Annotated in this window: 60 protein-coding genes (1 of these 60 only partly in view); 33 read left to right on the top strand and 27 right to left on the bottom strand. The window is 69.6% G+C overall.

Annotated elements, in window-relative coordinates; all coding sequences use genetic code 11:
* Window positions 1-147: 147 nt before the first annotated feature.
* Window positions 148-588, bottom strand: a complete 441-nt coding sequence (locus DEI84_RS12845; RefSeq protein ID WP_110825588.1) for an OsmC family peroxiredoxin — start codon at window positions 586-588, stop codon at window positions 148-150.
* Window positions 589-760: 172 nt separating this feature from the next.
* Here DEI84_RS12845 and DEI84_RS12850 point away from each other — a divergent pair, with 172 nt between their 5' ends.
* From DEI84_RS12850 to DEI84_RS12895, 11 genes are all read left to right on the top strand, one after another.
* Window positions 761-1,804, top strand: a complete 1,044-nt coding sequence (locus DEI84_RS12850) for an NAD(P)-dependent alcohol dehydrogenase (protein ID WP_110891117.1) — start codon at window positions 761-763, stop codon at window positions 1,802-1,804.
* Window positions 1,805-1,867: 63 nt separating this feature from the next.
* The gene (locus DEI84_RS15985; protein ID WP_258371781.1) at window positions 1,868-2,473 is read left to right on the top strand and encodes a type IV secretory system conjugative DNA transfer family protein; all 606 of its coding nucleotides are present in this window, start codon (window positions 1,868-1,870) and stop codon (window positions 2,471-2,473) included.
* Between the two features lie 58 nt (window positions 2,474-2,531).
* On the top strand, window positions 2,532-3,842 hold the full coding sequence (locus DEI84_RS15990; RefSeq protein WP_258371782.1) for a TraM recognition domain-containing protein: 1,311 nt from the start codon (window positions 2,532-2,534) through the stop codon (window positions 3,840-3,842).
* A complete protein-coding gene (locus DEI84_RS16100; protein WP_110891169.1) occupies window positions 3,764-3,958 on the top strand; it encodes an Mbeg1-like protein in 195 nt (64 codons plus the stop codon). The genes DEI84_RS15990 and DEI84_RS16100 overlap by 79 nt, the downstream gene beginning before the upstream one ends.
* 50 nt (window positions 3,959-4,008) lie before the next feature.
* Window positions 4,009-4,902, top strand: coding sequence for an alpha/beta hydrolase (locus DEI84_RS12865; RefSeq protein WP_110891170.1), 894 nt, complete (start codon window positions 4,009-4,011; stop codon window positions 4,900-4,902).
* Window positions 4,903-4,986: 84 nt separating this feature from the next.
* A complete protein-coding gene (locus DEI84_RS12870) occupies window positions 4,987-5,886 on the top strand; it encodes a helix-turn-helix domain-containing protein (RefSeq protein WP_110891118.1) in 900 nt (299 codons plus the stop codon).
* A 28-nt stretch (window positions 5,887-5,914) separates the two neighbouring features.
* Complete coding sequence (locus DEI84_RS12875) at window positions 5,915-6,163, top strand: hypothetical protein (RefSeq protein WP_258371783.1); 249 nt, start codon at window positions 5,915-5,917, stop codon at window positions 6,161-6,163.
* Window positions 6,164-6,436: 273 nt separating this feature from the next.
* The gene (locus tag DEI84_RS15735) at window positions 6,437-6,607 is read left to right on the top strand and encodes a hypothetical protein (RefSeq protein ID WP_181420450.1); all 171 of its coding nucleotides are present in this window, start codon (window positions 6,437-6,439) and stop codon (window positions 6,605-6,607) included.
* A 393-nt stretch (window positions 6,608-7,000) separates the two neighbouring features.
* A complete protein-coding gene (locus tag DEI84_RS12885; RefSeq protein ID WP_110891120.1) occupies window positions 7,001-7,297 on the top strand; it encodes a hypothetical protein in 297 nt (98 codons plus the stop codon).
* Between the two features lie 242 nt (window positions 7,298-7,539).
* Window positions 7,540-8,370 (top strand): helix-turn-helix domain-containing protein, encoded by an 831-nt coding sequence (locus DEI84_RS12890; protein WP_181420451.1) that lies wholly within the window; start codon window positions 7,540-7,542, stop codon window positions 8,368-8,370.
* 123 nt (window positions 8,371-8,493) lie between these two features.
* A complete protein-coding gene (locus tag DEI84_RS12895) occupies window positions 8,494-8,832 on the top strand; it encodes a hypothetical protein (RefSeq protein ID WP_110891122.1) in 339 nt (112 codons plus the stop codon).
* Window positions 8,833-8,953: 121 nt separating this feature from the next.
* On the opposite strand, the gene DEI84_RS12900 is transcribed toward DEI84_RS12895, so the two are convergent.
* From DEI84_RS12900 to DEI84_RS12910, 4 genes are all read right to left on the bottom strand, one after another.
* Window positions 8,954-9,907 carry an AraC family transcriptional regulator gene (locus tag DEI84_RS12900; RefSeq protein ID WP_110891123.1) on the bottom strand — a complete coding sequence of 318 codons (954 nt, stop codon included), beginning with the start codon at window positions 9,905-9,907 and terminating at the stop codon, window positions 8,954-8,956.
* A 66-nt stretch (window positions 9,908-9,973) separates the two neighbouring features.
* Entirely contained in the window at window positions 9,974-10,573 is a 600-nt protein-coding gene (locus DEI84_RS12905) for a TetR/AcrR family transcriptional regulator (RefSeq protein ID WP_110891124.1), read from the bottom strand.
* A gap of 228 nt (window positions 10,574-10,801) precedes the next feature.
* The gene (locus tag DEI84_RS15740; RefSeq protein ID WP_181420452.1) at window positions 10,802-10,975 is read right to left on the bottom strand and encodes a hypothetical protein; all 174 of its coding nucleotides are present in this window, start codon (window positions 10,973-10,975) and stop codon (window positions 10,802-10,804) included.
* A gap of 90 nt (window positions 10,976-11,065) precedes the next feature.
* A complete protein-coding gene (locus DEI84_RS12910; protein WP_110891125.1) occupies window positions 11,066-11,269 on the bottom strand; it encodes a hypothetical protein in 204 nt (67 codons plus the stop codon).
* Between the two features lie 555 nt (window positions 11,270-11,824).
* Between DEI84_RS12910 and DEI84_RS12915 the strand changes: the two genes are divergently transcribed.
* Window positions 11,825-12,049 carry a GntR family transcriptional regulator gene (locus DEI84_RS12915; RefSeq protein ID WP_258371784.1) on the top strand — a complete coding sequence of 75 codons (225 nt, stop codon included), beginning with the start codon at window positions 11,825-11,827 and terminating at the stop codon, window positions 12,047-12,049.
* A 586-nt stretch (window positions 12,050-12,635) separates the two neighbouring features.
* Window positions 12,636-13,730, top strand: a complete 1,095-nt coding sequence (locus DEI84_RS12920) for a fatty acid desaturase family protein (RefSeq protein ID WP_375537655.1) — start codon at window positions 12,636-12,638, stop codon at window positions 13,728-13,730.
* A 349-nt stretch (window positions 13,731-14,079) separates the two neighbouring features.
* On the opposite strand, the gene DEI84_RS12925 is transcribed toward DEI84_RS12920, so the two are convergent.
* From DEI84_RS12925 to DEI84_RS12960, 8 genes are all read right to left on the bottom strand, one after another.
* Window positions 14,080-14,403 (bottom strand): ATP-dependent DNA ligase, encoded by a 324-nt coding sequence (locus tag DEI84_RS12925; protein ID WP_110891128.1) that lies wholly within the window; start codon window positions 14,401-14,403, stop codon window positions 14,080-14,082.
* Window positions 14,404-14,529: 126 nt separating this feature from the next.
* The gene (locus DEI84_RS12930; protein ID WP_181420453.1) at window positions 14,530-14,841 is read right to left on the bottom strand and encodes a hypothetical protein; all 312 of its coding nucleotides are present in this window, start codon (window positions 14,839-14,841) and stop codon (window positions 14,530-14,532) included.
* A 347-nt stretch (window positions 14,842-15,188) separates the two neighbouring features.
* On the bottom strand, window positions 15,189-15,887 hold the full coding sequence (locus DEI84_RS12935; protein WP_110891129.1) for a GAF and ANTAR domain-containing protein: 699 nt from the start codon (window positions 15,885-15,887) through the stop codon (window positions 15,189-15,191).
* 342 nt (window positions 15,888-16,229) lie between these two features.
* The gene (locus DEI84_RS16105; RefSeq protein ID WP_110891130.1) at window positions 16,230-16,415 is read right to left on the bottom strand and encodes a MarR family transcriptional regulator; all 186 of its coding nucleotides are present in this window, start codon (window positions 16,413-16,415) and stop codon (window positions 16,230-16,232) included.
* The gene (locus DEI84_RS12945; protein WP_110891131.1) at window positions 16,416-16,652 is read right to left on the bottom strand and encodes a hypothetical protein; all 237 of its coding nucleotides are present in this window, start codon (window positions 16,650-16,652) and stop codon (window positions 16,416-16,418) included. It abuts the gene before it with no gap.
* Between the two features lie 17 nt (window positions 16,653-16,669).
* Window positions 16,670-16,861 carry a hypothetical protein gene (locus DEI84_RS12950; RefSeq protein WP_110891132.1) on the bottom strand — a complete coding sequence of 64 codons (192 nt, stop codon included), beginning with the start codon at window positions 16,859-16,861 and terminating at the stop codon, window positions 16,670-16,672.
* A gap of 175 nt (window positions 16,862-17,036) precedes the next feature.
* Window positions 17,037-17,282, bottom strand: coding sequence for a hypothetical protein (locus tag DEI84_RS15500; RefSeq protein WP_181420454.1), 246 nt, complete (start codon window positions 17,280-17,282; stop codon window positions 17,037-17,039).
* Window positions 17,283-17,622: 340 nt separating this feature from the next.
* On the bottom strand, window positions 17,623-18,252 hold the full coding sequence (locus tag DEI84_RS12960) for a recombinase family protein (protein ID WP_258371786.1): 630 nt from the start codon (window positions 18,250-18,252) through the stop codon (window positions 17,623-17,625).
* 224 nt (window positions 18,253-18,476) lie between these two features.
* Here DEI84_RS12960 and DEI84_RS12965 point away from each other — a divergent pair, with 224 nt between their 5' ends.
* On the top strand, window positions 18,477-20,087 hold the full coding sequence (locus DEI84_RS12965) for an SIR2 family protein (RefSeq protein ID WP_110891135.1): 1,611 nt from the start codon (window positions 18,477-18,479) through the stop codon (window positions 20,085-20,087).
* Window positions 20,088-20,163: 76 nt separating this feature from the next.
* Here the strand turns inward: DEI84_RS12965 and DEI84_RS12970 are convergent, their stop codons facing one another.
* Window positions 20,164-20,508, bottom strand: coding sequence for an Lsr2 family protein (locus DEI84_RS12970; protein ID WP_110891136.1), 345 nt, complete (start codon window positions 20,506-20,508; stop codon window positions 20,164-20,166).
* Window positions 20,509-20,617: 109 nt separating this feature from the next.
* Here DEI84_RS12970 and DEI84_RS12975 point away from each other — a divergent pair, with 109 nt between their 5' ends.
* Entirely contained in the window at window positions 20,618-21,661 is a 1,044-nt protein-coding gene (locus tag DEI84_RS12975) for a YhcG family protein (RefSeq protein WP_110891137.1), read from the top strand.
* Between the two features lie 92 nt (window positions 21,662-21,753).
* Here the strand turns inward: DEI84_RS12975 and DEI84_RS12980 are convergent, their stop codons facing one another.
* Genes DEI84_RS12980 through DEI84_RS15995 form a run of 4 tightly spaced genes read right to left on the bottom strand, consistent with a single transcriptional unit; the run spans window position 21,754 to window position 25,332 of the window.
* A complete protein-coding gene (locus DEI84_RS12980) occupies window positions 21,754-23,523 on the bottom strand; it encodes a choice-of-anchor G family protein (protein ID WP_110891138.1) in 1,770 nt (589 codons plus the stop codon).
* A 59-nt stretch (window positions 23,524-23,582) separates the two neighbouring features.
* Entirely contained in the window at window positions 23,583-24,335 is a 753-nt protein-coding gene (locus tag DEI84_RS15745) for a hypothetical protein (RefSeq protein ID WP_181420455.1), read from the bottom strand.
* Window positions 24,332-24,889, bottom strand: coding sequence for a signal peptidase I (locus tag DEI84_RS12990; protein ID WP_181420456.1), 558 nt, complete (start codon window positions 24,887-24,889; stop codon window positions 24,332-24,334). The genes DEI84_RS15745 and DEI84_RS12990 overlap by 4 nt, the downstream gene beginning before the upstream one ends.
* A gap of 5 nt (window positions 24,890-24,894) precedes the next feature.
* Window positions 24,895-25,332: a hypothetical protein gene (locus DEI84_RS15995; protein WP_258371787.1), complete on the bottom strand. Its 438-nt coding sequence runs from the start codon at window positions 25,330-25,332 to the stop codon at window positions 24,895-24,897.
* Between the two features lie 518 nt (window positions 25,333-25,850).
* Here DEI84_RS15995 and DEI84_RS13000 point away from each other — a divergent pair.
* The 4 genes from DEI84_RS13000 (at window position 25,851) to DEI84_RS15750 (ending at window position 32,998) form a co-directional block, all read left to right on the top strand.
* A complete protein-coding gene (locus DEI84_RS13000; RefSeq protein ID WP_110891141.1) occupies window positions 25,851-26,792 on the top strand; it encodes an AraC family transcriptional regulator in 942 nt (313 codons plus the stop codon).
* Window positions 26,793-27,304: 512 nt separating this feature from the next.
* Complete coding sequence (locus DEI84_RS13005; RefSeq protein WP_181420457.1) at window positions 27,305-28,483, top strand: GAF domain-containing SpoIIE family protein phosphatase; 1,179 nt, start codon at window positions 27,305-27,307, stop codon at window positions 28,481-28,483.
* An 886-nt stretch (window positions 28,484-29,369) separates the two neighbouring features.
* A complete protein-coding gene (locus DEI84_RS13010; RefSeq protein WP_146236371.1) occupies window positions 29,370-30,242 on the top strand; it encodes a hypothetical protein in 873 nt (290 codons plus the stop codon).
* A gap of 89 nt (window positions 30,243-30,331) precedes the next feature.
* Complete coding sequence (locus DEI84_RS15750) at window positions 30,332-32,998, top strand: hypothetical protein (protein WP_181420458.1); 2,667 nt, start codon at window positions 30,332-30,334, stop codon at window positions 32,996-32,998.
* Window positions 32,999-33,537: 539 nt separating this feature from the next.
* On the opposite strand, the gene DEI84_RS13020 is transcribed toward DEI84_RS15750, so the two are convergent.
* Window positions 33,538-35,433 carry a gamma-glutamyltransferase family protein gene (locus DEI84_RS13020; RefSeq protein ID WP_110891144.1) on the bottom strand — a complete coding sequence of 632 codons (1,896 nt, stop codon included), beginning with the start codon at window positions 35,431-35,433 and terminating at the stop codon, window positions 33,538-33,540.
* A gap of 194 nt (window positions 35,434-35,627) precedes the next feature.
* Here DEI84_RS13020 and DEI84_RS13025 point away from each other — a divergent pair, with 194 nt between their 5' ends.
* The 5 genes from DEI84_RS13025 to DEI84_RS13045 all read left to right on the top strand — a co-directional run bounded on the left by DEI84_RS13025 (window position 35,628) and on the right by DEI84_RS13045 (window position 40,755).
* Window positions 35,628-36,785 carry a peptidoglycan DD-metalloendopeptidase family protein gene (locus DEI84_RS13025; protein ID WP_110891145.1) on the top strand — a complete coding sequence of 386 codons (1,158 nt, stop codon included), beginning with the start codon at window positions 35,628-35,630 and terminating at the stop codon, window positions 36,783-36,785.
* Window positions 36,786-36,850: 65 nt separating this feature from the next.
* The gene (locus DEI84_RS13030) at window positions 36,851-37,474 is read left to right on the top strand and encodes a DNA alkylation repair protein (RefSeq protein WP_110891146.1); all 624 of its coding nucleotides are present in this window, start codon (window positions 36,851-36,853) and stop codon (window positions 37,472-37,474) included.
* A 91-nt stretch (window positions 37,475-37,565) separates the two neighbouring features.
* Window positions 37,566-38,408 carry a cytochrome c oxidase assembly protein gene (locus DEI84_RS13035; RefSeq protein ID WP_146236372.1) on the top strand — a complete coding sequence of 281 codons (843 nt, stop codon included), beginning with the start codon at window positions 37,566-37,568 and terminating at the stop codon, window positions 38,406-38,408.
* A 119-nt stretch (window positions 38,409-38,527) separates the two neighbouring features.
* Window positions 38,528-39,733, top strand: a complete 1,206-nt coding sequence (locus DEI84_RS13040) for a zinc-dependent alcohol dehydrogenase (protein WP_110891148.1) — start codon at window positions 38,528-38,530, stop codon at window positions 39,731-39,733.
* Window positions 39,730-40,755, top strand: coding sequence for an NAD-dependent epimerase/dehydratase family protein (locus DEI84_RS13045; RefSeq protein WP_110891149.1), 1,026 nt, complete (start codon window positions 39,730-39,732; stop codon window positions 40,753-40,755). Before DEI84_RS13040 ends, DEI84_RS13045 begins: the two co-directional genes overlap by 4 nt.
* A 145-nt stretch (window positions 40,756-40,900) precedes the next feature.
* Here the strand turns inward: DEI84_RS13045 and DEI84_RS13050 are convergent, their stop codons facing one another.
* Entirely contained in the window at window positions 40,901-41,494 is a 594-nt protein-coding gene (locus DEI84_RS13050; RefSeq protein ID WP_309146393.1) for a MarR family transcriptional regulator, read from the bottom strand.
* A gap of 92 nt (window positions 41,495-41,586) precedes the next feature.
* Between DEI84_RS13050 and DEI84_RS13055 the strand changes: the two genes are divergently transcribed.
* The 3 genes from DEI84_RS13055 to DEI84_RS13065 all read left to right on the top strand — a co-directional run bounded on the left by DEI84_RS13055 (window position 41,587) and on the right by DEI84_RS13065 (window position 44,070).
* A complete protein-coding gene (locus DEI84_RS13055; RefSeq protein WP_110891150.1) occupies window positions 41,587-42,234 on the top strand; it encodes a hypothetical protein in 648 nt (215 codons plus the stop codon).
* Window positions 42,235-42,328: 94 nt separating this feature from the next.
* Window positions 42,329-43,213 carry a S26 family signal peptidase gene (locus DEI84_RS15755; RefSeq protein WP_181420459.1) on the top strand — a complete coding sequence of 295 codons (885 nt, stop codon included), beginning with the start codon at window positions 42,329-42,331 and terminating at the stop codon, window positions 43,211-43,213.
* Window positions 43,210-44,070: a LamG domain-containing protein gene (locus tag DEI84_RS13065; protein WP_110891151.1), complete on the top strand. Its 861-nt coding sequence runs from the start codon at window positions 43,210-43,212 to the stop codon at window positions 44,068-44,070. The genes DEI84_RS15755 and DEI84_RS13065 overlap by 4 nt, the downstream gene beginning before the upstream one ends.
* Before the next feature lie 39 nt (window positions 44,071-44,109).
* On the opposite strand, the gene DEI84_RS13070 is transcribed toward DEI84_RS13065, so the two are convergent.
* Both DEI84_RS13070 and DEI84_RS13075 read right to left on the bottom strand, forming a co-directional pair.
* Window positions 44,110-45,108: a signal peptidase I gene (locus tag DEI84_RS13070; RefSeq protein ID WP_110891152.1), complete on the bottom strand. Its 999-nt coding sequence runs from the start codon at window positions 45,106-45,108 to the stop codon at window positions 44,110-44,112.
* A 42-nt stretch (window positions 45,109-45,150) separates the two neighbouring features.
* Complete coding sequence (locus DEI84_RS13075) at window positions 45,151-45,753, bottom strand: hypothetical protein (RefSeq protein WP_110891153.1); 603 nt, start codon at window positions 45,751-45,753, stop codon at window positions 45,151-45,153.
* A gap of 115 nt (window positions 45,754-45,868) precedes the next feature.
* On the opposite strand from DEI84_RS13075, the gene DEI84_RS13080 reads away from it, so the two are divergent.
* From DEI84_RS13080 to DEI84_RS13090, 3 genes are read left to right on the top strand one after another with little or no spacing between them, the layout of a single operon-like run.
* Window positions 45,869-46,351, top strand: a complete 483-nt coding sequence (locus tag DEI84_RS13080) for a MarR family winged helix-turn-helix transcriptional regulator (RefSeq protein ID WP_258368174.1) — start codon at window positions 45,869-45,871, stop codon at window positions 46,349-46,351.
* A 50-nt stretch (window positions 46,352-46,401) separates the two neighbouring features.
* Window positions 46,402-47,067: a pentapeptide repeat-containing protein gene (locus tag DEI84_RS13085; protein WP_110891154.1), complete on the top strand. Its 666-nt coding sequence runs from the start codon at window positions 46,402-46,404 to the stop codon at window positions 47,065-47,067.
* A complete protein-coding gene (locus tag DEI84_RS13090) occupies window positions 47,064-47,501 on the top strand; it encodes a DUF6314 family protein (protein WP_110891155.1) in 438 nt (145 codons plus the stop codon). The genes DEI84_RS13085 and DEI84_RS13090 overlap by 4 nt, the downstream gene beginning before the upstream one ends.
* A 42-nt stretch (window positions 47,502-47,543) precedes the next feature.
* Here the strand turns inward: DEI84_RS13090 and DEI84_RS13095 are convergent, their stop codons facing one another.
* Complete coding sequence (locus DEI84_RS13095; protein WP_110891156.1) at window positions 47,544-48,503, bottom strand: NAD(P)/FAD-dependent oxidoreductase; 960 nt, start codon at window positions 48,501-48,503, stop codon at window positions 47,544-47,546.
* A gap of 66 nt (window positions 48,504-48,569) precedes the next feature.
* On the opposite strand from DEI84_RS13095, the gene DEI84_RS13100 reads away from it, so the two are divergent.
* Complete coding sequence (locus tag DEI84_RS13100; protein WP_110825571.1) at window positions 48,570-49,181, top strand: helix-turn-helix domain-containing protein; 612 nt, start codon at window positions 48,570-48,572, stop codon at window positions 49,179-49,181.
* An 81-nt stretch (window positions 49,182-49,262) separates the two neighbouring features.
* On the opposite strand, the gene xylB is transcribed toward DEI84_RS13100, so the two are convergent.
* The 3 genes from xylB to DEI84_RS13115 all read right to left on the bottom strand — a co-directional run bounded on the left by xylB (window position 49,263) and on the right by DEI84_RS13115 (window position 52,820).
* Window positions 49,263-50,738 (bottom strand): xylulokinase, encoded by a 1,476-nt coding sequence (gene xylB / locus DEI84_RS13105; RefSeq protein WP_110891158.1) that lies wholly within the window; start codon window positions 50,736-50,738, stop codon window positions 49,263-49,265.
* Between the two features lie 79 nt (window positions 50,739-50,817).
* Window positions 50,818-52,011 carry a xylose isomerase gene (gene xylA / locus DEI84_RS13110; RefSeq protein ID WP_110891159.1) on the bottom strand — a complete coding sequence of 398 codons (1,194 nt, stop codon included), beginning with the start codon at window positions 52,009-52,011 and terminating at the stop codon, window positions 50,818-50,820.
* 131 nt (window positions 52,012-52,142) lie between these two features.
* Window positions 52,143-52,820, bottom strand: coding sequence for a TetR/AcrR family transcriptional regulator (locus DEI84_RS13115; protein ID WP_110891160.1), 678 nt, complete (start codon window positions 52,818-52,820; stop codon window positions 52,143-52,145).
* Window positions 52,821-52,951: 131 nt separating this feature from the next.
* On the opposite strand from DEI84_RS13115, the gene DEI84_RS13120 reads away from it, so the two are divergent.
* Together DEI84_RS13120 and DEI84_RS13125 are read left to right on the top strand one after the other, a co-directional pair.
* Window positions 52,952-54,073, top strand: coding sequence for a LacI family DNA-binding transcriptional regulator (locus DEI84_RS13120; protein ID WP_110891161.1), 1,122 nt, complete (start codon window positions 52,952-52,954; stop codon window positions 54,071-54,073).
* A 367-nt stretch (window positions 54,074-54,440) separates the two neighbouring features.
* Window positions 54,441-55,289: a bifunctional 2-polyprenyl-6-hydroxyphenol methylase/3-demethylubiquinol 3-O-methyltransferase UbiG gene (locus DEI84_RS13125; protein ID WP_110891162.1), complete on the top strand. Its 849-nt coding sequence runs from the start codon at window positions 54,441-54,443 to the stop codon at window positions 55,287-55,289.
* 34 nt (window positions 55,290-55,323) lie between these two features.
* On the opposite strand, the gene DEI84_RS13130 is transcribed toward DEI84_RS13125, so the two are convergent.
* Window positions 55,324-55,476 carry the 3' end of an ABC transporter permease gene (locus DEI84_RS13130; protein WP_110891163.1) on the bottom strand. 1,278 nt of this gene lie beyond the right edge of the window, so only the last 153 of its 1,431 coding nucleotides appear in the window; its start codon lies beyond the right edge, outside the window; it ends in the stop codon at window positions 55,324-55,326.

Below are 55,476 nucleotides of genomic sequence, written 5' to 3' on the forward strand. Positions count from 1 at the left end.
GATCGCGGTCGGGGTGGACGGCCCGGCCGCGGGCCGGGCAGGAGCGGTTCGGCCATCGGACCATTGTGCCTCCCGTCGGTGGGGAGACGGACGGGAGGCTGTCCACCGGTCCGGTGGACAGCCTCCCGTCAGTGCGTTGCTCGGTGCTTACTGCTCGAACGTCGCGTGCAGTTCGATGTCGACGCCGGTGAGGGCCTTGCTGACCGGGCAGGTCGCCTTCGCCTCGTCGGCCGCCTTCAGGAAGGCCGCCTCGTCGATGCCGGAGACCTCGCCGGAGACGGTGAGGACGATCCCGGTGAGCTTGAAGCCGCCGGCCGAGTCCGGGCCGAGCGAGACGTCGGCCTTGACGTCGAGAGACTCGACGGTGCCGCCGGCCTCGCCGAGGATCGCCGAGAACTGCATCGCGTAGCAGGACGAGTGCGCTGCGGCGATGAGCTCCTCGGGGCTGGTGGTGCCGCCGGCCTCGTCAGCGGCGCGCTTCGGGAAGGACACGTCGTAGGTGCCGACCTTCGAGCTGGAGAGTTCGACCTGGCCGGAGCCGTCGTTCAGGCCGCCGTTCCAAGCAGTGCGTGCGGTGCGCGTGGGCATGGCCGCTCCTTTCGTCGGGGTGCGGGCCGGATGCGACCCTCGTGGCCGAGTCAACCGGAGAACGACCGTTCTCGCAACCGATGCACAGGCGGGACGCAGGATGCCACCGCTGCTCGTCCCACGGCCCCCGGTGCCGCTCCGCCGAGATGGACGACAGGTGTAGCTTTGCGGCATGCGTGCAGTCGTGTTCGAGCAGTACCAGACGTTCCCCTCCCTCACCGAGGTCGAGAAGCCCACGCCCGGGCCGGGGGAGGTGCTCCTCAAGGTCGCCGGTGCCGGTGCGTGCCACTCCGACGTCGCCGTCTACCGCGAGTTCCAGGAGGGGCAGCCCGGCGCACAGCGGCCCGGGTTCGTCCTCGGGCACGAGAACTCCGGCTGGGTCGAGTCCGTCGGGGAGGGCGTCACCGGCTTCGCGGAGGGCGACGCGTACCTGGTCTACGGGCCGGTCGGCTGCGGGCACTGCCGGTACTGCTCGAAGGGGCAGGACACCTACTGCGAGAACGCCGCCACGAACCCGTACATGGCCATCGGCCTGGGGCGCGACGGCGGCATGGCGGAGTACGTGACCGTCCCCGCCCGCAACCTCGTGCCGCTCGGGGACGCCGACCCCGTCGCGGCCGCACCTCTGAGTGACGCGGCCCTCACGCCGTACCACGCCGTCAAGAACTCCCTGCCGAACCTGGCCGGCGGCGGGAAGTACGCGCTCGTCGTGGGCCTGGGCGGCCTCGGGCAGATCGCCGTCCAGATCCTCACCGCGCTGACCGGCGCGACCGTCATCGCGACGGACATGAAGGAGGACGCCATGGCGCGCGCTGCCGAGCGCGGCGCGATCACCGTCCCCGGCGGTCCCGACCAGGTCGCGCGGATCCGTGAGATCACCGGCGGGAAGGGCGTCGACGCGGCGTTCGACTTCGTCGGCGCGACCCCGACCATCAAGACCGCGCAGGCGTCGATGGCCGTCGGTGGTCGCTTCACCGTGGTCGGCATCGCCGGCGGCACCACCGAGTGGAACTTCTTCTCGACGCCGTACGAGTCGACGATCACGAACACCTACTGGGGCACCATCGAGGACCTGCACGACGTCGTCGCCATGTACCGCGCGGGGCAGATCGAGCCGGACGTCGAGCGGTACGCCCTCGCCGACGCGCTCGAGGCGTACCGCAAGCTCGAGGCCGGCGAGCTGTCCGGCCGCGCGGTGGTCGTCCCGACGCTCTGACCGCTCGGGAAGGGCACCCGCCTCGGCTTGTAGAGCTGCCCCGGCGTCCCGCTGGGGGAGGACGTGCACTCCGGGGAGATGCTCTACGCATCGTGGGAGGACGTCACGATCGGCATCGCCGGCCCCCGCGTGGGTAAGACGACCTCGCTGGTCGTCCCGGCGATCCTCGCCGCCCCCGGCGCCCTGTTGGCGACGTCGAACAAGCCCGACACCGTCGAGACGACCCGGAAGCTGCGCGATGAGGTCGGCACGACGTGGGTGTTCGACCCGCAGCAGGTCGTCGACGAGGAGCCCACCTGGTGGTGGAACCCGCTCTCCTACGTCACCGACGACACCACGGCCGCGAAACTGGCCGGGCACTTCGCCTCCGGTTCCCACGAGCCCGGCGACAAGGGCGATGCGTACTTCGACCCCGCCGGCAAGAACCTCCTCGCCGGCATGCTGCTCGCAGCCGCCCTCGACGGACGCGCGATCACCGACGTGTTCACGTGGCTGACCGACCCCGACAACCGCGAGATGGTGGCCGTCCTCCGGAACGGTGGCTACCCGCTCGTCGCGGACGCCGTCGAGTCCGAGACGCGCGCCTCTGAGCGGCAGCGCGCCGCCGTCTACGGGACGGCCGGAAGATGGCGGGCTGGCTGCAGAACAGCCGCATCGGCCGGTGGGTGACGCCCGTCGGCGGAACATGCGCGGCGACCGTCGCCCGTAGTTCAACCCCGACGAGTTCGTGCGCGGCACCGACACCCTCTACTCACTCTCCAAGGAGGGTGAGGGCACGGCCGCGCCGCTGGTGACCGCGCTGACGGTCGCCGTCGTCGAGGTAGGCGAGCGCCTGGCGCTCGCCGTCGTCGAGGTAGGCGAGCGCCTGGCGAAGACGCAGCCCGGCGGCCGCATGGCCACGCCGCTGCTGTGCATCCTCGACGAGGCCGCGAACGTGTGCCGGTGGAAGGACCTCCCGGACCTGTACTCGCACTACGGGTCCCGTGGGATCCCGATCATGTCGATCTTCCAGTCCTGGTCCCGGGGCGTCGACGTGTTCACACTCGCGGGCATGCGGAAGCTGTTCAGCGCCGCCAACGAGGTCGTGTACCTCGGCGGGGTCAAGGAGATTGAGTTCCTGCGCGAGCTGTCGGAGCTGATCGGCGACTACGACCACGAGACCATCTCCTACTCGATGAACAAGGGCGTCCGGTCGACGAGCGTGCAGAACAACCGCCGCCGCATCCTCGACCCGTCCGAGCTCGCGGAGCTGCCCCGGGGACGTGCGATCCTGATCGCGTCGGGTCTGCGGTCCTCGATGGTCAAGACGGCGCCCTGGTACGAAGGCTCCGACGCGGAGAAGGTCCGCGTCGATCACCGCCTACGAGGACGCTGCCCGGGCCGAGCGCACGGCGTCGACGGCGCCGCTGGCACCCTCGTTGCCGGCAGAGGGCAATTCGTGGCTGAACGCCTCGACGGTGCAGCCGGTCGAGGCGGAGGACAATCGATGAGCGCCGTGGCGGAGTGGGACGGCCACGACGTTGATGAGGACGAGGACGTGCTCGAGGAACCGGAAACGTTTTACGGCTCGGCTGACGAGTTCGCGCGGGAGTTTCTGATCGTCACCTACCGCCGCGAAGTCAGCCCGAAGGGCTACTTCCGGTGGGACCCACGCTGGTGGATGCACCCGGAGGCGGTCGCCCGGCTCGACGCGCTCTGGCGCACTTGGGAGCACTTCCGGAACGACGGAGCGACCGGGATGAGCGTGTGGTGGCGGGACCACGCCGACCACCACATGGGCGTCCTGCTGAGCCGGTGGGGCCGTTCTCTAAGACGTCCGGGACGACGGAGCCGGGTGATCCGTTGCCGTACACGGCGCCGCCGCCTGGGCTGTTCCCCGACGTCCGCACGATCGACGACTGATGGCTTCGATGAAGCAAAAAGAGGACGAATCCCTGGTGCGCAGCCCTCGCGCTCGCATTGCTCGACGGTTTTACCTACATCGCGTTCCGTGGCACTGACACCTCGATCGTGGGATGGCGCAAAGACTTCATCATGAGCTTCGCTGCCATGCCGTCCCACCCGGGACGACTTCGCTCTGTACCCGGGTGCTCGGGAAGGATCGGCTATCGAGACAGCATGACGGGGGCATTGGGTGGGATCGACGGTGCCTAGGAAGGATCTTTCCCATTGTCGGCGGGCGCGTGCGGTCTGAGGGCGGGGTCATGCAGAAGGTCACTTTCACGCGTGACGGGCTGACGCTCGTCGGCAACCTGTTCACCCCCACCGACTTCGACGAGAACGGCCACTACCCGGCAGCGATCGTGCAGGGCTCCTTCACTTCCGTGAAGGAGATGATGGCCGGTACCTACGCGCAGAAGCTCGCTGAGCAGGGCCTGGTCACGCTGGCGTTCGACTACGCCCACTACGGCGAGTCCGAGGGCAGCCCCCGCCAGCTCGAGGTGCCCGCCGAGAAGCTTGCGGACTTGCGGGCCGCGGTGACGTTCCTGCTCGACCTGCCGTACGTCGAGGCTGTCGGGATGCTCGGCGTGTGCACCTCCGCCAGCAACGCCACGTTCCTCGCCGCTGGCGATGACCGCGTGAAGGCACTCGCGACCGCCGCGGGGTTCCTCGTGACCCCAGCCGTCCTCGACGCAACCTACGGCCAGGACGGTATCGCTGAACGCTTGGAACAGGCTGCCGCCGCGAAGCAGAAGGCGGAGCAGACCGGCGAGGAGACGTTCATCACGGTCTACAGCGAGACCGAGCCGGACGCGGCGAACTACGCCCCGGTCGAGGGTGCGTACGACTACTACAACAACCCGACTCGTGGCGGTGTCCCGGAGTACACGAACAAGCTCAACGTGCAGTCCTGGACGACGTGGCTCGACTTCGACGCTCTCGCCCGGGCGTCGGACATCACGATCCCGACGATCGTTGTGCACTCGGACGGGTCCGCGGTGCCCGAGAACGCGAAGGCGCTCTACGAGGCCGTGCAGGGCGAGAAGGAACTCGCCTGGGGTGACGGGAACCACTGGGACTACTACGACTCCGAGAAGCAGGTCGACTACGCCGTCGAGAACATCAGCCGCTTCTTCCACGAGCACGTCACCGCGTAGCGTCACACCCGCCGGTGCCGCGTCCGGGTCTCCCGCCCGAACGCGGCACCGCACTGACTGCATTGAGACGCGATCGGAGGGACCGTGGCAGCGAAGAACCCGCACCTGGAAGAGCTTGGCCTGTTCCTCAAAGCACGACGCAGCGAACTCGCCCCGCAGATGCTTGGGCTCGATGCCGGGGAGCCGGGGTCTCGTCGCGTCAGCGGACTCCGCCGGGAAGAGGTCGCGGCGGCCGTCGCGATCAGCCTCGACTACTACACCCGGATCGAGCAAGGACGCCTCGCACCCTCCGCTCCCGTGCTCGACGCCCTGTCGACCACGTTGCGACTGACACCTGTTGAGCGTGAGTACGTCGAAGGGCTCGCGCAGCATGCCGACCAGCGCGTCGCTCCGCGTCGCCGGCAGAGCGCGGTCAGCCTGCAGCTGCAACGGCTTCTCGACCGGTTGGATGGCACGCCCGCGTTCGTCGTCGGGAAGTACCTCGACTACCTCGCCTGGAACCCCCTCGCTGGCGCCCTCCTGCTCGACCTTGAACACCGTCCGCCGCAGGATCGCAACTACGTCCGGATGCTCTTCACCGATCCCCGAGCGAAGAACCTCTACGACGACTGGGAGAGCATGGCCCGGACCGCCGTCGCCCTCCTCCGCACGCAGGCGGCCGACAACCCACACGACCCGCAGCTCGCGGCGATCGTCGGGGAACTCTCGGTCGGGTATCCGCAGTTCCGCACGTGGTGGGCCGACCGCCACGTTGCCGGCGGCGGGCAAGGCACCAAGACCGTCCACCACCCAGAAGTCGGCGCGCTCACGTTCGACTGGGACAGCTTCCAACCGCTCGGCGTCGTCGATCAGCACATCACGATCTGGACCCCGGCAGCGGGCACAGCCACCGATGACAAGCTCCGCATCCTCAGCTCCTGGATCGCGTCATCTGACGCATCAGCGCCGCTGGACCGTGCAGCGTCGGATGGTGCACCCTCCTAGCGAACAGCGCGCACCTACACTCTCCCTCGTGAGCAGACAAAGCCCAGGGCCACGCTTCTCCCGACGCCCGAAGCCCTTCGCCGGCGGGGAAGTCTGGATCGTCCAGCACGACGATTCACCCGACAACACAGTCCTGGGCGTCTTCGCCACGGACGACGAGGCGTACGCCTTCATGGACACGGTCAAGGACGACTACGAAAACGGCGTGATCTGCTCCAGCTTTTCAATCCCGTACCGATCCACCGATGGCGCCATTCGGTACCAAACCAAGGACTGACGTCACGCCCGGCAGACGTCGGCGATCGAGTCGGCGAGTCGGCGAGTCGGGGAGTCGGGGAGTCGGGGAGTCGGGGGACACTAGTCGCTTCCGGCACGCGCGGTCCGCGGTGGTTAGCTGCTGGATCAGCGGTGATTTGTGGCTCTCGGGCCTGGTGGAAGGCCGTTGGTTTGTCCACGTCCGGCACTTTTTTCGTGCTCCGCGCCCGACATTGAACGCCTTCCACGCCCGTCAGTACCCTCAGGCGAGGGGCATTGTGTTGACAGTCGGGAGATGAGCATGAGCACCTACGAGGCCGAACCCAGCGTTGAGCCGGCGAAGATCCCGACGGTGGCGCGCGCGCGCAAGCAGTGGCGGCGGCAGGGCATTGACGGCATGAGTCAACCGCAGAACGACTTCTTCCGGGACGATGCACCAGAAGTCGTTCAGCGCCGACCTCGATAAGCGGCTCATCAAGGGCGAACCCGTTCGGCGATCGAGCCCTGGCTCGAGCGCAGGGGACGCTCAAGAGCCAGGGCGTCGATGCTCGACGCGGACCTCGGTCAGAGTCCGATCGGGTGCGGTCCGCGCGCTATCGACTGTACGTTGTCCTCCTTTCGGGGGACCAGCGTGTCGCTGTCCCCAGTAGGAGGGACGAGTGGGGCGCACTGCATCCTCCTCGTCTTCACAGTGCACACGCCCCGGCTGCCGGACAGCTCGGTGGTCGGGGTGCTCCTCCGCTTGACGCCCTTGTTGTCCACCGGGCGCGGAGGGCAGTGCGGCACGCGGCTAGCTGATCGCAGCGCCCTCGCGGCCGTCTTACCGTGAAATCAGAATCACGGTTGGAACGGAGATGCCATGCAGTACTTGACCTATGCGGGCGTCCCGTTGCTGACGAGCGATGCGGCTGCCGACGCGACGCTGGCGTACTGCAGCGCCTTGGCACAGAGCCGCGTGACCGACGTGGTCCGTGTCCCGAGCGTCGACGCGAACGGGATACCCATCCGTGTCGCGATGGTGCTCGGGCCGGTGATACCGGTGCTGGCAGTTCCCGCGCCCGAAGACGTCCTCGAGTCGGACGACGCCGTGTTCGTCCACGACTTGGAGATGCGTACCGCCGCCGTGCAGCAGGGACTCTTCGCCGAAACAGAGTGAGCCGCTCCGCGCATGCATGCCTAGCCGGCCGGTCGCGCCTTGCCGACGCTGCACAATGTCCATTTCCGGGCGCTTCGCAGTGTTGATTGTGTGATCGTGCTGCCCGCCGCGAAAATCGGACAGTGCAAGAGACGATGCGCCGCATCCGGAGAGAGACCCGGACGTCCGACCCAGCGGTTGCTGCTGACGTTGTCGCCCAGACCCACATCACTCATGGGTTGGAGGCAGTTCCGGGTGGGGCGTTGTTCTCCTTCGAGGAACGAGTCCGCGGGACACGGCTGCTGTCATTGGAGTCGACCAGCTGCACCGGTGTGCTGACCGGGGAAGTCGAGCCGGACAGTGCGATGGTGCTGGTCTGGTTGAAGTCCGGTCGCGGCACCGTTGACGGCCAGCCGGTGCCGATCGGCCGTCCGACCTTGTACCGGCATGCTCCGCAGCCGTTTCGCTGGGAGTCGTTCCAGAAGGACGTCATCCGCATCGACCGCGCGACCGTCGAAGCCGTCGCGGCCGAACGCGGGGGTTGGGCGCCGGGCCCGCTGGAGTTCAAACCACAGCACGTGCCGGAGGGTCCGACCCTCGCCGCCTGGTGGTTGATGATCCGCACCGTCGCATCAGAGGTGCTGCACGGGCCAGAGGAAGTCCCCGCCGCCCGGGAGCGCGAGCTGACCCGGTTCGCTGCCGGAGGATTGTTGACCGCGATTCCGCACTGGCCGGTCGCGCAGCGTCCACCACGGTCAGCGGGAAGCGCACGTTTCGCGCGCGCGGAGACGTTCCTCCTCGAGCATGCGGCCGAGCCGATCACTGTCGGTGACGTCGCCGCGGCTGCTGACTTCAGCGTTCGCGGCCTGCAGAACGCGTTCCAGCGGCACCACGGTATGACGCCGTTGTCGTACCTGCGCCGCATCCGCCTCCTGCTCGCTCGCGAACAGCTGCAGTCCGGGAATGCGGAGGTGAGTGTCGCCGACGCCGCGCGTGCGGCTGGTTTCGCGCACCTCGGGCGCTTCGCTGCCGCCTACCGGGAGGAATTCGGGGAACTCCCACGGGACACCCGTCGGGCTGCACTCAGCTGGTGACCGCGTCCACGCCGTAACACCGTCCGGCGCGCTGCTCACTGGGCGACCGGCGATGTGCGTGGATCGGAGAAACTGAGCGGGCCCTGAAGCCCTTCCGCTTCCATGGGAAGGGAAGGAGCACCGATGAAACACATCCACTACGACAGCAGCACGATCCTCACCAGCGATGACGTGGCCGACGCCGTCATCGAGTACGCCGCCGCTCTCTCCGGAGGTGACCGAGCAGACACCGTCGCGGTCCCCGCGATCGCGGCCGACGGAACCATGACGACGACCAAGATCCTCATCGGACCGTCCAGCGAAATCGTCATCGAGGACGCCGAAGAGGACGACCTCGAGCTCGAGAACGACGAGTTCGTCGCGCGTCTCCGCGCGGCGGCGTCGACCTTCGCCCACAATGAGCCGATCCACGCCGACACCCGCTCCGACCTCACCCCCGGTCAGGACGACGCGACGTCCTGAGCATTCTGCGAAGAGGCCCGCACCCCGAGCACGGGGTGCGGGCCTCCTGTCTGTTGCGCATTCCGCGACGGCAACTCAAGGTGTCTGGGCCACCGCCGGGGCAACGGCCGCGGCTTATCGTCTAGCTGCGGCGCAGCGTGTCGCGCGGGTACTCCCCGTACTGCTGCGCATACGCCGCGGAGAACCGGCCGGCGTGGCCGAACCCCCACGCGCGGGCGATGTCGGAGACGTTGGTCATGGCAGGGTCCGCGTGCAGCAGTTCCTGCCGGATGCGGCTGAGCCGAACCGAGCGGATGTAGGCGTTCGGGGACATGCCCAGCACCCGGTTGAACGCGACCTGCAGGGCACGGAGGCTGAGGTTCGCGAGCGTCGCGAGGTCCGTGCTGGTGATCGGGAGGTGCGCGTGAGCGTGCACGTACTCCGCCACCATCCGGATGCGGGCGTTCTGCGGCAGCAGCAACTCGGCGGGCATGTCGGCTGTGGCCTGCGGGTACAGCTCCAGCAATGACACGGCGGCGAGGCGGCTCATCTCGGCCTGCAGCAGCGGAGACGCGTTCCGATCCATGGTCGTGGCGGAGATGAGTTGCACCGTCTGCCGCCACTGGCGCATCGCGCCGTCGTCGGGTTGGGCGGTGTGGTCGAAGTTCGTCCGGCTGACCGCGAGGCCACGCTCAGCCGCGATCTCGTCAACCGCTGCCCGGTTGACCTGGACGAGGCGCTGGTCGTAGTCCTCGAAGGCGAAGTCGAACGCGTGCTGCGGCCACATCTGCGGGCGCCCGGGGGAGAGATGGATCTCGTTCCGGCCGACGTCGAGGACGCCGCTGCCGCGGGTGATCCACTGCACGACGAAGTCGTCTCCGGCAGGCATCTCACCGGTCAACTGGCCGTCGAACTGCACGGCGCGAAGCGTCATCGAAGCGTCCCCCGCGGCTGCGTACCGGTAGGAGAACGGTGTGTCGGTCGTGTCCGCTGCCCAAGCGATTCCCGCGTACGCGGTCGCGAGGGTTTGCTTCGCAGCGTTGAGGTCGTCGCCGCGTTCGTCGACGCGGATGGAGGCGGGGTTCGGGTCAGTCATCGGGCACCGCGTAGAAGTGTCACACCCCGACGTCGTTCGGCCGGCGTCAGTGTCCGGAATCTGTGATCAGAACAGGGAGGGTGCCTCGTAGACGGACATCAGCATCGCGGCCGCCATCCTGCCGGTACGCGCCGGGGTGATGTTGCCGTGGATCGCGGCTTCGACCTGAGCGCCCTGGATGAGGAGGGTCAGCGCGGGGGCGAGGTGCGCAGGCATCTCGGCAGCGGCGCAGAGGATCGCGATGTGCTGTTCCAGCTGGCGAAGGTGTTCGTGGGCGAGCCCTGCAACGACGGGATTGAGCCGTCCGAGTTCGCCGTACCCGTTGATGAACGCACATCCCCGGTAGCTGTGATCGGTAAAGCAGTCCTCGAGGTGGCTGAAGACAGCGAGGATCTGGTCGCGTGGATCCTCGAAGGATGCCTCCGCGGTGATGAGGGCGGTCATCCACTCGTCGTGGCGGTACTGGAGGGCAGCGACGACGAGTGCCTGCCTGGTCGGGAAAGCCTCCCGGAGCTCTGCTGGAGTGACCTGGGCACCCACTGCCACGCGATCGAGTGCTACCGGCGTGATGCCCTCGGCGGTGAACAACGCATCCGCGGACACCACGATCGCGTCCTGGACCGACGTGCGGTGAGGAGCGGGGGCGATCAGCGAAGGAGGAGTCATATGCGTTCGTAAGTATCCGGACCTATGCAGACTACGGATCTTTGGGGTGTGTGCGCTCAGCGCCGTCCGGTTGACGGGTCATAGGGCGAGCGCAAGGCGAGTGTCTGGCCGGTATCACCAGGCGCGGCGGCCGCGGTGCCCTGCAAGCGGTGGAGCCGTCGCCACGTTTCGCGGTGCTCGGGCCGTAGCCCGGGGAGGTGCTGCTCGATCATCCGCGGGATCACCCGTTCACGCGACGACGAAGAAGTCGGCGTAGGAGGGCTCGGCCGGGACGAAGGTGGTTCCGGTGCCGTCGATGCGGGCGGCGACGATGGCGTTGAGTTCCGAGGGCGGCGTCAGGCCGCGGCGTCGCCATTCGACCGGGTGCCGGCGGAGAGTGTCGAGAGAGAGCGTGTCACGCATCGGTGCGGTCCTGTTCTGTGATGAGGGCGAGCACGTCGATCGGCTGCGTCAGCGCGAGATCGACGTCCGGCAATGTCATGGTGATGGTGGTCAGGCGGAGAGGCCGAGCACGACGGCTGCGGACGCTGCGACAGTGACGGAGAGGATCCCGGTCGCGGTGGCGAGGATCATCAGCGTCCGCTGGCGCGCTTGCTCCTGCACTTCCGTGAAGGGGCTCCGCTGTGAAGCGCGGGATGCGGCGAAGGAGGGGCGCTTCGCTGCGAGGGGGGTCTGGGGAGCGGTGATCGTGGTCACGATGTCTCCTTGCTGGCCGTTGGCGGCCTGTCGGGTCCGGTGCTCCGGACATGGGATGACCATAGGAGCGAAAAGGTTCACGAGGTGAAGGATCTGACGGAGACGTCGAATCCCGGATAGCGGACCGGTTGGCGGCGACGAGAAGTGACCTGGTTCACCCCGCAGATCATGCCGAGACCTGCAGGATCGTAGAGTCGGACGCGTGCCGACTGAATCCGGAGTCCGCCGAGGTCCCGCCAGCTGTCAAGCCGTTTACGTCACGTTCCAGTGCCAGCTCGCCGTCGGGCATGCAGGATCGCATTGCCACGACAGGGAGACTGCGGGAAGCGAGATGCACGTGAGCTGGAGCAACGACATCTGAACGGACATTGCGGTGCGCCGCACGGCTGCGCTGAGTAGTTGAGCGCTCGGTTCAGAAATGGGTCCGGTCGCAGCGGCAGTCGCGTGCGCGGGAGTGCTGGATGACGAGTTGATCGGCGAGCACGGCGTGCTCGTGTGGGGTGTCAGGCCAGCACGTCGCCAGGTGGACGGGGCTCGGCGGAGGTGCCGCACCTCGTGGCAGGTCATTGTCACCGTCCTGCGTGGCTCGGTGTCTCCCGTACCCCTGTGCGTGAGGCGATCGCTCGCCTCGTGGCCGAGGGGTTCGTCGAGATGGCAGCGAATCGGTACACGAAGGTGAGCTCGCTCTCGGCGAGCGAGTACGACTACGCGAGCCAGTTCCTCGCCGGGCTGCACCGTCTCGCGCTTGAGCAGGCGACCGCCGTCGACGGAACAGGTTAGAGCCGAGGTCGCCGCCCGGGCGACTGCAACTCGTGGCGCCATTGAAGCGGAGGACTTGAGCGGGTACCGGAGCTTGTTGGATGCGTACGGCAGTCTCGTCACAGCTCTGGGCAATCCGCTGTTCATCGACGCTGAGCGCAGTTCCCGAGGGCGAGCGAAGTTCCATGCTGCCGCTGACGATGTCAACATCGACTGGCTCGCTGTACGCGAAGCGGCGGCGGCACTTACGGGTCTCTGACGCACCGACTGACGTTGTCGCACGTCTGGTACCCGATCCCTCACTGGGGCAGCGTCAGCATCGCGTTGCGTTGTCCGGTCCACATCGTGCAACAAGACGCTGGTTGTGCGTTCCGCGGAGGCTGTTGAGAGTCCCTGCATCTCGCCTGGTGAAGTGGTGTTTTTCTCCCCCGGTGGCCAGTGTTCGTGCTGCATCAAGCTTCGTGTAGACGCAGCGGCAGGCCTGTGATGGGGCGATTTGGGTCGCTGTCCGGCCCACCAACCTCTTCACGTTCTCACCGTGCTGCTGGTTCTGTTTGCAGCACGAAGGACGGCGTGCATTGGGACGCCGCGGGAGGGACGAAAGACCGTGACGGAGACGACACCGATCGGCTACACGCGCACCCGGCCAGCTCCCGCTGGATCACACAGCGGCACTTCGAGGTACTCCGGGTTGCTGAAGCAGGTCAAGGCCCGCGGATTGCTGGAGCGCCGCACTGGCTACTACTGGACCGTCTTCGCCGTGCTGATCGTGACCCTCGGGCTCGCGTGGACGGCGTTCGTGTTCCTCGGAGCGTCGTGGTGGCAGCTACTCGTCGCCGGCGTGCTGGGCGTGCTGTTCACCCAGTTCGCGTTCCTATCCCATGAGGCTGCCCACCGGCAGGTGTTCACCTCGAACCGGTGGAACGACCGCAGCGCCCAGTACGCCGGGACGTTCCTGGCCGGGGTCAGCTACTCGTGGTGGATGAACAAGCACACTCGCCACCACGGCAACCCGAACACGGTTGGGAAGGACCCCGACGTGTCCTTCGACGCGCTCTCGTTCCGGGAGGAGGACGCGGCCAAGCGCCGCGGACTCCTCCGCATGCTGGTCCGAGTTCAGGGGTACGCGTTCTTCCCGCTGCTGCTCCTCGAAGGTGCCAACCTGCACTGGCAGTCCGCGAGAGTCCTCGGCAACGTCAAGGAGATCCGGGGACGTCGCATCGAGGCGGCGCTGTTCGTGCTCCGGTTCTGCATCTACCTGGGCGTGGTGTTCTGGTTCCTGCCCGTCGGGATGGCGTTCGCGTTCCTCGGCGTGCAGCTGGCCGTGTTCGGCCTCTACATGGGTGCGTCGTTCGCACCGAACCACAAGGGGATGCCGATGATCCCCCACGACCAAAAGGTCGACTTCTTCAGCCGACAGGTCCTTACCTCCCGGAACATCCGTGGCGGCTGGTTCATAGCCCACTTCATGGGTGGACTGAACTACCAGATCGAGCACCACTTGTTCCCGAACATGCCCCGCCCGCACCTCGCTGCCGCCCGCCGTATCGTTCGCGAATACTGCGCCGAACACGACGTGCCGTACACCGAGACCACGTTGATCGACTCGTACCGCATCGTGGTGGCGTACCTCAACCGTGTCGGGCTCGCCGCTCGGAACCCGTTCGAGTGCCCGCTCGTCGCCGAACGACGCATCCGGTAGCAGGTGGTGCTGTCGGTGTCTCAACGCATGGGCTCGGTGAGACAGAGTCCCCGGTCGCTCACCGTTGTCGTCGATAGGGGCTTCGGCGTCCGTTGACGGATCGTCTACCGGTCGCGCTCCGCTCCACGGAGAGCAAAGCGCCACAGCTGCACGCCGGCGTAGAGCAAGAGGATGCCGAGTGCGGTGTTCAGGATCATGAGGACAACGTCGAAGTCCGCGCGAAACAGGCACAGCCGACGTCACGATGAAGATCAGTCCGAAGACGAGAACGCCCGGCAGCGGAGAAGATCGCCGACGCCTACGCCTCAAAGGACCTGCTTGTCGCTTTCTCGGATCGGTCGAGGATGCGTCATACCCCGTCAACGGTCCCTGATCTGGTCGGTTCGGGGATCATCTGGAGTCCGCCGTTGCTGTTGATCGATCGCTTCAGAATGTCGAGCCACGCCTCGTTCATAGCTGGGGCCCTGCTGCCTTCGAACTTGAAGCGGAGGCTCACGGTGGGGAAGATCCAGATGGTGCTCCGACCGTCACCTTTCGACACAGGCTCTTTCCAGGAGAACGCGAAGCTCTCCTGACGGCGCAGCTTGCTGATGATGACGATCTGGAGGTGCGCGAGGGTGCGATCATCCATCTGGATCTCGGCGCTTTGACCGTCGTAGATCAGGTACCCCATGTGGCTCTTCTTTCCGGTAGTGGTACGCGGTTGCAGTGACGACTCGGAGGCGTCAGCGGGGTCGCCCGGTGGGTGCAGGTGCCAACAGCGGAGCTGTCTGGAGCGAAGCCGGTGGAGTGAACTGGCTCACTCGTCGGCGTCAACCCACTGAGGGCCTTCGTCGAGGTGGGATTCACTGTCGGCAGGACCGGTCAGAGTACGTGCGTCGCCTACCGGGTTGAGTGATCCCGTCGGCCGGGCGGAGTCGAGGAGCCGGACGGCGTCAGCTGAGCTGATGACCCAGGTCATCGTGGCGGTGACCGTAGCGGTCGTGTCATCGCTGAGGTCGTCGGCGATGAAGTTCACCGCGACCTGGCTGACCTGCTCCGCGTGGACGGTGACGTTCTTGATGCCGTCCACGATCGCTCGGTCGTCGTAGGGGAGGTTGGAGAGCGCCATGCGGATCCGATCCGTTGCAGGTGAGGTGATGAACGGCCACGGCCGGAAGTTGCGTGCTCGTGGCCGTGCGCGTGGAACAGACGAAGGGGCACGCCCTCGAGCAGCTGCTCGGGCGTTGCAGGCGCGTCCTGAGTTCGAACGGGATCGGCGTCTCATGGAGCGAGCCGCTCAAGAGGCGACAGCCGAGTTTGTCACCTGCTTCTGGGAGCCAATACATGTGGATGTGGGCGTCCGAGAAGAGGCGGCCAACAGCCAGGCAGCCGCGTGGAGCATCGTGATCGGCACCAGGGCGTACTGCCCTCGCAGAAGACCGCTGTGGGGACGCGGTGGGGGCATGTCGGCTGTTGTCAGCCCGCTTGGTGGTCGTCCTCGTCGTGATGCAGGTTGACGCGGCGGTCGAGGATCGCTTCGGCGAGGGTGTGAAGCGGTTGACTGTTTGCGAACGCGCGTGCACGGATGATGAGGAGTGCGTTCTCAACGGACACGTCAAGTTGCGCTGCCACCATCCCCGTCGCTTGTTGGATGTGCCGCCCAGATGGGTGCGAGACGGACGCCACGGCTGGGGTAGCACCGGCTCCCATGTCGCGGACGGCGCCGGCGAGGATTCGCTGCGCGGTGAGGACGGCCAAATGTGTCGCGTGGGTGATCTCTGCCGATGAGAACGGTTTCGTGTCAGTCAGGTACAGGGTGACAGCGCCGATGTTAAGTGAGCTGGTGAAGAGGGGGAAGGACAACACCCCCGACCAGCCCGTTCGTTGCAACATCACGAGGGCCGTCGGCCAGTCTTCGGCGCTGGCAGTGGCGAAGTCGTACACGGCGACGAGGCTGCGGTCCCGGAGCGCTGACCAGCCCGGGCCTTCCCCCAGTGCGACCTGCTGTTCGTCGGCGGTTGCAGCGCGCGGGCCGGATGCGGCGACGAGCGCCGTTCCGAAGATCCCTCCGAAGGTGGAGATCGCCGCTGCCGCAACCGGGAGGGAGTTGACGAACGGACTGGTGAGGTCACCATCGTCCGGCGGATGTCGGGTTGCCTCGTTGAACCTGAGCACGACGCTCCCATCGGGGTGGGGCTGCAGCGCGGGGTCCAGGTACTGAAGCGATTGCGACGAGTGTACGTGTCGAACCCGTCAGCGCCGCCCCTAGTGAAGCAGCGGGCGATGGCAACGGCAGCAGTCCCAGCCTGGCTTTGATTCAGTCGGTGACTGCTACGGGGTCGGAATTGGCGGCAGCTGATTCGCGGGCCCCCGATCGGACGAGCTCCCCTCAGCCGCACTGTCTCCTGCTCCGAGCGGTGGCTCGGTCAAGCTGGGGGAGGGCGGCTCGTTCCGGTCGCAGTCCTGACGGAGCGCGCGGCGAAACGCGCCACCACGGTCGCCTCGGCGTCGGAGAGTTCATTGATGACGGTGATCAACGGCGTGTGCATGTGGCCGTACGCCCGCGTCAGGTCCGCGGTCGCGGTCGCTGTAGGCACCAGGGCAAACACTGCGGCGATCCCGCGGGTTCGGACGGCGTTCCACCCGCTCGGCACTGCTGAGACGGTCGACGAGCTTGGTGACCCCGGCAGTGGTGAGGTGCAGTCACGCAGCGAGCTCGGTCGGGCTCAGAAACCGGTCTCCGCGGCTGGCCTCGACCAGGTGCAGCAGTGCCAGCGCCTCAATCGAGCGCATCTGGAGCGCGCGGAGCGCTCGCTCGTCAGCGTCGTGTGCGCTGTCGCGCAGTGACTGCAGGGCCTCGATGACCGCCGCCCCGGCCCGGCTGCAGGGCTCTTCTGCGTAGACGCGATACGCGTTGCCGGCGTCGTCCTCGCTCGTCATCAGATCCCTGGACGCATTCAGCGGCTTGGAACACGTACGAAGTAGAGCGTCATCGCTGATGCGATGCCGCCAGCAATGATGAGTGCCCACGCAAGCACCACGATCAGGCCGTCCCACGGACTGATCAGCAGCGCGATGCCGAGCAGGATCACCGCCGCCGCGCCGACCAAGGCGACCCGATGCGGCTTCCGCGTGAAGATCTGTGCCACGCGTGAACGCTACGCGGACCGCCGCGGCGAGAACACTCAGGCTCGGCCGCGTGCCGCTAAGAGGGTTGCTGCAGGTCAGCACCCTGCGGACGGACGGACGGGTGGGCAGCGGTGCTTCTGACGCAACCGAAACCGCGACGTCCGCGCTGCTTCATGCTGGATGGGGCAGCTGAGGTCAGGTGAGGTCGTCGGGGTGAAGCCGGTCGCCTGGATGGGGCGTGCGAAAGACCGGGTCACCGTCTGGCTGGAGCGCTTCCCGCCGGTCCGCGCCATCGGTCGCGGGCTCCTGGTTGTCGATGCCGGCCTCGACTTGCTCGGCTTGGCCTCGTTCACGATCAATCTCGCTGAGGGACTCGGAGTCCACCGGAGCTCCCTCGGGGTCGGGTTGTCCGACAGGGTTGAATGGCGCGCTCATCGACATGCCTTCAGTCTCGTCAGTAGCAGCTGGAGCTCGCCGCAGTTGCGTTTCACGTGCGCTTCAGGGAGTGAGCAGTGCGCCGTCAGACCTGTTCACCCCAGCTGAGGTGCAACTCGCTGGTTTGACTAGACCGGTGTAGCGATGGGATCCGAGGTGTGAGACCGGTAGCTGGCAGCCCCACGCGCCGTAGATGGCAGCGCAGCAGCTAGTCGACTCGGTGCGCTGAAGCGCTTTGGTCGTCGTGACCCGACGGCAGTCAGCCGCTGACAACTTGGCCGTGTCGCACTTGAACTGGGGATTCGTAGAGCTGTCCCGCGAAAATGCCCGGTGAAGGGGCCAAACGCTACGTGGTTGCGCCGTCGCCGGTGTCTGCGTCTGCGTCTGCGGCAGTGTGGGAGAGGGGCGTCGCGAGCACCCGGTAGAGGGTGGTGCGATCGATGCCGAAATCGCGGGCAACGGTGGCCTTCGGAAAGCCGCTGCTGATGAGCCGACGTGCCTCGGCGACTTGGTCGTCGCTGAGCTTGCGCGCGCGCCCTTTGTACTTGCCGGCGGTTCTCGCGATGCGGATGCCCTCGCGTTGACGTTCGCGGATGAGGGTGCGTTCGAACTCGGCGAAGGCGCCGAGGAGGTTGAGCATGAGTCGGCCGATCGCGTCGTCGGTGTCGCGACTGTAGGTCTGCTGCTCCTTGACGAACTCGACAGAAGCTCCTTTGCCAGTGATCTCGTCCACGATGCCGCGCAGGTCACCAAGCGAACGAGCAAGCCGGTCCATGGAAGCGACCCGGACAGTGTCTCCGTCGCGGACGTACCGGATGCAGTCGAGCAGCGCTGCCCGGTCCGCCCGTGAGCCACCCGACACCCTCTCCTCGAACACGCGATCAACCTCGCCGATCGCCTCGAGCTGCCGGTCGAGGTTCTGGTCCGCCGAGCTCACCCGCACATAGGCGACGGTCTGCGTCTTGTGTTGCACCACGTCTAGACCATCGCACACATCTGTCGCAGAAGGGTCGATGGGGACCCTAGGACCACACAGAATCGACACTCCCGCAGCCGTTGCGTTGGGGTATACCCCACCGCGACAACCGATAGGTACTCAACCTCGACGCCGCGGACCACAAGCCGAATGTCGCACTTTTGCTGGCAGGATGAGAACCAGAACGACTTACTCGCCTTGACGGTGTCGAAGGAGCGATATTTATGGGACAAACGGGGACTAAGACAACCGGACGTACGACCGTTCTGCTCGGAGCAGGCGCGTCGAGGGATGCCGGCTTACGCCTCACGTCTGAACTTGCCGCCGCCGTCGTTGCAAAAGCAAATGCCGAACACTCACCCTTTGGCGACAAACCCGGTTGGGTCCGCGCACTCAATGCTGTCTACGCCGGCATGATCGGCTACCAGGGAGCAAGCGGGCAAGATCCGTTGAGCGCCGTGAATATCGAAACCCTAATCTCCGCTGTTCGCCTCCTGCGCTCGCGGGATAAGCATGAAGTTGCGCCATTCGTAGCCGCGTGGAGTCCCGCTTTGACCAACTTTGGCTTGGGCACTCTGCCAAATTCTTATGGCCGAACGATTATCAAAGAGATTAGCGACTCCCGAAACTCAAGAATCGACTTCGCCGACCGGAACATTACTGAAGCTGTCGCCGGGATCGCACGTGCTGCCCTTCAACCCGACCTAAAGCAGCCGTTTGCAGAAGCTGAGGAATTTATCCTCCGCACTCTCGTTGAACTACTTGGAGCACACCGCGACGTTTCCTACCTCGACCCGCTTCTGGAGCTTGCAAAAACGCAGCAGGGCGGCTTAGACGTTATAACGTTGAACTACGATCTAACCGTCGAGTCAGCCGCGGCAAATCGTGACGTCCCAGTGAATCGCGGCATCGACACTTGGAATCCAGGCGAGTATCTGCAATTTCCATCCGTCGCAGGGACATTGAACTTGATGAAGCTGCACGGTTCCTTAGATTGGCGAGTCAAGCCGCAAGACAGTGAACTCGGCGATCAGCTATCGCCACGCGGTATTGACGTTGTCGATACCGAGAATTTGTACGCGTCACCGCGGCGATCGTCGCAAGACCTACCTTGGATCGTGGTAGGAGACCGTGAGAAACTCGCTACGGACGGACCCACGCTAGTTCTGAATTTTGCCGCCCGCGACGCTTTGATGAGAACCGACCGGGTAGTAGTGGTCGGCTACTCGTTCGGTGATGCGCACATCAATGCCATGCTGCGCGACTGGCTTGCTCGGGACCCTAGCCGGACGTTGGTGATTTTAGATGTTTCTTTCCCGCGAGCACGCCATATCAGTGCACGTGACGGGTTCCGGTCGGCTCTGATCGAGACATATGGATTCCATCATGACCCCTTCCGTCAGCGCCATCAGTACCAGGTTTTTCCGATCGAAGGAACGGCAGCTGCGAGCTTGACCCATGCACTTTCACCACAAGCTGATTCTATTCCCTCAGTTTTGGCTGAAGTGCAGGTCGTGCGGATTGAAGATGGTGCACGGATAGAGGTCAAATGGTTGGGTAACCCGCTATCGAGTGCGCGTTTGATGATCCGTTCAAGCAGTGATGCTAACGACCCCTATGAACAACACAGTATCGTACTCTCGCAAGAGCCATACCCCGCTAGCGAAGTCGCAGGGAAGCGCTTAACGGGAGCATTGGACTATGACGAGTGGCCCACGGGCCTGGCGCGCAGCGCTTACTTGTTGGGGAGCCTCGGACCCTCGATATCCGTGGTAGTCGACGGACACTCTATAAGCGGCCTTCAAGAATGGACGACTCACTTGGACGTTCCGTGATGAAACCCCTTCACATGCATAGAGCGGCCGGTCACCTCAGGGGATGACCGGCCGTTAACTCGCGCGAGGCGAGGCGTCAGTGTGCGGCGTCGTACGCGTCCCGGACGGCCTGGCTGATCCTGCCGCGGGAGGAGACCTCGTGGCCGTTGGCTGCAGCCCACTCGCGGATCTTGCCAAGCTCCTCGGAGTTCCCACGCTTCGGGCCGCTGCCGGAGGATGCGCGGCCGCTGCGGTTGCCGGTCTTGCGGGCTGCGGCGATGTAGTCGGAGAAGGCTTCGCGGAGCTGGTCCGCGTTGTCGTCGGTAAGGTCGATCTCGTAGCTGGTGCCGTCGAACCCAAAGGTGACGGTTCTGCCCTTGCCGTCTTCGATGGTGTCGCCGGTCAAGTCGTCGACGAGCTGCGTGGTGACTTTCTGCGCCATGGGAACGCCGCCTTTCAGTAGGGGAAGTGCACGTCCACTGTGGCACACGCCCCACAACTTCGATCCTCCAGGGGGCGAGTTGCTGAACGGACTCAGGGAGAATGAAGACATGTCCACCTCCTCTCCGGTGCCATCAAATTATGCTGCCGCTCTCGCTGACCTGAAGCAGCAGGTACGTCGCGCCCGCTTCACGGCTCAGCGGCGTGTCAACACTGAGCTGGTGCGGCTGTACTGGGGGATCGGCAGCACTATTCGACAGCGGCAGCAGCAGGATGGCTGGGGCACGAAGGTGATCAGTCGGCTTGCGGACGATCTTCGCGCAGCGTTCCCGGACATGAAGGGCTTCTCGCCCCGCAACCTTGCGTATATGCGCGCCTTCGCGGTTGCATGGAGGAGCGAGGAGGTTCTGCAACAGGCTGTTGCACAACTGCCGTGGGGGCACATCACCGTCCTCCTTGACCGGCTCGACGACCAGCGCACCCGGGACTGGTACGCGGCGCATTCGGTTGAGCACGGTTGGTCGAGGAATGTGCTCCAGCACCACATCCGCACAGAAGCTCACATTCGTGTTCAGGCGGCGCCGTCGAACTTCGCGGCGACGTTGCCTGCGGGGGAGTCTGACCTCGCGCAGCAGCTGACGAAGGATCCATACGTCCTGGATTTCCTCGCGCTGGACAGCGACGCGAAGGAACGCCACCTCGAGCAGGCGCTCATCGACCGCATTATCGACACGCTCCGTGAGCTGGGGGAGGGGTTTGCGTTCGTCGGCCGGCAGGTGCACTTCGACGTTGACGGCGACGACTTCTACGTCGACCTTCTGTTCTTCCACGTCGAGCAACTCCGCTACGTGGTCATCGAGCTCAAGACGGGGAAGTTCAAGCCCGAGTATCTCGGCCAGCTCGGCTTCTACGTCGCCCTCGTCGACGACAAGCTCCGTCGCAGCCAGCACGCCGACACCGTGGGGCTGCTTCTCGTGGCGGACAAGAACGACGCTGTCGTCCGCTACTCGCTCGGCGCGCACCACAGCCCCATCGGGGTCGCCAGCTACGACCTGCTCCCGCCTGCGGTGAAGGCGGCGCTCCCCTCGGAGAGGGACCTTGCCGCGGCGCTCGACCGAGCTACCAGCGACAGTGATCCCGAGGAGCCTCGCTAGGCGTGGCCACGTGGTCGACGTTGAGCGGTCGGCACGCGGAAGTGGCCGACATCGTCGACCGGCGGTCGAGTCGAAAGCAAAGGCCGCTTGCCCTATGAGGGCGAAGGACTCGTCCGGCGGAGATCGACGACGGCCGGGCCGACAGTCGAGCGTGCCAGATCGACGCCTGCTGCGCCGGTGGGGAGCAGCGCACTGAGCAGGCGGATGCGAAGCGCCACGACCGTGTATCTGCCGGTCCGGGCCGATGTTGCGGTACGCCCTCCGGTCGTCTCGTCGTGCACGTTAACTGTGACGGACAGCAGGCCTGGGAGCCGGTCGGTGACGCTGCCGACCGCGCCGAGGAGCGGCCGTGCGACAGCGGTGATTGTGCTGCCGAGGGAACCGACCGTCGTGAAGAGTGCCGACGTCAACGTGGACACAATGACGGCTGGAAGGCCGGTGATGAGCCCGGAGACCAGTGCGCTGACGACGCCGGTGAGCAGGCCGAGGTTCAGCCCGAGCAGGGTCGTGCCGACGGTGAGGTTGGACTGGCGGTTCATGATGGCTTCAACGCCGCTGTTCATACGGATGTTGAGTTGCACGAGCGGTGCGGTGGCGAGGTTGAGGTTCACGTCGAGGGCGACGCGAACCTGGAGCGTGTTGATAGCGGCGGTGAGTGCTGTGGTGACGCGTGCTGTCCAGGTGTCGAGGAGCGCGCCAACGCGGGCGGATATGCCGTCGAGGACTGCGGCGTTGACGACGAGCTCAGTATTCGGGGGAAGATCGTTGAGGCCGGTTTCGCGGTCCCCGAGGAGGTGAGCGAGGTCGACACGGATCTTGCTTGCGGACAGGTCGACGCTGACGGTCCCGTCGGTGAGGGTCTCGGTCAGGAGCGGACGCACCGCACCGGCGAGGTCGACTCCGTCGACGGTGACAGTGCCGGAGACGGTGCCGAGGCGGAGTCCATTGGTGAGCGCTCCGACGATGTTCTGCTGAAGGGCCCGGGAGAGGAGCCCGTTCGTGCCGGAGAGTTGTGCGATAGAGCTCTGCAGGGACGTGACGGTGGTGTTGACGCTGCTGACAAGCGGTCCGACGAGAGGGCTTTCCATGCGCAGCCCGAGGCCCGCGATGCCGTAGTCGCGGACAAGGCGCGCACCGGCGGGGAGAGCGGCGGATCGGGAGACAGAGCTGACCGTCGTGGCACCGGCGGTGCTGCTTTTCGCAGCGTTGGTGCTTGCGTCGCCCCAGATCGCGTCGCGGAGCAAAGCGCAGCCGTCGAGCTCTGCGCTCGATGCGACGGCGCCGACCTCGAGGCCGACGTCGCTGACCCCGCTGAGTGCGGGAAGTGCCTGGCGGAGAGTGAGTGACGCCGGATCTGGAAGACGGTCGGGGGGAGTCGAGTCGGTGACGAGAACGCCGCCGGAGTCGTTGACGAGGCCGGATGCTGCGGTCGATTGCCCCGTGGCTGTGGCCCTCGCGTACTGATTCACCGCTCCGGCAGAACCGGCCGGGAGGCCGACTCCGAGCCCGGAGAGATCGAGCCCGAGGACATCGCCGAGAACGCTGGCGTTCAACGGGTTCCCGAACGCGGCGACGGTCGGTGTGCTGGTGATCTCCGGAGCGGTGACCGGATCCACGGTCGCGCTGTTCGTGCTGGGCTTCGTTACGTCGAGGCCGTGGACGCCGGCCACGGTGTCGAGGTCGGTGCCCGCGAGCGTGCCGCTGAGGAACCGGCTTGATGACTGCGTCGTGTAGTCGGAGTCGGAACCACATCGGAACGCCGAGGTACCGAAGCCAGCGTGTGTCCACTCCTGGTCATTCCAGGACGCCGCGGTCGATGTGACTCCTGGGAGGATGACCGCCACCACCGCGACGACGGCCATGACGGCGGAGCCACGCGCTCGTCGACTAGCGAAGCGGCGCCCCTGCGAATGCGCGCCGGTCACGATGCTCCTCGGAACCGTCGTCGTCGAAGCGTGAGGCCGATGGCGATCAGAACCGCCCCGGTCAGGCACGGTACGACGATTCCGGTGCCGGTCCATGCCAGGACGGAGGAGGCGGGACGCGACGACGTCGATGAAGTCCCTCCTCGCTCCGCACCGGTAACAGTGGGCGTCAGCGCACCCGGAGGGGAGCCGGTGTCGGTCGTCGCGGTGACCCCGATGCCAACGGTCGCAGTCAGTCCCATGAGGCTCTCATCGCTCGCGGCAGCAGCAGTGTCGGGGAGGGAGAACTCGACGAGCAGGAACGTCTCGCCGTCCGCGCGCGGATGCGGAACGGTGAGCGCCGTGTGCCCCGCCGGCGAGGCAGGGCTCGAGTGGACGATCGGGTGCGGGTCGGCGCACCGAGGGGCGGATCGCACCTCCTGCCATTCCTCATCACACGCCGTCACCGCGACCTGGAGCCCGCGGGGGTGGGTGACGAGGTCGCCGTCCTTTCGGACGTCGAGGTCGAGTCGCACCCTCCCGTCACGGTCCACTCGGGTGTGAACCTGCCAGAACGCAGGCTGCCCTGGTGCGAGATCGGGGATGTCAAGGCGGCTGCGGTTGGTGTCGAGTGTGAGCCCATTGGGGGCTCCTGTTTCGGGGACCGGATGCCAGACCGTCGCGGCGGCCGCCGTGGTGCTGAGAATCCCGAAACCACCACACACAAGAGTGCCGGCGGCGAGGACGCCGAGCCACCGTGAACCGGTCATGCTGCGCCTGGTTTGCGTCGTGGCGGCCAGAACGTCCAGATGATCACGGCTCCGACCACCACAACGAGCAGCCCGTGCAGCGGGCGGCTGTCGAGTGCCTGGAGCACGGAACCAACGGCGGGCGCTGAGGCGATCGTGAGTTGCGCGTCGCGCACGACGTAGGGGGCGCGATCGGGAGTGGCGTTCGCGTCCCCGCGGAGGGTCAGCGAGCGTGCTTCCCGGTCCGCCGGAACATCATCGACGGCGACCACTCGGTGGGTGACGGGCAGCACGGAGCCGGTTCGGGGAACCGTGACGACTTGTCCCGTTTGTATCTCGCTCGCCGGCACGGAGCGGGCGACGACAACAGCTCCTGTGGGAATTGTGGGACTCATCGACCCGGTCGTTACGACGATGAGTGACAGCCCAGCGAGGGCGGCAATCGCCCACCAGGCGACGCATGCGAAACCAATGATGCCGGTGACGGTGACCACACCCGTGCGGACAATGTGATGCAGCGTTCGCTTCGCTGGTGAGCGCGTTGGCGCCGCGGTGGGGGCGAGCTCGGTGTGCACCTGGGTCACGCTGATTCGGCCGTGAACTCCCACGCTGGTGCCACGGTTCGCCCTTGCAGGGCATCGAGTTCGACGCCCGTCGGCAGCGCGGGAGTGGATGGCAAGGAGACCTCGAAGCAGTACGCCTGGGCGGATCCGGAATTCGCTGCCAGCGCTTGCGTCGTCGCGGCCCCTGCTGTCCCCAAAGGACCGCTTGCGATGACGGCTGCAGGGTCGTTGAACGTTGCTGCGCCGCAGGATGCGGACGTCGCCGTCGTGGCGACGCGGACCTGCAACGCATCCCACAGGATCTCGTCCGTGTCGGCGGTGGCGATGCCGGCCGCTGGCGTCGCGGACTCGAGGCGGAGCGTTCCTGCGACGGAGCCCGAGACTGTTCGGAGCGCCACCGCGGCGTAGGAAGCTTCACCCGGCGACAGCGCGAGCGCGTCGGCCGTGAAGGTCATGCCCTGGCCCGGGTTCGCTTCCGCCTGCGTCCATCCGGCTGTGAAAGGCGCCCCGGCGACGCTCTGCTCGACCTCGAACGTCGATGTACCAACCCCTGCGCCTCCAGCGCCGTTCCCGCCGAACACCCATTCGGTGTCCGTCCATGCGGCGAGGGTGAGTCCGACCCCACCGACGACGAGGGCACCGCCAGTTGCAAGGGCGAAGATCTTGGTGCGCCGAGAAGCGGGCGCGGTGGACTGTCCTGACATCGTTGCTCCTGATCCCTGATTCCTGTCCGCGGACGGTGGCAGGAGTGGTTAGGTCCTGCTGCCGTGGCGACCTGGTGAGGATCCCCGACGACCCCCGTCAGCGATGTTCCGGCGATCTTGTCAGCAACGCCACGCCCCCGCAAGACGAAAGCGACGCGTCGTGCACGTTCGTGAGCTTCGCGAAGCGAACGGATGCAGGCCTGGGTCGCAGGCCATGAGGGTGTCCCTGCAACGAGATACTCCGTCCGAATCGTGGTAGAACCCCTGCTGTGAGCGTTCCAACCTTTGTCGACGTTGCGACGGAGAACGCTGATGAAGCCGCTGAGGCGATCAGCCAGAGCTTCGGGTACACGGCAGCTCTGTCCACGGGGGCGTTGTCGTACCGTCAGCGGGTCGTCGTCGGCGATGCCGTCACGATCGCCGACCTTGGTCTGGGCGCTGAGGTGCAGGTCGATCTCGATGCCACTGATGAGGTGATGCTCGTCCAGGTGGATTCGGGCACCTACGCCTACAACCCGTGGGGATCAGAGCAGATGCTCGGTCAAGGTGAGGCGTTTCTGATGCCGCCGGATCAAGACATGCAGTTCAGCATCGACCACGCCAGGGTTTCGACATGCTCCTTTTCGGCCGCGCTGCTCCGGCAGATCGCCGGCGAGTTGTGGGACGTTGAGCACGTCCGGCTGCGAGAGGGGGCAGTACGCCCTGTCGATGCGGCACAGCACTGGTTGTGGCGGCGGACCGTCGAGGAGTACCGGCATCAAGTCTTCGAGACACCGGCGATCTACGCCGATGAGCTACTGCGCAACCAGGCGTCTCGGTACCTGATCGTCAGCGCCATCACTGCGTTCGGCCTCGTCGAGACACCGATCCGTTCAGCGGCCGCACCGAGTGCTGCGGTGCGACGCGCCATTGCGTACATCGACGATCACCTGCAGGAACCGATCACGCTGCAGGACATCGCCTCGGCCGCCCGGCTGTCGCAACGAGGGCTGTCACTAGCGTTCCAACGGGAACGGAGCCAGTCGCCCATGCAGTACGTGCGGCTCGCTCGTGCGGCCGGCGCCCGGCGGGATCTGCTGTCGGCGGATCCCACTCGAGGTGGTTCAGTCACAGCTGTCGCTGCATCCTGGGGGTTCAGCAATCCCGGACGTTTCGCTGCGCTGTACCGAGCAACGTACGGCGAGACTCCGCGCGAGACCCTGGCCCGCTGACATCCGCGCTCCTGGTGGGACGGAGAACGAGGGTTGGTGAGGCCCCCGCCCTCCCTTCCCAGGACCCTGATTCCTCCCTGGGGCACTGTCATCTTGCCAGCCCAGAGCTTGGCGTCATGCGATTCCGGTAACGATTTCGAAGAGTTATGCGTTTGCTGCGATTTGCAACGTTGCACGGTGCCGTTTCCGTCCAACTGGTACCGTTAACGTCACGCACCGGTTGGTTACCGGAGCCAAGGCGGCGTGGCGCGACTCCTGATTCGTTACGCCACGCCGCCGCTTCATTTCTCCGCTCGAGAACGCCAGATGTCACTCCTGCGCAATCGCCGAAGATGAAGCGCTCAACCTGTAGACACCGCCTGTGACCGTGACACACACGTCCATTGCGCACGTTGCGCGTGGCGTCGCATGCGCATGCTTGCGTACCGCTTGCATAGCGCTAGCACTGGGTCGCAGCGCCACCGCGTCCAGGCGCGAGACTCCAGTGCTGCAGCACGCTTACAGTGGCGGCTGTGAATGATGTGACGGCTCGGGCAGCTCTTGTGCACGAGCTCGACGTCATCGGGGAGGACCCGGCTGAGCGGTTCGACCGCGTTGCTCGGCTGACGCGGGACGTGTTCGGTGCGCCGATGGCGTTCGTGAATCTCGTCGATGACAACACCCTGTACACCCTCACCCCGCAGACATCAACTGGTCGGCGGGAGCTACCCGCGAGCGAGAGTTTCTGCGCGGAGACCGTGCTTCACGACGAGCCCACTGTGGTGTCTGACGCTCGCACTGATGACCGGTTCGCGACACTGCCAGTGGTGCAGACGCTTGGAATTCGCTTCTACGCTGGCGCGCCCATCAAGGTGCGAGGCACACGAGTCGGGTCCGTGTGCGTCATGGATACCCGCCCGCGAGTCCTAGCCGACAGTGACGTCATCCTGCTTCAGGACCTCGCCACCTGGGCAGGCCGGATCCTCAGCGACGGCGGCAGCGCGACCGATTCGGGAACGGACGCCAGCACCCTCATCCCTGGTCCGGTTCAGCTTCCCGGCTACGATCTGCGCGCCGAAGTAGTCCCGTTCAGTGGTGCCAGCGGCGACTTCTACGACTGGATACCCACGACGTATGGGGTGGCCATCACGCTCACTGATGTGATGGGCAAGGGCATGGAGGCGGCCAAGCACGCCGCTTCCATCCGCGCGGCGTTCCGCGCCCAGGACCAGGAACGTCCCGCCACCGACGTGATCGGTGCCACGGACCGAGAGATCGGGCCGGCGCTTGTGCGAGCGGATTCGTTCGCCACCGCGTTCCATGCACACCTCGACACTGCCACGGGTTGGGTGGATTTCGGCGATGCCGGTCACGGCATCGCGATGCACCTTTCAGCACACGGGCAAGCGGTACGGCTGCTTCGATCCCGGGACCTCCCACTCGGGCTGCATCCCGGCGCGATGCGCCGCTCCTCCGGGTTCTTGGTCCTCCAGCCCGGCGACGCGCTGATCGTCTGCAGCGACGGCGTGCTCGACCTGTTCGACGGGACTCTCGCGTCGCTTGATCAGCTTGCCGAGATGTACTGGGCTGCTCCAGACGACTTCCTTCGTCGAGTCCGCGCCCTCATCGCCGAACGCAGCCCTGACGACGATGTCACCACGCTCGTTCTTGCACGGCATGGCGCAGCGCCAACGCAAGACCCGTCGAGCTGACGAGGACAACGAGGCATCTCGACAGTGGCCGGCTGATCGCTGCCGTCACGATCACTCAGCGGCGCCACGCTGTCGGCAGGATCCTGACATTTTCTTGAGAACACCTCGCGCTCTCGGCCCTCGAGGCGTACCGTGCCGGTCAACCACTCTACGTGCGCAGCCGAGATCAGGAGGTGAGCGCATGGACGCGTCGATGCGTGCACCCCTACGGGCTGTGATCCGGTGGGCCCTCATGGGCTCCGGGATCGCTGCAACGGTCGTGCTGCTCTCGCTGCTCCTAGGCGCTCGCCCGGCCGCGGCGGCGGAAAGCCCGCTCCTCGGAGCGACGTCAACGAGTAGTCCGCAGACCAGCACACAGCAGCGCAGTAACGGGCTCGTCAGCGGCATCACGTCGAGCGTCGGCGGGGCCGTACGGGGCGTCTCGAGCGGCGTCGGCCAGGTGCTCGACACTGCGGTCACTCCAGTCCGGACTGTGGTCGCACCCCCGGTGCCGGCTCCGGCCGCGCCCGCTCCCGCAGCGCCCGCTCCGGCCGCTCCCGCCCCGGCCGCGCCCGCTCCCGCAGCGCCCGCTCCGGCCGCGCCCGCGGTGCCGGTCGCCGCCAGCCCCGCGCCGAGCCACCCGGCCCCAGCCCAGCACGCCCCGGCCCCGGCCCCGGCGCCGAGCAGTCCGGCCCACACTTCTCCAGTGCCGAGCGGGCCGGACGACAGCGCACCGGAGGCACACGCCCCGGCGACGCCGAGCACGACCACCACCGGCACCCGCCCGACCACGTCAGTCGCCGACGGCGTCGTGGCGGCCGTGGGTGAAGCCTCCCGTCCGATCACCGACACCGTCGATGCGGTTCTCAGCCCGGTAACTGGCACCGCTGCCACCGTCCTCCACCCCGTGACCAACACCACCGCCACCGTCCTTCACCCCGTCACCGGGGCGGTCGGAACGGTCGCAGGCGGCGGCCCGGTCACTGCAGTGGTCAACACCGTCGACCGGGTGGTCGGGAGCCTCCCGGTCGTCGCTTCACTCCTCGGCGACGACACGCTTGGCGGCATCACCGCCCCAGTCACCGCCGTCGTCGACGACGCGCTCGACTCCGTCGGCGGCATCGTCACGCAGGTTCCCGGCGTCGTCGCCCAGATCCCGACCATCGTCGACCAAGTTCCGGACGTCGTCGGCGAGCTGCCCACCGGTCCGGTCCTGCCCAGCGGGCCACTCCTGCCGGGAGGCTCGCTCCCCGGCGTCGACGTCCCCTCGCTCCCGACGGTCCCCGGCTCCGGCACTGATCCGGTCACAGCGCCCACGCCCGTCGCGACAACGGCCCCGGTCGGGAACCGCACGCCGGCCCGCTCTGCGCACGGCAACACCGGCGGCGCCGTAGCCGGCGCCCCCACCGCCCAGGCCACAAACGGCACCATGTCGGCCCGTGGCACCACCGACACCCGCGCCGTCGTCCTCGGTCACGTCGCCGCCGGCACAGCGGCCACCGCGCCCATCACCACCGACACCCCCGCCGCGATCATCGTGGACGGTGCGGCGCTCGTCCTCCCCGAGGGCGGCGCACCGGTGCACACGCCCTTCGACGGCGGCACCGCCAGCACCACGGGCGGCAGCACCTCCGCCGGTGGCTCCGCTGGCGCAAACGTCCTCGGCACCGTCGGTGCCGAAGCGCAGACCTCCCCCCTCGCCGCGGGCCTCCGCGGCTCGGTCTCCGACGACGCCGTCCCGGCTTCGGTCGTCGGTGACCACGACGTCGCTCCCGATTGAGATCGGCGCACCTGCCCGTCACGGCAGGACGCGCCACCGGCCGCCTCTGTGTGCGGTCGATCATCCATCTCGATCAGGAGTGAACGACCATGAACAAGAACGTCTCCCGAGGGCTGTGGTTCGCCCTCTGTGTGGGCGGGCTGACCTTCGGTGGAGCTGTCGCGGCGAACGCGGCGACGACCACCGGTGAGGACGGCACCGTCTCCGGAACCCAGGTCGCGCCGACCGTCGACGCGCCCGTCTCCGTCACCCGCAACGCCTTCGGCATCGTCAGCGACGCGGTATCCACCGCTGCCGCACCGGCAGCTCCGGCTCCGGCTCCGGCTCCGGCGGCACCTGCGCCCGCGGCACCGGCGCCTGCGGAACCAGCACCCGCAGCACCGGCACCTGCTCCCACCACGAGCGGGGCCGACGGCATCGCGTCCGGCACGCAGGTCGTGCCCGACGTCAGCGCTCCCGTCACGGTGACCGGCAACGCCGTTGGTGTCCTCGGGGACGCGGTGGCCGCACCGGCGCCCGCTGCTCCGGCTCCCGTTGCTCCGGCTCCGGCTCCGGCTCCGGCTCCTGCGCCGGCCGCCCCTGCCCCTGCGCCGGCGGCAACCGCACCCACCACGTCCGGTGAGGACGGGCTGCTCTCCGGCACCCAGGTCGCCGGCGCGGTCGACGTGCCGGTCACGGCGACCGGCAACGCCGTCGGGGTCCTCGGTGACGCTGCCGCCACCGGTTCGACCTCCGGGTCGGCTCCGGCCGCTCCGGCAGATCCGGCCGGTGACACGACGACCGCTTCGACCTCCGGGGAGGACGGTGTGCTCTCGGGCACCCAGGTCCTGCCGGACATCACGGTCCCCGTCACGGTCTCGGGCAACGGGATCGGCGTGCTCGGAGACGGATCGGCCACCGGGACCTCCGCGGCCCCGGCAGCTCCGACCGGTGGTTCCCCGACCGGCTCGACCTCCGGGTCGGACGGGCTCATCTCCGGCACGCAGTTGCTCGGGACCGTCTCGGTCCCGATCACGGTGACGGGCAACGGAGTCGGTGTCCTCGGCGACGGATCGAGCTCGGCCACGGGCTCGACCCCGACGGGCGGTACGGCCAGCACGGGTACGACGCCGGCTGCAGGTGGTACGACGTCCGGTGAGGACGGCATCGGTTCCGGCACCCAGGTGTCGCCGGTGGTCTCGGTTCCGGTCACGGTCGGTGGCAACGGGATCGGCGTCATCGGTGACGGCACGAGCACCGGGGGCACGGCGGGTACGACCCCGACGGGCGGTACGGGCGGTGCTCCGGCTGCAGTTGGCACGACCTCGGGTGAGGACGGAATCGGTTCCGGCACCCAGGTGTCGCCGGTGGTCTCGGTCCCGGTCACGATCGGTGGCAACGGGATCGGCGTCATCGGTGACGGCACGAGCACCGGTGGCACGGCGGGTTCGACCCCGACGGCCGGCACGGGTACGACGCCGGCTGCCGGTGGTACCACGTCTGGTGAGGACGGCATCGGCTCCGGCACCCAGGTGTCGCCCGTGGTGAACGTCCCGGTCACCGTCGGTGGCAATGGCAATGGCATCGGCATCGTCGGAGACGGCACCAGCACCGGCGGCACCACCACCGGCACGACCCCCACCACCGGTATGGGCACCGCTCCGGCGGCCAGTGGCACCACCTCCGGCGAGGACGGCATCGGCTCCGGCACCCAGGTCACCCCGGTGGTCTCGGTCCCGGTGACGGTCGGTGGCAACGGCGTCGGTGTCATCGGTGACGGATCGGCCTCGGGCACGACCCCTACGACCGGCACTGCTCCGGCGGCTGGTGGGACGACCTCGGGTGAGGACGGCATCGGCTCCGGCACGCAGGTCTCGCCGGTGGTGTCGGTTCCGGTGACGGTCGGTGGCAACGGGATCGGCATCGTCGGTGACGGCACCAGCACCGGCGGCACCACGACCACCCCCACCACCGGTACGGGCATTGCTCCGGCTACCGGTGGCACGACCTCGGGCGAGGACGGCATCGGCTCCGGCACCCAAGTCACCCCGGTCGTCTCGATCCCGGTGACGGTCGGTGGCAACGGCATCGGTGTCATCGGTGACGGCACCAGCACCGGTGGCACCGCCACCGGTACCACCCCCACGACCGGCACCGCCCCGGCCGCTGGTGGCACCACCTCGGGTGATGGCGGTGTCGGCTCCGGGACGCAGATCATCCCCGTCGTGAACATCCCGATCACGGTCGGTGACAACGGCATCGGCATCATCGGAGACGGCACCACGACCCCGGCCACCGGCACCACGCCCGGAACCACGCCGGGTACCAGCCCCGGCACCAACCCGGGTACCGACCCCGGCACCACCCCGGGTACCGACCCCGGCACCACGCCCGGCACCACCCCGGGTACCGACCCCGGCACCACGCCCGGCACCATCCCGGGCTCGACGCCGAACACCGGGACCACTCCCGGTGACACGGGCAACACCCCCGACACCGGTACGACCCCGGTCGTCGACACCATCCCGAACACCGGCACCACGCCACTCGTCGACACCGACACAGCCCCGGTCGTTACGGCAGACGTAGTCCGGTCGACCCCGACCCTCGTGTCCTCCGCTCCGGCAGCAGCTGCAGCGACCGGGGCAGAGGCGACGGCGAACACCGCCGGCACCCTCGCCTACACGGGCGCGGGCAACCCGGCGTCCCCGGCACTGGCAGCAGTCCTGCTGCTGCTCGCCGGACTCGGGACACTGACCCTGCGACGCCGTCACTGAAGGGCAACCATAGAGGAAAGGGTGCGGAGCACCGGGAGACCGGTGCTCCGCACCCGCCTGCCCGAACGGGTCAGCGCGACCACCGGCCTCGAGAAGTTTGAGGCGCCTTTGGGGGCAGCGAGAAACTTGCGCTGGCCTCAAAGGGTGACGGTACCGGCCCAATCAGTTGATTGCTGCTCCCCCGTACGAGCCAGAGGTGCGCCGATAATGTATGTTATGTCAGCTAGGGTCGCGGGTAGTGAGGCAGAAATCGTTCCTACGCCGTCCGCCACCGAGAGCGGAGACGTCTTCACTGCCTCCGGCGTGTATGACGAGCGGAGACGTGTTCAAGGCCTCCGGCGAGTACGACCACCTGCCGGAGGCCGCGATCCACAGACGAGGGGGAGATGCGCATCGCACCCCTGTTGCCGCCCTGGTTGCGGATGACGACACTGATCTGACATCGATGGACGGTCGACTGCAGTCGCCGGGTCACGGCGTCCCTGACCCGGCCGCTCTCACTGACTGACACCGCCTCGACGTCCGCAGCCCGCGGGACGTCAGCGCCCGGCCGCGTACCCCTGCGCCCCGCGGGGGTTCGCGCCCGCACCGAGGACCCCGGTCTCCGGGTCCCGGGTGACGCAGCACAGCCGGCCCAGACTCCAGTCGCCGGCGCGCGTGACGACGTGCCCACGGGCCTCCAGGCCGGCGATCACGTCGTCACCCAGCCGGTCCTCGACCACCAGGCCCGCGGGCTCCCACGTCCGCGGCCAGAACGAGCCGGGGAACGACGTCGTGTGCAGCGCCGGGGCGTCGATCGCCTGCTGCGGGGTGTAGCCGCCGACGATCCACCGCAGCAGGAACAGCAGCTGCCACTGGTCCTGCTGGTCGCCGCCGGGGGAGCCGAGCGCGGCGACCGGGACACCGTCGCGGAGGACCAGCGTCGGGGTGAGCGTGGTGCGGGGGCGCTCGCCGGGCCGCAGGGTCGACGAGGTGCCCTCCTCGAGCCACGTCATCTGCAGCCGTGTGCCGAGGCAGAACCCGAGCTCCGGGATCGTCGGGGACGACTGCAGCCACCCGCCGGAGGGCGTCGCGCTGACGATGTTGCCCCAGCGGTCCACGACGTCGATGTGGCACGTGTCGCCGCGGGTGTCGCCGTCGGGCGCGACGAACGGTTCGCCGCGGTCCTCGACCGGGACCTCGGCGCGCTCGTCGGCCGGGCCACGCCGTGCCCCGGGGACCGTGGGCTCGCCGACCCCGGCCGCGCCGGTCACGTCGTACGAGGTGCGGAGCGGCGGCAGGACCGGCTCGACACCCGGCACGGAGCCGGGGCGGAACGCGTCCGAGGCGGTGTCCCCGATGAGCGCCCGACGCTCGGCCACGGCGGCGTCGGCGAGCAGGGCGTCGAGCGGGACCGTGCCGTCGCCGTAGTAGGCGTCGCGGTCGGCCATCGCGAGCTTCAGCGCCTCGACGATCGTGTGGGCACCGAGCTCGGTGGACGGGTCGAGGCGCTCGTCGTCGAGGGGATCGAGCATCCGCAGGGTCTGCAGGAGCGCCGGCCCCTGGCCCCACGGCCCGGTCTTCGCGATCGTGTGGCCGCGGAACGTCGCCGTCGTCGCCGGCTCGGTGGTCGCCCGGAACGCGGCGAGGTCCCCGGCCCGGATGACGCCGGCGTGGTCGGTGCCGGACGAGTGCCGGTGCGGCTGCCGGACGAAGGCGTCGATCGTGGTCGCGACGAACCCCTCGGCCCACTCCCGACGGGCGGCGTCGATCCGGGAGGCCCGTCCACCGTCCGCCCCGTCGCCCGCGCCGGCCGCTCCCGCCGCCACGAGCCGGTCGAACACCGAGGCGAGCGCCTCGTTGCGCACGACGTCCCCGGTGACCGGAGGCGCGCCTCCCGGCAGCCAGCGCTCGGCGGAGGTCGGCCAGTGGTCGCGGAACAGGTCGGCGACCGCGCCGATCGTCCGGACCACGCCCGCGCTGACCGGGTGGCCGTCGCGGGCGTACCCGATCGCCGGGGCCAGCACGTCGGCGAGTTCCCACGTCCCGTGGTCCCGCAGCAGCAGGAGCCAGGCGTCCACCGCGCCGGGGACGGCCGCGGCGAGCGCGCCGGCGCCCGGCACGAGGTCGAGTCCCTCGGCGCGGAAGTGCTCGGGGGTGGCCGCTGCCGGGGCGGGTCCCTGGCCGACGAGGACCACGGGCGCGGGATCGGCCGCCGTGGCGAACACGGCGGTCAGGTCACCGCCCGGGCCGTTCAGGTGCGGCTCGACCACGTGCAGGACGAAGGCCCCGGCGACGGCGGCGTCGAACGCGTTCCCGCCGCGCTCCAGGACGGACTGGGCGGTGGCCGTGGCGATCCAGTGCGTCGACGCCGTCATGCCGAACGTGCCCTGCAGGTCGGGTCGCGTCCGGTCGGCCGACGGTCGGACGAAGGCGGGGTTCGGCTGGAGGAGCATGCGACCCATCCTGTCCCGGAGTGGGCGAGCACACCGACAGCTGTCGCGCACGCCCCCGGTCCTGGGGATACCCGCAACCGGTTCCGGCTGCGAACCTTGACCGTCGGCGCGTACAGGGACGTGCCACATCAGGACACGCACCGCGCCGGCGCTCGGCGCCCGCGGTGGTCGCACCACGAGCAGGGACACCACGCATGATCAGGGCACGAGCACGCTTCGCCGCGGCCGTCACCGTCGTCGCGATCGCGGCCGCGGGACTCGTCGCGGTGGCGGCGCCGGCGCAGGCCGCCACCTACACGAGCGCCGTCAAGGCCGGGACCACACTGCAGCCCGGCGACTCCGTCAACTCCACGAACGGGCAGTTCCGGCTCGTCCTGCAGGGTGACGGCAACCTCGTCGAGTACGGCATCGGCAACGCGGTGCTCTGGGCCTCCAACACGGCCAACCAGCCGGGGGCCACCGTCGTCGTCCAGAAGGACGGGTACCTGACGATGGTCCGGAACGGTCGGGTCGTGGCGCAGTGGGGATCGGGTGGCGGTGCCGCCAAGGACTTCGGCGTCCGGGCTGACGGTGAACTGCGCATGCGGAAGGTCGGCAACGGGATGTTCTGGCGCATCGCGACCTTCCAGAACCGCATCACCTCGGGCGGGACCCTCGCGGCCGGCACGACCCTCCGTGCGAGCGCCGCCTCGCCCCGCACGCTCGCGATGCAGGCCGACGGCAACCTCGTGCAGTACGTCAGCGGCACGGCGGTCTGGTCCTCGCAGACCTTCGGCAACCCGGGCGCCTACGCGGCGCTGCAGCCCGACGGCAACCTCGTCGTCTACTCGGCGGACGGCCGTCGTGCACTCTGGTCGACGCGGACCTCCGGGAAGGGCCCGGCGCAGTTGCTCGTACAGGTCGACTCGAACGTCGTCCTCTACGGCTCCGCGGACACCCGCATCTGGTCGTCGCGTCCGGTGACGGGCCTGCTCTGGCCGGTGAAGACGACGCGCATCTCCGGCCGCTACGGCGACGACCGCGGTGCCGGCCACGTCCCGCGCTACCACCAGGGCACCGACGCGGTCGTGCCGGTCGGCACGCCGGTGTACTCGTCCGGGCGGGGAACGGTCACCTCGGTGGTCCGCAACCACGCCAGCTACGGCAACTACATCGTCGTCACCTACGGGCTGACGACCGTGCTGACGGCGCACCTCAGCGAGATCGAGGTCACGCAGGGGCAGGTGGTCTCGGTCGGCAAGGAGATCGCGAAGTCGGGCAACACCGGGCAGTCGACGGGCCCGCACGTGCACGTCGAGACCCGGGTGAACGGCACGCTCAAGGACCCGCTGACGGTGCTGCACTTCCGCTGACCCGGTCCCGGCGGGCCGATCCTGCCGAGTCGGTCCCGCCGGGTCCCGGTCGTAGGGTGGAGGGGATGCCACATCCCACCGCCGAGGACGTCCTCGCCGCGTTCGCGCGCACCCCGGGTGACGTCGCCGCCGCGCGCCGGATCGCACGGCGCTTCGCCGACCTGGACCCGGGGGAGCGGTCGGCACTGCTGTGGAGCGACGACCCGGGTGGGCGGACCGTCGCGGTCGTCATGCTCGTCCAGGCCGCACGGCAGCACCCCGACGCGGACCTGACCGACGAGTTCCTGTCGGCGCTCCGGGCGGAACGCATCGACGACCCCGTGCTCGTCGACCTGGCCGCCGAAGAGCTCGTCGGCGTCCCGTTGCTCGGCGGGTCCACCGGGCCGCTGTACGCGCTCGCGAAGTCGGACGTGGCGCTCGTCCGGCGGGCCGCGGTCGTGGCCACCCTGGCGTTCGTGAAGCAGGGCGACGCGGAGGTCCCGCTCGGGCTGGCCGGGCGACTCGTCCGGGAGCGCGGCGAGGTGGTGCAGTCCGCCCTCGGGTGGGTGCTCCGCGAGACCGGCAAACGGGCGTCCGAGGAGGCCCTGGTGGCGTTCCTCGACCGGCACGGGCGCGCCCTGAGCCGCGCGGCGCTCGAGACCGCGACCGAGCACCTCCCCGCTGCCGACCGGGACCGACTCCGCGCCTGAACCGGCCCGGTACCCGTCGCAGGAGCGCACCGCGCCGAACACGGTGCACCGGTCTCCGACAGGATGGACCGACGACGACAGGAGCCCTCTGGTGCACTCTCACGGCGGCATGCTCGGGACCTTCACCCTCATCGCCCTCACCTTGGCCGGCGCCGTGTACGTCGTCGGCGCGGCCGGACAGCGGCGTCGCGGCCAGCCGGCGTGGCCGATCCCGCGGACGGTCACCTGGATCGCCGGGCTCGTGGCCGTGGCCGCGGTGCTCGTCGGACCACTCGGGCACGCCGGGAACCACGACCTCACCACGCACGTCCTCGGCCACGTCGTCATCGGCATGGTCGCGCCCGTGCTGCTCGTGCTCGGGTCCCCCGTGACGCTCGCCCGCCGGACGCTCGAACCGGTGCCGCTGCAGCGACTCGGACGACTCGCGGGCAACTCGCTGACCAAGGCGCTCGCGTTCCCGGTCGTCGCCGCGGTCCTCGCCGTCGGTGCGTCGTGGCTGCTGTACACCGGACCCACCGCAGCCGAGTCCACCCGCGACCCGGGGCTGCACTCCGTCGTGATGATCGGGTTCCTGCTCGTCGGGCTGCTCCTCACCGCCGCGGTGGTCGGGGTGTCCGCGGGCATCCGCCGGAGCCCGCGCTGGCTCCGCGTCGCCGTGCTCGCCCTGTCGACCGCCGTCCTCGGAGCCGAGGCGATCCTGATGGCCGTCGACGGGGTGCCCGGCATCGCTGCCGACCAGGTGCCCTCGGCCGCTGCCGCGCTCGGCGGAGGCGCGGTGCTGTACGCCCTCGTGCTCGGCGCGGTCGTGGCCACCGAGCGTCGCCGCGACGAGCGTGCCGCCCGTGAGGAGCAGGACGTCCTGACGGCGCGCAGGACGCGGCGGGCAGGACCCGTGCCGTCGACGGACCAGGTCCGCTCCGGTCAGCAGGTCTGACCCGCCGTCCGGTGCGCTGACCGGCCCACGCTGGGAGGTGCCACGCGGCGGAGGCGTACCGATGGACGGAGCGTGCCGGGCCTCCCGTCCGGCCCCGCCGCGACGAGAGGAGCGCACACATGCGCGCACTGACCTGGCAGGGCACCGAGAAGGTGTCCGTCGAGACCGTTCCCGACCCGACCATCCAGGAGCCGACGGACGCGATCGTCCGGATCACCTCCACGGCTATCTGCGGCTCCGACCTGCACCTGTACCGCGTCCTCGGCCCGTACATCGACAAGGGCGACGTCCTCGGCCACGAGCCGATGGGCATCGTCGAGGAGGTCGGCTCCGCCGTCACGAACCTGAAGGTCGGCGACCGCGTCGTCATCCCCTTCAACATCTCCTGCGGCCACTGCTACATGTGTGAGCGCGGGCTGCAGTCGCAGTGCGAGACCACCCAGGTGACCGAGTACGGCAGCGGCGCGTCCCTGTTCGGCTACACGAAGATGTACGGCCAGGTCCCCGGCGGCCAGGCCGAGTACCTCCGCGTGCCGCACGCCGACTACGGGCCCATCAAGGTGCCGCACACCGGCGCGGACGAGCAGTGGCTGTTCATGAGCGACATCATCCCGACCGCCTGGCAGGCCGTGCAGTACGCGGACGTCCCCGAGGGCGGCACGCTCGCGGTGCTCGGTCTCGGTCCGGTCGGCCAGTTCGCCGCCCGCATCGGCAAGCACCTGGGCTACCGCGTGCTCGCCGTCGAGCCGGAGCAGGTGCGTCGTGACCTCGCCGCGAAGTACGGCATCGAGACGTTCGACCTGTCGAAGGACCTCGTCGCCGAGCTCGTCGACCTGACCGACGGCCGCGGCCCGGACGCCGTCGTCGACGGCGTCGGCATGGAGGCACACGGCAACCCCGCCGCCGGGTTCGCCCAGCGCGCCGCCGGCCTGCTGCCCGACAAGCTCGCGCAGAAGGCCATCGAGACCGCGGGTGTCGACCGCCTCGACGCCGTGCACACCGCGATCGACCTGGTCCGCCGCGGCGGCACCGTCTCGCTCTCGGGTGTCTACGGCGGCATGGCCGACCCGATGCCGATGATGACGCTGTTCGACAAGCAGATCACCATCCGCGAAGGCCAGTGCAACGTCCGCCGCTGGGTCGACGACCTCATGCCGCTCGTCGAGGACCCCTCCGACCCGCTCGGCACGCTCGACCTGACGACGCACAAGGTCTCGCTCGAGGACGCCCCGCACATGTACGAGGTCTTCCAGAAGAAGGAGGACGGCTGCATCAAGGTCGTCCTCGACCCGGCGCTGCCCGCGGGTTCCTCGGCCGCGGCATGACCAGGGTCGTCATCGTCGGCGCGACCGGGAACGTCGGGAGCGCGCTGCTCCGACGGTTCCGGGACGCCGGCGCCGACCTGGTCGGGGTCGCCCGGCGACTGCCCGACCTGCGGGCCCAGCCCTACGACGCCGCGCTCTGGCACACGGTCGACGTCGGCGCGGTCGACGCCGTGGACCGGCTGGCCGCCGTCTTCCGCGGCGCGGACGCCGTGGTGCACCTCGCCTGGGCGCTGCAGCCGACGCACGACATCCCGGCGCAGCACCGCACCGACGTCACCGGGACCGCGAACGTGCTCGCTGCCGTCGCCGCGGCCGGCGTGCCGCAGGTCGTCGTCGCCTCGTCGGTCGGCGCGTACCGCGGTGTGGACGTGGCCGGCAAGCGCACCCCGGTGGACGAGAGCTGGCCCGCCGACGGCATCCCGACCGCCACGTACTCCGTCCACAAGGCCGAGAACGAGCGCGCGATGGACGTGTTCGAGCGCGAGCACCCGGACGTGGTCGTCACCCGGATGCGCCCGGGGCTCGTCTTCCAGCGGGACGCCGCGGCCGAGATCCGCGGGCTGTTCCTCGGCCACCTCGTGCCGATGCGCGCCGTCCGGTTGCTGCGGTTCGCCGTGCTGCCCCTGCCGTACCCCTTCGTCTTCCAGGCCGTGCACGCCGACGACCTCGCCGACGCCTTCTGGCGCGCGATCGACCGGACGGCCGGCGGCGCGTTCAACGTCGCCGCCGCACCCGTGCTCACCCCGCCGCGGATGGCCCGGGTGCTCGGGATGCTCGGCGCGGTCCGCGTGCCCCTGCGGCTCGTGCGCGCGTTCGTGACGCTGACCTGGCGGCTGCGCCTGCAGCCGACCGACGCGGGCTGGGTGGACATCGCGGCCGGCGTGCCGATCATGCGGACGGACCGTGCGCGCGAGGTGCTCGGCTGGGAGGCCCGGCACAGTGCCGAGGACGCCATGCGCGACCTGGTGGCGGGGTTCGCCGACGGTCACGGCGTGCCGGAGACGCCGCCGCTGCGCGGCTGAGGTCCGCCGGAGAGCGGACCGAGACCGAGCGGCACCGATCCGGACCGGCACGGATTCCGACCCGCACGGACACGGGCGTCACGGTCCCCACCGACCGTGGCGCCCGTCGTCGTGCGGGGCGCGTGCGGTCAGGACGGACCGGCGGTCAGCGGGACGCCTCGTCCGTCCCCGGTGTGGGTGCCGCGGTCGCCGCCTGCTCGTACAGGCCGGTCGCCAGGTCGTTGAGGACCGCGTGCAGGTCACCGCGGTGCCGGGTGTCGACGGCGCGGAGCATCGCGACGTAGCGACGGCGGTAGTCGCCGACGACCTCCTCGCCCGCAGGACGGAGGCGCAGCAGCGACCCACGACGGTCGTTCGGGTTCGGGGTCCGTTCGAGCAGACCGGCGGACGTCAGACGGTCGATCAGGTTCGTCACGGCGCCGGAGGTCAGGCCCAGGAACCCGGCGACCTCGGTCGGGGTGGAGTACCCGGTGTCACTGACGAGGACCAGCGCGCGCAGGCCGCTCTCGTGCACGCCGGCACGGGCGCTCAACTGCCCGACGAGGCTCGCGTTCGCGCGGACGACCGCGTCGAACGCGGCCATCAGGTCGGTCGCGCCGTCCTCGTCCTGTCCCGTCACCACCTGGTCCCGCCCCTCGCTCGTTGCGGAAGAGTACCGGGCCGACACGACCGTGCCGGACGCCGTCGCGCCTCCCGTCCTGCCCTGGCCCCCGCTCTGGGGGCGGACACCGGCTTCCATCTCCTTCAACCGGTGACTATCTTGATCATCAAGCAATCGCTCCTCCGAAAGATTGCACCCCCACACCGACTCACCGAACATCGAGGTACCCCGTGTCCAACCCGCTCCGCACCTCCCCGCTGAAGCGCCTCCGCTTCGCCCCCGTTGCGCTCCTCGCGGGCATCTTCGCCGCCGTGCTCCTGTCCCTCTCGCTCACCGGCACCCTCTCCGGGTTCGCCGCGAGCATCACGAACAGCAGCAACACCGCCGCCAGCGGCACGCTGATCATGCAGGAGCAGAACGCCAACGCGTCGGTCACCTGTCTCAGCACCGACGGCGGCTCGGTCTCCACCAACTCGGCGACCTGCTCGACCATCAACAAGTTCGGTGGCAGCACGACGATGACCCCGGGCAACACGGTCAACACCCCGATCACCATCAAGAACACGGGCACCGCCGCCGCGAACACCTTCACGCTGACCCCGGGCGCGACCTGCACGCAGACGGCGAACGGCACGTCGAACGGCACCGCGACCGACCTCTGCGCGAAGATGAACCTCGTCATCACCTCGGGCTCCACCACGGTCTTCTCCGGCACCCTCGCAAGCTTCAAGGGCGCCGCCGCGATCTCGCTGCCCACCGCTCCCGCCGCCGGTGCGAGCGTCCCCTTCAACTTCGCCGTCACGCTCGACTCCTCGGCCGGCAACACCTACCAGGGCCTCGCCGCCTCGGTCCCGATGACCTGGACCTTCACGGCCTGATCCGCCCCGCCCAGACCGGCGACGCTCGACCGACCCCCCTACGGTCGAGCGTCGCCATCACCCGTGACCGACACCGACCAGGACGGAGCAGCACATGAGCCAGACCTCGGCCATCCCGCTCAGCGGGACACTGCCGCGGCCGCTCCTGCGCGGGCGGACGTTCAGCCGCTCCGAGTCCGTCCTCGCCTGGTCGGTCGCCGTCATCGCCGCGGTCCTCCTGACCGCCGCGATGCTGTTCCTCACCAACGGCGGCCGCTGGTTCGTCGTCGAGACGCCGTCGATGGGTGAAGCCGCCCCGGTCGGCACGCTCGTGCTCGACATGCCCGTGCAGGCCTCGTCGCTCCGCGTCGGCGACATCGTCTCGTACAGCGTCGCCGCGAACCCCGACGTCGTGTACACCCACCGGATCATCGAGATCGACCCCGACGGCGGCATCCGCGCCCGGGGCGACGTGAACGGTGCTGCCGACCCGTGGACCCTGAGCCAGGACGACCTGGTCGGCGCCCCGGTCCTGCTCGTCCCGCACCTGGGCTGGCTCTTCAAGGCCACCCCGGTCCTCCTGGTCGGGACGCTCCTCATCTGGGGCCTGACCAGCGCCTTCACCGACCGGGTCACCCGGAGCAGTCTGCGCATCGCCGGCGGTTCCCTCACGGTCTCCTACGCGGCCTTCCTGCTCAAGCCCTTCGTCAACGTCACGACGATCTCGAACAGCACGTCCCCCGGCTCGGTCGAGGCGACCGTCGTCTCCTCCGGGATCTTCCCCGTCCGCGTCGACGCGGTCGGCGGCAACGCCGTGCACCTCGTCGACGGCGAGGTGGGGCGGGTCACCATCACCGAGCTCAACCGGCACGGTCACTACCAGCTCATGTCGAGCATCGACCTCGACCCGACGGGCTGGGCCCTGCTCGTCGCCGCCTGCCTGGTCCCGCTCGTCCTCTGCCTGGTGGTCGGACGCGTGCAGACGGTGCGGCCCTCGTGAACCCCGGTCGTCTCCGCGACGGCAAGGTCCTCGCGCTCCTGCTGGTCGTCGCACTCGCCGTCGTCCTCCTCGTCAACCAGTTCGCCCCGACCCGTTCGGGCTTCAGCGCGAAGGTGACGAACGGGTCGAACTCCGCCGGCACCGCGGCGTCCAACACCTGCACCGGTGCGGTCGGCTTCGACGCCACCGCCAGCAATGCCCTGTTCGCGTACAAGCTGACCGAGCCGTCCGGCTCGACGACCGCGGCCGACTTCTCCGGCAAGGGCGCGAACGGCACCTACCAGGGCGGGATGACCGCGAGCACCCCGAGCCCGATCGCCTGCCCCCGCGACCCCGGGACCGCGTGGCTCCTCGACGGGGCGTCCGACTTCCTCTCCACCCCCGCGGCGCAGCGGAACCCCGTGACCTTCAGCGAGGAGGTCTGGTTCCGCACCTCGGTGGCCGGCGGCCTGCTCATCGGCTTCGGCGGCAGCCAGGTCACCGTCTCCGGCCAGCACGACCGGCAGATCTACCTCAACACGAACGGGCAGCTCGTCTTCGGCGCCTACAACGGGGCCACGCAGGTGGTGACCTCGCCGAAGTCCTACAACGACGGCGCGTGGCACCACGTCGTCTCGACGATGTCCGCCACGACCGGCATGCGGTTGTACGTCGACGGCGCGCTCGTGGCCTCGAACGCGAACTACACGGCGCCGGAGAACTACACCGGGTACTGGCGCATCGGGTACGACACGATCTCCGGCTGGCCCGGAGCGCCGGCGAACCCGTACTTCACGGGTTCGATGCGGTTCGCTGCCGTCTACAACTCCGTGCTCACCGCGGCGCAGGTGAGCAGCCACTACGCCGCCGGGCGCTGACGCCGGGGTCGGCCGCGGACCGGCGTTCGACCGGGCCCGTCAGCGGGCGCAGGAGGTGCGGCCGAGTCCGAACAGCCGGATCGTGGTGATCCGCACGGTGGACGGCGACGTGGCCGTCCACGTGTCGGTGAGGTCGGTGCGCACGCTGATGGTCGACGTCTTCCAGACGAAGAAGTCCGACGCGCCCAGCGTGACGTCCCGCTCGCCCGCAGCGGTGCTGATCCCGCTCGCGGCCCCGTCGACCAGGACGGTGAAGCGTTCGGGTGCGACCCCGGAGTAGGTCCATCCCACGTCGACCGCGGCGTTGCCGACGTTCGTGCAGGTGAGCCCGGTCACCGGGGTGGCGACCGCGGTGGTGATCGAACTGGCCCCGGTGGTCGTGGTCGCTGCGAAGGCAGCGGCGGCTGCGGGTGCGGGCAGTGCGACCCCGACGACGGCACACGCCGTCGCCGCGACCACGACGGCCCGGGCGCGGGGGCGGCGCGGACGTGCGGCACGGTGACGGCCGTGGCGCGGGAGCCGGTCGGTCGGGGCGTCGGTGCGGGTGCGCACGGCGGGCACCACGGCGAACCCGGCGAGCACGACGATCCCGGCGGCCAGTGCGACGAGGGGCACGGTCCGGTGCTCCGCGGCCCAGACGACCGGGAGCCCGACGAGCGGGACACGCAGGTACCCGACCCCGACGACCGAGGACCGCGCGACGGCGGTCGAGTCCGCCTCCGGGTTCGCGTCGCCCTTCGTGACGAGCTCGCCGCGGGCGTCCACGTCGTGGAGGCGGTGCAGGCGCAGCACGCCGGCGTGGTCGGGGTCCGGGAAGAGCAGCACCTGACCCGCGCGGAGGTCGTGGGCCGGGACCGGCTTGCTCACGACGACGTCACCGGGCAGCAGGGTGGGCTGCATGGAGCCCGTCATCACGGTGGTGGTGTGCCACCCGAGTGCGAGCGGAGCGATGCCCCAGAACGCGACGCCCACGAGTGCCGCGATGACGCCACGAGCGGCGAGCACGACCGTGAACCGGAGCCACGATGACGAGCGCATGCCGATCCTCCTGTCCGGTGGGCGTGCGGTGGTGGGCAGGGACTAGAGGTTCTGGGCTTCCCAGGTGAAGCCGAGGCTGGCGGTGGCGCCCATGAGGGTCGCCGGTGCGTCGGGGGAGACGGTGTACGTGATCTGGAAGGTCCGCGTCTCGGGCTTCGTGCCCGCGGTCTTCCACGTCCCGAGGCCGGACGCGTAGTCCTTCCGGGTCGACACGAAGGACGCGAGCGAGCCGTCGTAGAGGGTGCCGTCGGTCCCGGTCACCGCCGTGAACCCGTCACAGGTGCCGTAGCCGCCGCCGGTGCCCTGCTTGACCTGGAGGGTCACGGACGAGGCCAGGGCCTTGGTCTGGGTGACGTCCTTCGCGTACATGCGGACGGCGCTCGGCAGGCTGCCGCTCGAGGTCACCGCGATGCAGTTCGTGCCGGTGGACCCGGGCTTCAGGTTCGACGCGGAGAACAGCGCGCCGTTCGAGGCGTCGTTCGTCAACGCGACCGTGCCCATCGACCAGTTGTCGGCACCGTCGGACGAGGTCGCCGAGAAGGCCGAGTAGCTCGCCGTGGAGACGGCGACGCCGGCGGCGAGCAGCGCGGCGGGGATCACGGCGAAGGTGCCGAGGCGAGCGAGGGTGCGGGTAGGGCGACGCATTTCCGGGTTCCATCCTGATCGTGTCGCCTCGATTTTCGAGGCATCTGCGACTGTACGCCTCGAATTTCGAGTTTGTCAATCTTCGTGATGAACGGATGTCGACTATGCTCGGCACGTGACCGCACCTCCCCGGCGCCCCTCCACCGCCGACCTCGATCGACTCCTCGACGAGGCCGTGGCGACCTTCTACGGCGCACAGGTCGAGCACGCGCACCTCATGCAGCACCTCGCCGTCCGGCACGGTCTGAACCCGGTGGACCTCCGCGCGCTGCAGTTCCTCGGCGCGGTCGACGACGACCGCACGCCGAAGGAGCTCGGCGGGTACCTCGAGATGGGGACGGGGGCCGTGACCGCGCTCCTCGACCGGCTCACCCGGCAGGGACTGCTCGACCGCGTCCGGAACCCCGATGACCGGCGCAGCGTCCGGATCGAGCTCACGCTCGACGGGGTCGCGGTCCTCGGGTCCGTGCGGGCCGCGTACCGCCAGGTGCTCGAGGGCGCCGTGGCTCCCGAGTCCTTCGAGCTGTTCATCGACTTCACCGGGCGGATGGCCGACGCCCTGCGAGCAGCCGCCCGTCCGGACGATCCCGACGTCTGACGGCCCCGGTGCACGACCCCGCGGTCGTCCGTCCGCGGCAGACTGGGGGCATGGCACGGAAGACCGGCGTCGCGGCGCCCCGCATCACCCTGACCGAACCGGCAGACCTCGAGCCGTGGTCGCCCGGAGCCGGGGACGTGCTGACCGGTGACCGGATCGACGGCAAGCGCATCGACGTGCTCGACGTGGCGGGGGAGCGGCTGCCCGACCTGGAGCTCGAGGAGTGCGTCGTCGGGACCCTCCGGGCCGACGGCGCCGACCTGCGCGGGCTCCGCATCCGGGACACCGTGGTCGAGGTGCTGGACGCCCCCGTGCTCCGTGCCCAGAGCGGCGCGTGGCGCGAGGTCCGGATCGCCGGCGGACGGATCGGGTCGGCCGAGCTGTACGACAGCTCGTTCAGCGCGGTGGAGTTCGTCGGCATGAAGCTCGGGTTCGTGAACCTCCGCGCGTCGGTCCTCACCGACGTGGTGTTCCGCGACTGCGTCATCGACGAGGTCGACATCGCGGACGCCCGGCTGCAGCGCGTGGCCTTCCCGGGCAGCACGATCCGGGAGGTCGCCGGGGCGGGCACCCGCATCGAGGACGTGGACCTCCGCGACGCGGACCTCGACCGGGTGGAGCGGCTCGACGGGCTGCGCGGTGCGACGATCGGCGGCGAGCAGCTGTACACGCTCGCGCCGCTGCTCGCCGCACAGGCGGGGTACCGGGTCGAGTGACGGCCACGGAGGTGTCCGCCCCGGCACTGCTGCTGCCCACCGACCTGCTCGGGCGGTGGGACCTGCACCGGACGGTGCACGACCGCCTCGCGGGGGTGTCGGGCACGGTGACCGGCTCGACCGAGCTGACGGCCGAGGACGACGGGTCCGTGCGCTGGCACGAGGCGGGGACGATGGTCCTCGGCGCCACCGAGACGCCGGTGTGGCGCACCCTGTCCGTCCGATGCGGCACCGGTGACCGGTGGTACGTGCACTTCGCCGACGGCCGGCCGTTCCACGACTGGGCGTGGGGTGACCGCGTCGAGCACGCCTGTGCGCCGGACGACTACACGGGCCTCCTCACCGGGACGCCCGAGCGGTGGCGGGTCCGGTGGGAGGCCCGTGGTCCGGCCAAGGACCTGGTGCTCGACAGCGTGCTGACGCCGACGCGGTGACGCCGGTGCACCGCCGCAGCCGCAGCCACGCGGCCGGACCGATCAGCGCCGCAGTGCCGCCGCCACGTCCGCCTGCAGCAGGTCCCCGTGCACCGCGGCCCCGGTCTGCGTACCCGCTGCCGCCGAGCCGATGACCGTCAGCATCGCGTTCGCCACGTTGCCGGCCGCGTAGACGCCGGGGACGTCGGTCTTCCCGAGCGCGTCGACGGCCAGGACCCGGCCGAACCGGGTCCTGTTGGCCTCCTGGTCCACCGGCGTCAGTCCGAGTCCCGCGGCCCAGTCGACCCGGGCCTCGACACGACTCGCGGCCGCCAGGGCGTCGAGTCCGACGACGGACCCGTCCGGCAGCTCCACACCGCTGAGCCGGTCGCCGTCGGACAGCACTCGCGCGACGGGGGAGTGGACGACCCTGATCCTCCGTGCAGCGAAACCGGCGAGGACGGTGTCGTCGACGGCGCCCGGTTCGGCCACGAAGGCCGTCACGTCCTCGCTGAGGGCCCGGAACATCTGCACCTGGTGCGCTCCGGCCAGTGTCGTCACCAGGACGCCGATCCGTCGGTCGCGGACCTCCCACCCGTGGCAGAACGGGCAGTGGACGACTCCGCGGCCCCACTGCTCGGCCAGTCCGGGGACGTCCGGCAGCAGGTCGACGCCACCGCCGGCGATGACCACGCGGCGTGCTGCGACGACCTCGCCGCTGTCCAGGGTGAGCCGGAACCCGACCGGGTCGTCCTCGGTGACGGGCGCGGCGGACGCGGCCACGATCCTCCCGTCCGTGACGGTGACGCCGTAGCGGGCCACCTCCTCTCGGCCGACGCGGACGAGGTCGAGGGGTGCGGTGCCCTCCTGGCCCAGGTAGTTGTGGACGCCCTCGGCGGGGGCGTTGCGCGGCTCGCCCGCGTCGACGACGAGCACGGAGCGGCGCGAGCGCCCCAGGATGAGCGCTGCGGACAGGCCGGCGGCACCGCCGCCGACGACGATGACGTCATGTGGTTCGGACATGGGGGGATCCTCTGCCGAGCGGATCGTCGGTGGCAAGCGCCGTTGCCGGCATGGCAACATGGGGGCGTGGCACACGCACGGGAGGCCCGCCCCACGGAGCCGACGACGGCCGACGTCGTGGACGCGGTCGGCCCACGGCTCCGGGCGCTCCGCACGCGACGGGGCACCACCCTCGCCGCGCTCGCGGAGCGCACCGGCATCTCGGTGAGCACCCTGTCCCGGCTGGAGTCCGGCCAGCGGAAGCCGACGCTCGAACTGCTGCTGCCGCTCGCCCGCGCGTACCAGGTGCCGCTCGACGACCTCGTCGGGGCACCGGCGACCGGGGACCCCCGGGTGCACCTCAAGCCCGAGCGGCACGGTCGCCGTGTCGTGATCCCCCTGACGAAGCGGACCGGGGGCGTGCGCTCGTTCAAGCAGCTCATCGAGCCGCACGACCACGGCTCGGACACGACGCTGAAGACCCACGAGGGCTACGAGTGGCTCTACGTGCTGTCCGGTCGGCTCCGACTGGCGCTCGGCGACGAGGTGTTCGACCTCGGCCCGGGCGAGGTCGTCGAGTTCGACACCCACACCCCGCACTGGGTCGGCAACGTGACCGACCAGGTCACCGAGGTGCTCTGCCTGTACGGGCCGCAGGGGGAGCGGGCGCACGTCCGGTCCAGCCCGCGGGCTGGCTGAGGGCACGGACGCCGGACACGACGACGGCGGCGAGCCGCAACGTCATCGCGTTGCGCCCCGCCGCCGACGTGCGCTCCGCGGTCAGCCGACGGCGGCCCGGTAGCGCTCGAGCACCTCGGGGTGCGGGTCCGCGGGGATCGCCGTGGTCGGGATCGACCAGCCGGGCAGTGACCCGGTGACGACCCACGCGGCCTGACGGGCAGCGCCGGCGGCGACGTACTCGCCCGGTTCCGGCACGAGGACCTCGCGGCCGAACACCTGCGCGGCGACGACCCGGACGGCCTCGTTCTGTGCGGCACCGCCGATGAGCAGGAGTCGCTCGACCGTGACCCCCGTGCGCTCCACCGCGGCGAGCCCGTCGGCGAGGGCGCAGAGCATGCCCTCGACCGCCGCCCGGGCCAGGTGTGCCCGGTCCGTCGTCGCCGGCGTCATGCCGAGCAGCGACGCGGTGGCGTCCGGTCGGTTCGGCGTGCGCTCACCGACGAAGTACGGCACGAGGACGAGCCCGTCGGCACCGGCCGGCGCCTGCAGTGCCAACCGCCCGAGCTCGGCGTGGTCGACGCCGAGCAGGCCGCCGACCACCTCGAGCACGCGGGCCGCGTTGAGCGTCGTGACGATCGGCAGGCGGGCACCCGTGGCGTCCGCGAAGCCCGCGACCGTGCCCGTCGGGTCCTCGATCGCGGTGTCGGTCACGCCGAACACCGTGCCGCTCGTCCCGAGGGACACCGCGACGTCGCCCGCCGCCAGGCCGAGGCCCAGCGCGGCGCCGGCGTTGTCCCCCGCGCCCGCCGTGACGACGAGCCCGCGGGAGGCCCGCGCACCGCCCGGCAGGTCGACGTCCTGCTCGAGCGTGCCCATCGCCTCGGACGGCGCGACCACGCGCGGCACGATCACCGCGTCGCCGTCGTCACCGGTCTCGGCCCCGCGCAGCGGACGGCCCAGGGCGAGCTCGAACAGCTCCGGGTCGTACTCGCGGCGGGCCGGGTCCCAGTAGGCCGTGCCGCTGGCGTCCGAACCGTCGGTCGCCAGGGCGTCCAGGTCGGGGCCGAGCGGGCTCTCGTCCGCCGGGCCGTAGCCCCGGAGGCGCCAGGACAGCCAGTCGTGCGGGAGCGCGACGGCCGCGACGCGGGCCGCGTGCTCCGGCTCGGCGTCGCGGAGCCAGCGCAGCTTCGTGGCGGTGAACGAGGCCACCGGGACGAGACCCGTGCGGGCGACCCACGCCTCCCGGCCGAGTTCCTCGACCATCGCGGCGGCGGCTGCCGCGCTGCGGACGTCGTTCCAGAGCAGGGCCGGGCGGATCACACGGCCGTCGGCGTCGAGCACGACCATGCCGTGCTGCTGCCCGCCGATGCCGATCGCGGCGACGTCGTCGAGGCCACCGGCGTCCGCGACGGCGGTGCCGAGGGCGTCCCACCAGGCGGTGGGGTCGACCTCGGTGCCGTCCGGGTGGGACGCGCGGCCGGAGCGGACGACCTCGCCGGTGGCGGCCCGTCGGACGACGACCTTGCAGGACTGCGTGGACGAGTCGACCCCGGCGACGAGGAGGTCGTTCACCATGTCGTGCCCGATGTCAGCGCTGCCACCCTCGGCGCGGGGCGCCTCGGCGCGCGGAATGCAGCCGCTGGCGCGTCTGCTCTCAATTCCGCGCGCCCATGAGGTGCTCGAGGGCGAGCTGCTGCAGCTTGACGAAGCCGAAGCCCTTGCCGCCGAAGTACGCGTCGGCGTCGAAGTCCTCGTAGGCGGAGGTGTCGGCGAGGAAGTCGTCGTACGACTCGCCCGCGTTCAGCGTCGGCTGCGCGAGCTCGGTGACCTTCGACGCCTCGAGGGCTGCCTGCACCTCGGGGTCGGCGCGGAACGCCTGGGCACGCTCCTTGAGGAGCAGGTACATGCGCATGTTGGCCGCGGCCGAGTCCCAGACGCCGGTGAAGTCCTCGGTGCGGGACGGCTTGTAGTCGAAGTGACGCGGGCCGTCGTACGCGCGGCCGCCCTGCGGTGCACCGTGCTCGAGGAGGTCGACGAGCGAGAACGCGTTCTGCAGGTCGCCGTGACCGAAGACGAGGTCCTGGTCGTACTTGATGCCGCGCTGCCCGTTCAGGTCGATGTGGAAGAGCTTGCCCGAGTACAGCGCCTGCGCGATGCCGGCGGTGAAGTTCAGGCCCGCCATCTGCTCGTGGCCGACCTCGGGGTTGACGCCGAACAGCTCGGGGCGCTCGAGGGTGTCGATGAACGCGATCGCATGGCCGAGCGTCGGGAGCAGGATGTCGCCGCGGGGCTCGTTCGGCTTCGGCTCGATGGCGAACTTGATGCCGTAGCCCTTGTCGGTGACGTACTGGGCGAGGAGGTTGACGGCCTCACGGTAACGCTCGAGCGCGGCCTGGACGTCCTTGGCGGCGTCGTACTCGGCGCCCTCGCGGCCACCCCACATGACGAACGTCTCGGCACCGAGCTCGGCAGCGAGGTCGACGTTGCGGAGCACCTTGCGGAGCGCGAACCGGCGGACGTCGCGGTCGTTCGAGGTGAAGCCGCCGTCCTTGAAGACCGGTGCGGAGAAGAGGTTCGTGGTCACCATCGGGACGACGAGGCCGGTCGACTCGAGCGCGCCCTTGAGGCGGTCGATCTGGGTCTGACGCTCGGCGTCGGTCGAGCCGAACGCGAAGAGGTCGTCGTCGTGGAAGGTGAGGCCGTAGGCGCCGAGCTCGTCGAGCTTCTCGACCGCCTCGACCACGTCGAGCTGGGGGCGCGTCGGGCCGCCGAAGGGGTCCGAGCCGTTGTAGCCGACGGTCCAGAGACCGAAGGAGAACTTGTCGTCGCGGGTGGGCTGCACTGCCATGGAGTCTGCCGATCGTCGTCGAGCGGATTTGTTGTCAGCGAGAACATATGCGCTGCACCGACCCGAGCGCAACCCCTCGACGGTCCGCAGGCGCGCCGACGCCTCGCCCCGCGCCTCCCGGCGGCGGGGCGTCAGAGGTCGTAGACGCCGTCGAGGCCGCCGCCCGCGACCGGCCCGCGCAGGGCCCAGCCGCGGCGCAGTTCCGTCGTCGCCGTCCGGAACGCCGCCAGGACGTCGAGGCCCTGCCGGAGCATGCCCTGCAGCTGCAGTCCCTCGTACAGGGCGAGCAGCTGCACGGCGGCGCTCCCGGTGTCGACCGACGCCGCTTCCCGTCCGGTGGCGACGTCGCTGTCCAACAGCTGCCGGACCGTGCGGTGGAAGGCCTCGTACTGGTTCCGGTAGAACGGCGCCGCCGCGTTCAGCGGGTCCGCGCCCGCGGTCAAGCTGCTGACCAGCAGGCGCATCATGCGGGGGTCGGCGAGGTTCGCCGCGATCAGGCGTTCCAGGAACGCGACGGCTCCGTCCCCCGTGGCGTGCTCCAGCAGCGGCCGCAGGCGGACCTCGTGCCACCGCATCACCGCGACGGCGAGCAGGCTCTCCCACGTCGGGAACTCGCGCTGCACCAGTTCCGGGGCGATCCGTGCCTGGGCCGCGACGGCGTCACCGGTCAGGTGCAGGCTGTCGCCGATGCGGATGAGTTCGATCGCGGCCTCGGCGATGCGGATGCGGAGGCGTGCCTGCTCGAGGCGCTCGTCCTCCGCGGTCCCCGCGCCGGTGGCACTGTCAGCGGATCGGGCATCGGTGGTCATCGCAGCCTCGGTTCGTCGTTCGGCCCCCAGGGGTGGACGGGGCTGTGCACCATCAGTCTGGCGAAGGTCCAAGCCGTGGTGCCTGCCCCAGTAGGCGGGGCAGCGGCACCACGGGCTGCGATACTCGGACCATGAGCGACGGCGCTGCGGACCGGGCCACCGCGCGGCCGACCCTCGGGACGATCGCCCGCCGGGCCTCGGTCTCGCTCGCCACCGTGTCGAAGGTCCTGAACGGCCGCCCCGGTGTCTCCGGTCCGACCCGGGAGCGTGTCGAACACCTGCTCGCCGCCTCCGGCTACGCCCAGCGGGACCGTCCGCCCGAGCCCGGGTCCCTCGTCGAGCTCGTCGTCGAGGACCTGGCCAGCGAGTGGTCGATCGAGATCGTCCGCGGTGTCGAGCAGGTCGCCCGGGAGCACGGCTACGCGCTGTCCCTCTCCGCGCTCGGCCCCGACCACGCCGTGGGCGAGGACTGGATCGCCGGCGTGCTGCACCGCCGCCCGGTGGCGGTCGTCCTGCAGTTCTCCGCCCTCACCGCGGGCCGACGCGACCAGCTCCGCGCGCGGGGCATCCCGTTCACGGTCGTCGACCCCGTCGGCGACCCGCCCGCCGACGTCCCCGTGGTCGGCGCGACGAACACCGCCGGGGGAGCGGCCGCGACGCAGCACCTGCTCGACCTCGGGCACCGCAGGATCGCCGCGATCGCCGGGCCCCTCGACATGCGCTGCGCCGCGGACCGGTTGGCCGGTCACCGCGCGGCGCTCGCCGCGGCCGGACGGGAGGCCCGGACCACCTCCGCCGGGACGGCTGCGGTCGACGACGGGGCGGCCGGGCACGTCGTCGTCGCCGACTTCAGCCGCGCGGACGGCGAGCGCGCAGCCCGTGTGCTCCTCGCGACGGCGCCCCGACCGACCGCGATCGTGACGGGCAACGACCTGCAGGCCCTCGGCGTGCTCGACGCCGCTCGGGCGTCCGGCCTGCGGGTGCCCGAGGACCTGTCGGTCGTCGGGTTCGATGACGTGGCACCGGCACGGTGGGCACGTCCGGCGTTGACGACGATCCGGCAGCCACTGCAGGAGATGGCCCAGCGGGCGACACGGATGGCGCTCCGCCAGCACGCGGGGGGCGCGACCGAGCCGGTGGGGGACCTCGACGACGGGCCGGTCCGGGTCGAACTCGCGACGGCGCTCGTGGTGCGCGACTCCACGGCCGCACCCGGTCCCGGGACGCGGGACGCGCCTCCCGTCCGACGCTGACGGCCGGCGCGGGCCGCGCAGGTGGGGTGACCGGTCGACGCGGCACCGCGGGAGCCGCGTCCGGTGCTCACAGGTCCGGCAGCCGGCGGCCCTGAGCGGTGTCGTTCCAGGTCGTCCGACCGCGTGCGTCCGTCCACGCGTGCAGTCCGCCGTGGCCCTGTGGGAGCCCACAGCGCCACCGGTCGAACACGCTCGGGCAGCGGTCCTCGGTCGGGATCGGGTCGGCCATCGATGTCCTCCAGTCGTCCGGGTCCGTCGCCCGGCTCTCTCCTCATGACGTGTTCGGAGGGCGTTCCGTCACGGATGGCGTCCGACCCGGTCCGGAGGTCCGTCGAGAGCGACCGCCCTGCTCGGTAGGGTCGGGCGCATGAGCATGGACCACGTCGACGTCGACTGGGAGCACGCCCGCGACACGAACCGCGCGAACTGGGACGACCGGGTGCCGATCCACGAGGGCGCCTACGCGCGCGACGCCTTCGCCGACCCGGCCCACCGGTCGGACGTCGTCCGCGAGGACCTGCCGGCGCTCACGCCCTGGCTCCCCGGCCGGTCCCTCGACGGCCTGGACGTCTGCCACCTGCAGTGCCACATCGGCACCGACACCGTCTCGCTCGCGCGGGAGGGAGCGCGCGTGACCGGCGTCGACTTCTCGCACCCGGCGCTCGTGTCGGCGGCGGCGCTGGCCGAGCGGTCCGGGGTCGACGTCACGTGGGTCGAGTCCGACGTCCTCGACGCCCGCGCCGCGGTGACCGGTGACTTCGACGTCGTCTACACGAGCATCGGCACGATCTGCTGGCTGGCCGACCTGGACCGGTGGGCCGCCCAGGTGGCCGCACTCCTGCGACCCGGCGGGGTGTTCTTCATCCGCGACGGCCACCCGGCGCTGTACGCCCTGGACGAGGACGCTGACGAGCTCGTCACCCGCCACCGGTACTTCCCGGACGGGACCGCCCAGCAGTGGGAGGACGCGAGCACCTACGCCGGCGACGGGACCGTGTCGCAGCCCCGCACGTACGAGTGGCCGCACCCGCTGTCCGAGATCGTGAACGCCCTGCTCGGCGCAGGACTCCGGCTCCGTCGACTCGACGAGGGCCGGACCCTGCCGTGGCGTTTCAGCTCCCGCATGGAGGAGACCGGCGACGGATCGTGGACGTGGCCGGAGCAGGACCGCGACCGCATCCCGACCACCTACACGATCGTCGCCACCCGCGACTGACCCGGTGACGGGGAGCGGTGCAGGCCGCGGTGCCTCACCCGCGGAGCGCCGTGACCGGCGTGCCCCGCACAGCCCGGGCGGCCGGCCCGAGTGCGGCGGCCAGGCCCGTGCCGGTCGCGCCGGCGAGCACGACGACGAGGAGCCACGCGGGCACCGTCGGCCCGACGAGCACCGCACCGTTCGTCGC

It is taken from the genome of Curtobacterium sp. MCBD17_023, from assembly GCF_003224415.1.
In the GTDB taxonomy this organism is placed as follows: domain Bacteria; phylum Actinomycetota; class Actinomycetes; order Actinomycetales; family Microbacteriaceae; genus Curtobacterium.

Bases quoted from the DNA above. Each gene is read 5' to 3' on its own strand.
- DEI84_RS12905 (WP_110891124.1), bottom strand. From the start codon at position 10,573: ATGACTCCTCCTTCGCTGATCGCCCCCGCTCCTCACCGCACGTCGGTC.
- DEI84_RS12930 (WP_181420453.1), bottom strand. From the start codon at position 14,841: ATGGCGCTCTCCAACCTCCCCTACGACGACCGAGCGATCGTGGACGGC.
- DEI84_RS13040 (WP_110891148.1), top strand. From the start codon at position 38,528: ATGCGCGCACTGACCTGGCAGGGCACCGAGAAGGTGTCCGTCGAGACC.
- DEI84_RS12925 (WP_110891128.1), bottom strand. From the start codon at position 14,403: ATGGGGTACCTGATCTACGACGGTCAAAGCGCCGAGATCCAGATGGAT.
- DEI84_RS12895 (WP_110891122.1), top strand. From the start codon at position 8,494: ATGAAACACATCCACTACGACAGCAGCACGATCCTCACCAGCGATGAC.
- DEI84_RS12845 (WP_110825588.1), bottom strand. From the start codon at position 588: ATGCCCACGCGCACCGCACGCACTGCTTGGAACGGCGGCCTGAACGAC.
- DEI84_RS15740 (WP_181420452.1), bottom strand. From the start codon at position 10,975: ATGCGTGACACGCTCTCTCTCGACACTCTCCGCCGGCACCCGGTCGAA.
- DEI84_RS12970 (WP_110891136.1), bottom strand. From the start codon at position 20,508: ATGGCGCAGAAAGTCACCACGCAGCTCGTCGACGACTTGACCGGCGAC.
- DEI84_RS13120 (WP_110891161.1), top strand. From the start codon at position 52,952: ATGAGCGACGGCGCTGCGGACCGGGCCACCGCGCGGCCGACCCTCGGG.
- DEI84_RS12975 (WP_110891137.1), top strand. From the start codon at position 20,618: ATGTCCACCTCCTCTCCGGTGCCATCAAATTATGCTGCCGCTCTCGCT.
- DEI84_RS13115 (WP_110891160.1), bottom strand. From the start codon at position 52,820: ATGACCACCGATGCCCGATCCGCTGACAGTGCCACCGGCGCGGGGACC.
- DEI84_RS15735 (WP_181420450.1), top strand. From the start codon at position 6,437: ATGAGCATGAGCACCTACGAGGCCGAACCCAGCGTTGAGCCGGCGAAG.
- DEI84_RS12945 (WP_110891131.1), bottom strand. From the start codon at position 16,652: ATGACGAGCGAGGACGACGCCGGCAACGCGTATCGCGTCTACGCAGAA.
- DEI84_RS13075 (WP_110891153.1), bottom strand. From the start codon at position 45,753: ATGCGTCGCCCTACCCGCACCCTCGCTCGCCTCGGCACCTTCGCCGTG.
- DEI84_RS13030 (WP_110891146.1), top strand. From the start codon at position 36,851: ATGCCACATCCCACCGCCGAGGACGTCCTCGCCGCGTTCGCGCGCACC.
- DEI84_RS15750 (WP_181420458.1), top strand. From the start codon at position 30,332: ATGAACAAGAACGTCTCCCGAGGGCTGTGGTTCGCCCTCTGTGTGGGC.
- DEI84_RS13050 (WP_309146393.1), bottom strand. From the start codon at position 41,494: ATGGAAGCCGGTGTCCGCCCCCAGAGCGGGGGCCAGGGCAGGACGGGA.
- DEI84_RS13095 (WP_110891156.1), bottom strand. From the start codon at position 48,503: ATGTCCGAACCACATGACGTCATCGTCGTCGGCGGCGGTGCCGCCGGC.
- DEI84_RS12900 (WP_110891123.1), bottom strand. From the start codon at position 9,907: ATGACTGACCCGAACCCCGCCTCCATCCGCGTCGACGAACGCGGCGAC.
- DEI84_RS15745 (WP_181420455.1), bottom strand. From the start codon at position 24,335: ATGACCGGTTCACGGTGGCTCGGCGTCCTCGCCGCCGGCACTCTTGTG.
- DEI84_RS13025 (WP_110891145.1), top strand. From the start codon at position 35,628: ATGATCAGGGCACGAGCACGCTTCGCCGCGGCCGTCACCGTCGTCGCG.
- xylB (WP_110891158.1), bottom strand. From the start codon at position 50,738: ATGGTGAACGACCTCCTCGTCGCCGGGGTCGACTCGTCCACGCAGTCC.
- xylA (WP_110891159.1), bottom strand. From the start codon at position 52,011: ATGGCAGTGCAGCCCACCCGCGACGACAAGTTCTCCTTCGGTCTCTGG.
- DEI84_RS13070 (WP_110891152.1), bottom strand. From the start codon at position 45,108: ATGCGCTCGTCATCGTGGCTCCGGTTCACGGTCGTGCTCGCCGCTCGT.
- DEI84_RS13085 (WP_110891154.1), top strand. From the start codon at position 46,402: ATGGCACGGAAGACCGGCGTCGCGGCGCCCCGCATCACCCTGACCGAA.
- DEI84_RS15755 (WP_181420459.1), top strand. From the start codon at position 42,329: ATGAGCCAGACCTCGGCCATCCCGCTCAGCGGGACACTGCCGCGGCCG.
- DEI84_RS12865 (WP_110891170.1), top strand. From the start codon at position 4,009: ATGCAGAAGGTCACTTTCACGCGTGACGGGCTGACGCTCGTCGGCAAC.
- DEI84_RS12850 (WP_110891117.1), top strand. From the start codon at position 761: ATGCGTGCAGTCGTGTTCGAGCAGTACCAGACGTTCCCCTCCCTCACC.
- DEI84_RS12965 (WP_110891135.1), top strand. From the start codon at position 18,477: ATGGGACAAACGGGGACTAAGACAACCGGACGTACGACCGTTCTGCTC.
- DEI84_RS12885 (WP_110891120.1), top strand. From the start codon at position 7,001: ATGCAGTACTTGACCTATGCGGGCGTCCCGTTGCTGACGAGCGATGCG.
- DEI84_RS13125 (WP_110891162.1), top strand. From the start codon at position 54,441: ATGAGCATGGACCACGTCGACGTCGACTGGGAGCACGCCCGCGACACG.
- DEI84_RS12980 (WP_110891138.1), bottom strand. From the start codon at position 23,523: ATGGCCGTCGTCGCGGTGGTGGCGGTCATCCTCCCAGGAGTCACATCG.
- DEI84_RS13045 (WP_110891149.1), top strand. From the start codon at position 39,730: ATGACCAGGGTCGTCATCGTCGGCGCGACCGGGAACGTCGGGAGCGCG.
- DEI84_RS13020 (WP_110891144.1), bottom strand. From the start codon at position 35,433: ATGCTCCTCCAGCCGAACCCCGCCTTCGTCCGACCGTCGGCCGACCGG.
- DEI84_RS15500 (WP_181420454.1), bottom strand. From the start codon at position 17,282: ATGTCGATGAGCGCGCCATTCAACCCTGTCGGACAACCCGACCCCGAG.
- DEI84_RS15995 (WP_258371787.1), bottom strand. From the start codon at position 25,332: ATGACCTTCACGGCCGACGCGCTCGCGCTGTCGCCGGGTGAAGCTTCC.